Genomic DNA, 57,671 nt, shown 5'->3' with positions numbered 1-57,671 from the left:
TTGGACGGCACCTGCAACGGTCCTGGTAATACCCGGAATTTTTTATGTTGTTTCGCCAAATTACAGTTATTGGATCATGGTAATCTACTACGGACTTGCTTATGTGATGGGGTTCGCTTTTCATTTATTGACCGTCAATCATCGGCAAAATGAAACGATCCGTAAGCAAAACGCGGTGCTTGAGCAATATATGTCCCAAATCGAGCGTATTACGCTGGCAGAAGAACGAAACAGGCTGTCGAGAGAGCTTCACGATACTGTTGGTCATGCATATACTTCCATCATCATGGGAATGGAAGCGTTCCGGTCCGAGCTTGCTACTGAAAAGGGTATACAGAGGCTGGATTCCTTGCTTGAGTTGGGCCGCAAAAGTATAGAGGAGGTGAGGGGCTACTTGCATCAAATGGAGTCTTCAGAGCCGTCGCTTTCCTTGGTCCAGTCTCTCCAAAAGCTTGGAGATGAATTTCAGGAGCATGCCCAGGTCGAGGTAAACTTTCTTGCGTTCGGAGAGGAGTCCCGACTGTCCCGACAAGCGAAAATGGCGTTCATTCGCTGCTTGCAGGAGTCGCTTACGAATGCAGTTCGTCACGGTCAGGCGACGGATATCACCGTTTCTTTGCAATTTGGGCACCAAGATACAAGATTGGAGGTGCACGACAATGGAAGAGGGATGGAAGAATGGCAGGAGGGCTTCGGCATGAACGCGATGAAGGAGCGGGCCATGAATTTGCAAGGTCAAGTGCTCGTCTATACGAAACCAGGGGACGGTACGCTTGTCACCTGTACGTTGCCGCGACAAGCGGAAATGGAGAACGACCTTATTCAGCTGATGATCGTCGACGACCAACCTTTTATCCGGGAAGGTCTGCAGTTGCTGCTCGACAAGTACCAAGACTTGAAGGTAGTCGGCTCGGCAGAGGATGGCGAACAAGCCGTCGACCTGTGCGGACGCCTCCAGCCTCACGTAGTGCTAATGGATTTGGATATGCCACGCATGAATGGAGCCGAGGCAACCAAAATGATCAAGCAGCAATGGCCGCATATTCGCGTATTGATTATCACGACGTTTCAGGATGCGGAGCAAGCGTTGGACTTACTGCGCAGTGGTGCGGATGGCTTCCTGCTAAAATCAGCCGAACCGTTAGAGCTGGCCGATACCATACGGCTTGTTCACAGAGGCGGTACATTAATCGATCGAGGAATGTCCCACGAAATATTCAAGAAGCTCGATAAGAGCGTCGACTCAACGCCATTGAAAGCCACCAACGACTATGATCTGACTAACAGGGAAATAGAAATATTGCAGCTTGTTGCCAAAGGGCTCCGGTACAAGACGATAGCGTCCAAGCTGTATTTGTCAGACGGCACGGTCAGAAACTACGCCTCCTCGGCCTATATTAAGCTAGGAGTAAGCAACAAGGAAGAAGCCGTCCAGAAAGCATTGGAGAGCGGGATCATCGAAGGACAAAACTGAAAGAACAGGCAACCGATTCTGAGCAGATTGTAGTGCGAGATGGTAGTTGCTTTTCATACAAAAAGCCTCTCCTTTGGTGGTTGTTTCGTGCCACCATTCTTAGGAGAGGCTTATTTAGCAATTATTAAAATCTGCCGTAGAATGCATTCCGGTAAATGTCGGCAATTTCTTTGACAAGCGGCATGCGGGGATTGGCTGTTGTGCATTGGTCCTCGAAGGCGCGGTCGGCCAGATAGTCGACTTTGGATTCGAAATCGGATGGAGCGAAGCCGAGATCCTGGAATTTCTCAGGAATGCCAAGGGATTGGTTCAGCTTGCGGATAGCCATAATCAAGCTGTTCACACCCTCTTCCGTGGTGCGGGCGTCCATTCCCAGTATTCTGGCGATTTCTGCATATCGTTCATCGGCGATGAAATAGTTATATTTCGGAAATGATGCAAATTTTGACGGCTTCTGGGCATTATACCGGATAACATGCGGCATCAGAATCGCGTTCGTCCGCCCGTGCGCCGTATGGTATTCACCGCCCCATTTATGCGCCAAGCTGTGGTTGATGCCGAGGAAGGCGTTGGCAAAAGCCATGCCTGCGATCGTTGACGCATTATGCATTTTCTCACGGGCAAGCGGGTCCGCCGTATGGAAGGATTTCTCCAGGTACTGGAATACCAGCTTAATGGCGTGCAGTGCCAATCCATCGGTATAGTCACTGGCCATGACGGAAACGTAGGCTTCAATGGCATGCGTCAGCACGTCCATTCCTGTATCTGCGACCGCTACTTTTGGCAGGGAATACACAAGCTCCGGATCAATGATTGCCACGTCTGGCGTCAGTTCATAATCCGCAAGCGGATATTTAGTATGTCCATCTTTTTTATCTGTGATTACCGCAAACGAAGTTACCTCCGAGCCTGTTCCTGAGGTTGTCGGGATCGCAACGAATTGGGCTTTGACCCCTAATCGCGGATATTTGTAGACCCGTTTACGGATGTCCAGAAACTTCTGTTTTAGCGAATGGAAGCTGGTATCCGGGTATTCGTAAAAGAGCCACATCGCCTTCGCCGCATCCATGGGCGAGCCGCCCCCCAGTGCAATGATGCAGTCGGGCTGGAAGTTTTCCATCATGCGGGTTCCGCGTTCCACTGTTTCTACAGACGGATCAGGCTCGACATCAGCGAATATTTCAACCGAAACAGGATTAGTTCGTTTTCGCAAGTAATATTCGATTTTTTCCACGTATCCGAGCTTAACCATCATGGCGTCCGTAACAATAAGCACCTTGGAGATGTTAGGCATTTTCTCAAGATACTGTGTGGACCCTTTTTCAAAGTAGATCCTAGGCGGAATTTTGAACCACTGCATATTTACCCTCCGGTAGGCGACACGTTTGATATTGATCAGGTTCACTGCAGTTACATTGGAGGTGGTTGAGTTTTTGCCGTAAGATCCGCAGCCTAAGGTGAGTGACGGTAGATTGGTGTTGTAAATATCGCCGATAGCCCCCTGTGTTGAAGGAGAATTGACAATCACACGTCCGGTCTGTAACCTTTCCGCGAAGGCCTCAATCACCTTATTGTCCTTAGAGTGAATGACAGAAGAGTGTCCCAGCCCGCCAAAAGTAACGATTTCCGCTGCACGATCAATGCCTTGTTCGGCAGAGGTTACCTTATAACAGGCCAGAACTGGGCTCAGTTTCTCAGCGGATAACGGGAAGTCCGTTCCCACACCCTCTAATTCGGCAATAAGAATTTTCGTGTGCTCAGGGACTTGAATACCGGCCATCTCGGCAATTTTGTAAGCGGACTGACCGACAATAGCGCCATTGACCGCACATTTCTCCCCGGTGATTACCAAACCTGAGACCGCTTCTGTTTCCGTTTGATCTAAAAAATAGCAGCCGTTGTCCGTCATCAATTTGCGGACCTGATCATACACCGGTTCCTCGATGATGAGGGCTTGCTCAGAAGCACAGATCATCCCGTTATCGAATGTTTTGGAAAGAATAAGATCGGTGACCGCTTGTCTGAGGTCGGCTGTTTTCTCAATAAAACAAGGTACATTTCCGGGTCCGACGCCAAGTGCAGGTTTACCAGTACTATAGGCGGCCTTTACCATGGCTGAACCACCCGTGGCGAGGACCAAGGCTACATCTGGATGGTTCATGAGCAGCTGTGTCGCTTCGAGCGACGGATTCTCGACCCACTGTACACAGTGAGGCGGCGCTCCTTCTGCTACGGCTGCCTCCAGCAGCGTTTTTGCCGATTCGCTGCTGCATTTCTGCGCGGAAGGATGAAAAGCAAAAATGATGGGATTTCGCGTCTTCGTGGCGATCAGTGTTTTAAAGATTGTCGTAGAGGTCGGATTCGTAACAGGCGTTACTCCAGCTATAATGCCAACCGGTTCGGCTACCCGCTGGAAATTCTCATAAAGATTTTCTTCAATAATCCCGACGGTTTTGTTATTTTTGATGCTGTTATAAATGTATTCTGATGCAAAAAGGTTTTTCGTGATTTTATCTTCGTATACGCCGCGTCCAGTTTCTTCAACCGCCATCTTGGCGAGCAGCATATGCTTATCCAGTCCTGCGAGTGCCATGGCTTGCACAATGCGGTCGATCTGCTCTTGATTCATGGACAGGTATGCTTCTTGCGAAGCCCTGGCACGTGTAACCAGACGGTTGACCTCATCCTGTGCGGTAAGCTTCTTATCGGTGATGCTCTCGTTGCCTCCTGCTTGGCTTTCTGTAACAGCCATCATTTTCCCTCCCTGACATTGTACTCGTTTTTAACAAGTACAGTTTTACCTGCATTCGGGTTATTATCCCCGTTCCCAGCCTCTACCGTTTAGACCCGTGTGAAAAGTGGCGATATCCCCCATACTACCCATTGATGTACCTTCTATATATTTACCAAGATGGATCATACTAAGCACAGTCCATAACCATGACAATGGAATAAAGGAGGAAGCATCACGATGCAGGCATGGGAAGGTTTTAAATCAGGAAATTGGCAGGAAGAAATCGATGTCCGCCAGTTCATCCAGCTCAACTACGAACCCTATGAAGGGGATGCGTCTTTTCTGGCGGGGATAACGGAAGCCACGCAACAGCTCTGGGAGCAGTTCATAGAGCTCGCCAAGCAAGAACGTGACCAAGGCGGAGTCCTGGATATGGATACAGAGGTGGTTTCCAGCATAACTTCGCATGAACCCGGTTATTTGAATAAGGAGCTTGAGGTAATCGTGGGTCTTCAAACGGACAAACCGTTCAAGCGGGCTCTTCAGCCTTACGGCGGCATCCGAATGGCCAAAAATGCTTGTGAATCCTACGGTTATGAGCTGGACCCGGAAATCGAGCATATTTTCTCCACTTACCGGAAAACTCACAATCAAGGTGTATTTGACGGTTATTCGCCTGCCATGAGTCTCGCCAGAAAAGCCGGCATTATTACAGGGCTTCCGGATGCGTATGGCCGGGGGCGAATTATCGGCGATTACCGGCGCGTAGCCTTATACGGTACGGATTTTCTTGCTAAATGCAAAAGAAACGAGCTCTCCTTCTTCGACGAACACACGATGACTGAAGATGTAATTCGGGCACGTGAAGAAATCGCTGAGCAGCTTCGCGCCCTTTCAGAGCTGAAGCAGATGGCGGCCAGCTATGGATTCGATATTACCAAGCCGGCGGAGACCGCGCAGGAAGCTTTTCAATGGCTGTACTTCGGATATCTTGCCGCAATCAAGGAGCAGAACGGGGCTGCTATGAGCCTTGGCCGCACCTCCACCTTTCTGGACATTTATATAGAGCGTGACCTGAAGAAGGAGAAGTTAACGGAGCAAGAGGCACAGGAGCTCGTCGATCATTTTGTCATGAAGCTGCGCATGGTGAAATTTGCAAGGACACCTGAATATAACTCACTGTTCAGTGGCGATCCGACATGGGTGACCGAGTCGCTTGGAGGTATTGGTCTGGACGGTCGCCCGTTAGTTACAAAAACCACCTTTCGATTCCTGCATTCGCTTGAGACGCTCGGTCCATCGCCGGAACCCAATTTGACCATACTCTGGTCCACCCGGCTCCCGCAGAAGTTCAAGGAATATTGTGCGCGCATGACGATTCAGACCAGCTCTCTTCAATATGAGAATGATGATTTAATGCGGACTTATTTTGGTGATGATTACGGGATTGCCTGCTGTGTGTCCGCTATGCGGATCGGGAAGCAAATGCAATATTTCGGCGCTCGGGCGAATCTGGCCAAAGCGCTGCTGTATGCGATTAACGGCGGTATGGATGAGCAGATGAAGGTGCAGATTGCCCCGCCCATGCGGCCGATTCTGTCGGACAAGCTGGACTTTGACGAAGTGATGGCCGCTTTCGACCATACGATGGAATGGCTGGCAGAACTCTATATCAACACCTTGAATGTAATTCACTACATGCACGATAAATACTGTTATGAACGCATTGAGATGGCGCTTCACGATCAGGAAACAATGCGGACAATGGCGACAGGGATTGCAGGACTGTCGGTCGTCACCGATTCGCTCAGTGCCATAAAATATGCAGGCGTTCGCCCGGTTCGGGATGAGAACGGTCTTGCTGTCGACTATATCGTTGAGGGGGAATATCCTGCTTACGGCAATAACGATAACCGTGCCGATGAGATCGCGATTGACCTCGTCAAGCGGTTTTATCGCAAGTTGAAGAAACACTCAACATACAGGCAGGCAAAAACCACGATGTCTGTACTGACGATTACCTCCAATGTCGTATATGGGAAGTTGACCGGGAATACCCCGGATGGGAGAAAGAAGGGCGAGCCATTCGCCCCGGGAGCGAATCCGATGCATGGCAGAGACAAGAAAGGTGCGATTGCATCATTAAACTCTGTAGCAAAGCTTCCGTATGAGTACGCCTTGGATGGCATATCGAATACATTCTCGATTATTCCGGGTGCTCTTGGGAAGAACGAACAGGATCGAATCCATAATCTGACCGCGCTGCTTGACGGGTATACAGCCAAGGATGGCCACCATCTCAATATAAATGTGTTTGACACCAAAACCTTGCTTGATGCGATGGAGCATCCGGAGGAGTATCCGCAGCTCACGATACGAGTGTCAGGTTATGCGGTTAATTTCATTAAACTGACGAGAGAGCAGCAGCTTGATGTCATTAACAGAACCTTTCACGAAAAAATCTAACGGGGGAAGCGCGGCCCGTCGATTTACTAGTCCATGCCTTGGCTCCATATGGAGTAAACAAAAGACACCTCTCCGGGTGTCTTTTTACGTGGGTAACTGGATTCTCAAAAGCTGCTTACTGCAATAATTCTGCCACAAGCTTCAATAGTTTTTCCTCGCTTAGGGTTTTGTCGCCGTAACTGGTAACCGTAAAATATGCATCATACTTTTCGTTATACCAGGTCAGGTAGTTATGCTGCTTATCCGACCCTATTCCCATGGTATTGACGATGACGTCTGTTCCGGCTACAGTAATTTTGTTCGCCTGCTCTTCCGCTCCCTGCCATACCCTCATGTCTCCGCCGTGCATCATGTGAGCGGAAATCCCCAGGAACCCGCCGTCTTTCGCATACGAGGCACTGACCGAAATCGGACTTGTCCACGGCACGGATTTCATGAACAATTGCTGCCCTCCGGTCGCTTGTTCCGCTTGAGTGCGCAGCTCATTGAGCGTTCCCAGGTATAGTTCCTGCTGCATCATAGGCGAATTATACGGAAAGTCGGGTTCAACGGTACCATTTTGAAAAGAGTATCCCTCCGGCGCTTCCGGCAGCATAGGTGCTCCGGTTCGGCGAATCTCTGCGGAGAAATCCGCATAGGCGGTTAGGCGCTGTTCCTTATGCACAAATTTCAACGCTTCCGCCGCTTCTTTTGCCGCATCCTCTTTGACATAGTAACCAATTAATTCACCCGGTTTAGCAAAAGCGAGTGTTTTAGCCTCCATCTGCTGCCTAAGCTTGTTATTCACCAAATGGCCCGTTTGTTGCACTGGCTCCGGCTCCATGTACTGCACCTTCACCTCGCCTCTGCTGTTACGGATCTGAATATATTCCGCAGCAGCATACGCTGTCACGGAGAGCAGCAGGAATACCATAAGCAGACTGAACAATGCTGTAGGTTGGCGCAGTTTTCCCTTCCACGCGCCAGGGTGAGTGCGTGCCAGTCCAAGCCGCTCTACCCGTTCCATCACTTGCGTTTCTACATCAATCGCCTCCACCGGATTTCGACCGGCTGAGGCTTTGATTATATCTTGGTATTCATGGCTGATTGCGGTTCGTCCCACAGCTTTTCCTCCTCCGATTCCATGACCTGCTTCACTTTCTGCTTGATGCGGTTCATTCTTTTGTTCAGCGCATTCGGGCTGATCTTCAGGATCTCACTCATTTCCGCATAACTCTTCTCCTCGAATACCCGCAAAATCAAGAGATTACGTTCCTCCAGCGATAACTTGGCCAATGCCGCTGCCAAAGAGGGTTTGTAAAGCCGGTCATCCAGTTCTTGTTCGGGGCTCCCCACAACTGTCTCCGGCCGAAAAATCTGCATCACCTGACGGTGCAGCCTGCGCCTGCGCAGCAGCCTGCGCCTGCGCAGCAGATTCAGGCAATGATTATAGGCAATCCGATACAGCCAAGCCGAGAACTGTACAGTAGGCTTGTACTGATGAATCGCCTGATACGCCTTCACCAGTATTTCCTGAACCGCGTCCTCAGCATCCTGCCTGTTCCCCAGCAGACGACAGCAATAGCCGTAGATGGGCTGCTGAAAAGCTCTGACAATGAGAGCATACTGTCCGCTATTCCCTCTCTGAATCCCGAGGATCAACTGCTCCAATTCTCTGGAGTCCATCACATCATCCGACGTTGATAACACCTCCTCAAGCTGTATATCTCTATAACACCAGGCCCTCTGAAAAAGTGCCATAACCTCTTAAATAAAAAAATTTTTCTGCACAATATTATGTAGCTAAACCCAACGAACAGCAGCTCACTTACATTTGTATCGACGGAAACAATATTATCGGTGTAACAGATTCTGGTTTCACTGGCTCCAAGGTGGCCTTGTTATACCTCTCCTTCCGATAATAAATGAAGACACCCCGCAAGGTGTCTTTTTTATTCAACCAAACAAAGCGAGCTGCGAAAAGTCCCACTTGCACCTTGAAAAAGAGCCAATGTCACTGTCCCAGCTTTTGAGTTTTCACCAGCATTTCCCGTAGAACATGGGCGACTTGGCTTTTTCGGCCTCTTGCTTTCTTTTCTATCCTGAATAATGACCTTTGGCGCTTTAGGGGATTGTTTTGATAATAGAATTTCTTTGCCGCAATCCGTAGTGTTCTTCTCAACATGACTGCTGAGGAGCGTGTCAGCTTAGAGCGGAATCCTCTGCGTAAGATGCGCAGCGTCTCTTTGTATTTCTCTAAATCCTCAGATGGAGGTACGAGGGCGAATAAATTCAAAGAGGAGTCGTTGAAGCCGTATTGTTTATACATGATCCTCAGATTATCCGTATTAAAAACATTTCCTCGCAAGTGGGTTGGGTGCTCCTGGTGATATCCAATAACCTCCTTGATGCTGCGAAAACGGATTTTCAACCGATGCAGCCTATAGCCAAGGTCCCAGTCTTCAAGCCCATAGAGCACAAACTGTTCATTAAAACCTCCGATACGAGTCAACTGGCTGCGCCGTATGGCCACGCAACGAGTGACGAGCAACATCCAGGGAGCTATATCCGTTTTGGCAAACTGCTGTCTCGTATCGGGTGGAACCTTTGTGGTGAAAACAACTTTTGACAAAGCCTCCGTGTGGTGAAGGATATCTTCCGGTGTGATTAGCGGGATAATGTCAGCTGCTATCTCAAATTCGGGATTCCATAAGCTGGATGGTGAGACTGTATTGCGAAACTGTTCTTTTTCTTCCGGAGAAAAGTCAGGGTAGTAATGGGTGTAAGCATCGTCCCACGAATGGGGGATACCAGAAAGCACGGCTTTGGGATATTTACGGTGATAGCGGCGCACAGTGCTGATGAATTCAGGCAACACCAAAAAGTCAGCATCGCAGAAAATAATATATAGCCCTTTTGCATGCTGCAGCCCCAAATTTCTAATGGCAGATCGGCCGCGTTGTTCCGGATGGGATACATAATTAAACTGATAGGAAGCTTGGAAGCCTTCGACCATTTCCCTCGTTCCATCTGTAGAGCCGTCATCAGCCACAATCACTTCAAAATGCTGCTTCGGATAGGTCTGTGTTTCAAATGAAGCGAGTGTGAGCAACAACTGCTGGTGTCGATTATAGGTTGGAATGATGATGCTGTAACGGATACTCAGTGTGATCTCCCCCCACCATTTAGTAAAAGCCCTCGAATCGGATAAATAATAACAATATATTCAGGGACTTTAGCCTGGTCTAGTCAGATGCCCTATATGGCTCGAATTAGGCTTGGAAGGGTACCATTTTATAAAAAGCTGCAAAGATCCGGTAGGGGGCTTGCGATGGTTTAGGATGTACATTTCGATATGATATACTGATAATAATTATAAAAACGGAGGTGTCCAAGATGCGATGGGGTGAGGTTCAAGAGCGTTTCCCCAACGAGTGGGTGGTTCTTGAGGCAACCAAGGCCTACTCTAAGGAAGGTCAACGTTTCATTGAAGAGATGGCTGTTATTGACTCCTATGAAGATTCGACCAAAGCATTGAAGCGGTATAGTGAGCTGCATCAAGAAGATCCACATCGCGAGTATTGTTTTTTCCATACTTCCCGTCCAGAAGTTGTGGCGAGAGAGCGTTATGTTGGAATCCGAGGGCCAAGATGAATATTGGAGAAAGTTATGGGCTTCCGTTCGTTAGCATGATTGTCGTGTATAGAGGAAAAGAAATAAAGCTGGAGAAGGTTCTGCTTGACACAGGTTCTGCCAGCACGCTTCTGAACGCGGATGTCGTACAAGAAATTGGCATGATCCCCGAAGGAAACGATGAGGTTGATATTATACGGGGTGTGGGCGGTGTGGAGTATGTATACACCAAATACCTGGACTCTATTACGGTTGGAGAATCGACACATAAAGATTTTCAAGTTGAAATCGGAAATATGGATTATGGGATGGAGATAGACGGTATCTTAGGTTTTAACTTCTTGAAACTAGCAGGGGCTGTAATTGATGTCGGAGCAATGGAATTGAAAACGGGAATTTGCTAAATGTATCTAGTAGGAGATGCCTTAAGGGGCATCTTTTGTCGTATATACAAACAACCACGATATCCCCAACGCCTTAATCTTTTTCCGTAACATCAATCAAATCAATAATCTCACGTATATCCTCAATATTTAAAGCTTCTGCAATTTTAACGATATGACTAAAGCTAATACTTTCACGTTTCCCGTTGGCCAACTCACTTAAAGCGGCATGTCGGACATCGGATAATCTGGATAATTCCCGCAGAGAGATCTTATGCTTGCTGGTCAATTCAGATATTTTAACTACAACTCTCTTCTCCACTAAAAATCCCCTCACTTGTTCTGTGTTTTCACCTTGACTATACGCATAAGCGTACCGTATAATGATTTCATAGTTGGTACGTATATACGTACCGGAGTTGATTTATTATTCTCAAACAATTAGGGTAGCTGTTTAGATATGGGGCTATACCCTATGTGGCTCGCGCCTTTAACTTAAATAATATAGGATACATGAAACTGAATAAGTACCCCAAAAGGAGGCCCACATGCCAAGCATTCTCGAATCCCTATACCACGGCAGCTTATTCCCTAACGAGGACATTATCTCCAAAGACCCCAATTATCGCCCTATCAACAGGCAGATCACCGAGTCTCTGGAAGCTTGGAAGCAGAAGCTGTCCGCAGGGGAGTTTGAGGAACTGGAGTCTTTATTGGAGCTGTATTCTCAGGCCCAGGGAATGGAGATGACGGCTGCGTTTATTTGTGGTTTCAAGACCGGGGCGGCGATGATGATAGAAGTTCTAGCCGATGACTAAGAGTAGCGAAGCCCAGATCTTTAAGGTTTCCGAGATAGCTTTCTTACATAACCTTCCCTCAAGACACCAATCAAGGTGTCTTTTTCGTCTTTCCCCCCGAACGCCTCTACCCCCCAATGCAGGAATATCCTTACAATCCATCGAATTCCCTACCTATTAATTTCAAATACTTGTACGCAGAAGGAATAAACATGGACGAAGAAAGATATCTGATTGTTGTTAAAAATAAAGACCGCACCTCGGAAATCGCAGCATATGAACAGTTGGGTGCATATATACAGGTGACGTACCGTAGTTCTTCTAATCCCTATCATTATTATGCAAGTGATGTAATCATCCTCAACAAGCCTGTTATCACAGCAATCACCCAGGAGCAAGTGGTATTCCATCGGAATAACCCTCTAACCAATGTTATACGAGTGCTGGATTTCGGGCCTCGGATTCGTGTGTTTTTTAGGGATGGAACGAATCGGGTGTATGAAGCTGAGCATGTACGAATCGATAGTAGCGGCGTGAAGAGCTCTGATGCGCTGAAGGTCATGGATTATTGGTGTGCTATTTCCAGGCACATCAAGAGTGGAGAAGAGCAGCCGGAGATGGAGGCTTTTCTGAAGCGGGAGTTCGCCAAGCTCAGCTTTGTACACCCGGAGAGTGTATTAAGCCACTATGTGAATGGGTCCCCGGTGAGTGCGGATTTTTCTGCCCAATCGCAACCGATCTTCCCGTTCAGGTATAACCTAAGCCAGAAGACGGCTCTGGATCAAGCTTTGCGCAGTAAGATCAGTATCATTGAGGGGCCGCCGGGAACAGGCAAAACCCAGACCATTCTCAATATATTAGCGAACCTGGCTGTGATGCAGCAGAAGAAGGTGGCTGTGGTGTCAGGTAACAATGCGGCGGTGCAGAATGTGCGCGACAAGCTGGAGGCGGAGGGCTACCCCTTTTTGGTGGCGGCGCTTGGGAATAAAGAGAATAAGGAAAGCTTTTTTGCGAACCTGCCTGTTGCTGATGTCTCTGGATGGGAGAGTGAACTGCCTGAAGCGGAGCTGCTGTCCAAGGTACAGGAGCTGGATAGCCGCATTACCCGGCTGATGGAGCTGGATGTGGAGAAGGCACGTTTAAAGCAACAGCTATCGGCATATGTGCTGGAGCAAAAGCATTTTGAGAACTATTACGCCAAGCAGGATATTGAGCCTTTGGAGAAGCTGTCATTCTATCGTGAGACGCCGGAGCGGATGCTTGAGTTCATGAAGGACAGCCACCTTGCGGTAAGGAAGGAAAAAGAGAATGGCCTCTTGTACAAGTTCAAGCTTTTTGTCAAACATGGGTTCACCGAACTTAAGTACTTGAAGGAACAGGGGGCAGATGTGATTCTGAATGTTCAGCGGAAGTTCTATGTTCTGCGGATTGAAGAGCTATCGGGACATATTGATCAGATTGAAAAAGAATTAAAAACCCAATCTTATCAGCCTTTACTGGAGGAGCACCAGCAGTGTTCGGCGCAGCTTTTCCGGCATAGGTTGCATGAGAAGTATCGTGACCTTCCCCGTGTGGAATGTACTTCAAAAGATTATCGGCAGAGCAAAAACTTCAAGTCGTTCATCGAGTATTATCCGATTGTACTGAGCACGACGCATTCTTTGCGCAACTGTGTCCCTGCCAATGATCTGCTTGACTATGTCATTATTGATGAGTCTTCCCAAGTGGATCTGGTGACAGGTGCACTTGCGCTATCCTGCTGCAAGCGGGCGATCATTGTTGGGGACACCAAGCAGCTGCCGCAAATTGTGAGTATGGAGATTGAGCAGGCGGTTGGGAATGCTGCATCCGCTGGCATCGACGAAGCTTATAATTATTTTCAGCATAATCTGCTGTCGTCCATGCTCGCCCTATACGGTGACGATATTCCCAAGGTAATGCTAAAAGAGCACTACCGTTGCCATCCCCAAATCATTCAGTTCTGCAATCAGAAATATTATGACGGTGATCTAATCACTTTTACGGCTGAAGAGGACACGGATGTTCCACTGCTGATTTACAGGACTGCGCCGGGCAATCATTTGCGGGAAGTGACCCGAGGAGAAAAGAAGGGCAAGTTCAATCAGCGGGAACTCGATGTCATTGAAGGGGAGATTCTTGCGGGCTGGGAAGAAGTGGCGGCTGGTCAATCGGATATTGGCTTTGTCACGCCTTACCGCAAGCAGGTGGAGAAAGCAGCAGGACAGTTCACCGACGATATCGAGAGCGACACCATACATAAATATCAGGGCCGGGAGAAGCCGATTATGATTATGTCTACAGTGCTGGATCAGACCCGCTCCGGCAAAATGGGCATGAAATTTGTGAATGATCCCTGCAAAGTTAATGTCGCCGTCTCCCGGGCGCAGAAAAAGTTCATTCTGGTAACGGATCATGCCTTATTTCGCAAATACGGCAATGAAATTGGCGACCTCGTGCGTTACATGGAGTACAGCACACTGGATGACAACCTTGTAGAGAGTGAGGTTGTGTCTATATTTGATTTGCTGTACAAGGAGTACTCAGATAAGCTTCATGCATTTAGAGAAAGGGTTAAAGGATTTAACGTATCTAAATACAAATCGGAGAATATTATGCAAGCCTTGCTTACGGAGCTTTTGCAGGAACCGGCTTATAGCGGATTTACGCTCGGCAATCAGGTCGTGCTTAAGAATCTGTTTGTGAATACAGACAGGTTAGAGAACCATGAGCGGAGATATCTCCAGAATAATGCTTCAGTAGATTTTGTGATCTATCATAAGCTGGATAAAACAGCGGCGCTTGCCATTGAGGTGGACGGGTTTCAGTTCCATGAGAATAAGCCGGAACAGAAAGAACGGGATAGAATGAAAAATGATATTTTCACAAAATACGGATTGATACTGAAAAGATTCAAAACCAACGAAAGCGCGGAGGAGCAGAAGATCAGGGAGTTGCTGGATGCTGCTATTGTGCAATCAGGCTGATTCTAGCTCACTGATGTTAACTCCCAGATACATTTCACGATAAGTCCGATAAACCGGAAATTTATTTCCCAATGACTTAAACCATGCTTTAACAATAAGTTGTCAGAATTCCCCCACTTCTAAAGTGGTGGGATGAATGTCAACGGTCTTTCTCATTCAAAGGAAATGAACATCCATACATGCGAACGTTTGTGCTATAATAAATTCGTAAATTCCTGGAAAGGAGTCGTGTGGCATGTTCGTACGTAAAGCGTATAAGTACCGGATCTATCCTAACCGTGAGCAACAACAATATCTAGCCAAGGTGTTCGGATGTGTCCGTTTTATCTACAACAAAATGCTTGCGGATAAGATCGAACACTATAAACAAACGGAGAAAATGCTCCGTAATACACCTGCCAGGTACAAGAAAGAATTCCCGTGGCTGAAAGAAGTGGACAGCCTGGCATTAGCAAACGTCCAGCTCAACCTGGAGAAAGCCTATACGCATTTTTTTCGGGATAAGAACGTGGGTTTTCCTACATTCAAAAGCAAGAAGACGAACAACCATAGCTTCACAACGAACAATCAGAACGGTACGATAGCCATTGAAGAGGGAACGATTAAAATTCCGAAACTAAAGACAAGAATCCGAATCAAAGTACATCGTCCATTCACCGGGCGAATCAAATCCTGCACCCTATCCAAAACGCCATCAGGTAAATATTTTGCTTCCGTACTGGTGGAAACCGAACGAGTCCCTCTGCCGAAAACAGAAAAGAAGATTGGCGTGGATCTGGGACTAAAAAACTTCGCGATAACTTCGGATGGTGAAGTGATCGTAAATCCGAAACATCTTCGTCATTCGGAACAACGATTAGCCAAGTTGCAAAAGGACTTATCGAGAAAGAAAAAAGGAAGCCATAACCGAAATAAAGCACGCTTGAAGGTCGCCAAGCTTCATGAAAAAATAGCGAATAAGCGTAAGGATTTCCTGCACAAAACGTCCACCCAAATGATACGCGATAACCAAGTGATCGTGATGGAGGACCTGCGTGTAAAGAACATGATGCAGAATCACAAATTAGCTAAAGCCATTTCCGAAGTATCGTGGAGCATGTTTCGAGCGATGCTCGAATATAAGGCAAAGTGGTACGGGAGAACCTTGATGATAGCACCCAATAACTTTGCAAGTAGCCAACTATGTTCCTGCTGCGGCTACAAAAATGCAGAAGTGAAAAACCTTGCCGTACGTGAATGGACTTGTCCTGAATGTAGTGCACAACATGACAGAGATGTAAACGCAGCTAAAAACATACTGAAATTAGCCATATAATATGGCAACGATTGGGCTAGGAACTAGTCTATAAGCTTGGGTAAACTTGGAGCAGTAGCTCTATTGACCAAGAAGCACCCACCTCTTAGGTGGGGTGTGGTTCACGTCGTATGCTAATCCTGTCGACATGGAAAGATCAGATTTGGAGGCCATCAAAAATGAAGTATGTTTCGATTGGTGAGGCTTCGGCCACATTTCATATTCCGGAATCCACGTTAAGGTATTATGAGAAGCAAGGCTTGTTGCCGCTGATTGAGCGGGATGCTGCCGGCAGGCGGTTATTCTCGGAAATGCAGATGGCGCTGCTTGAAACGGTGCTTCGCTTGAAGCAGACACACATGCCCATCCACGATATTAGTCAATATATAGCTTGGGTCATTGAAGGGGAGCGCACCACGGAGCGACGGCAGGACATGATGACGAGGCATAAGCAGGCGGTACAAAAAGCATGATCGAATAGCTATGCAAAAGGCTTGACAAAAAAGAGGTCATTCAGTAATTTAAAAGATAATTGGAAAGTAAAGTCAGGAGAGGACGAGATCAAGTGGCGGCGAATTGGTGGTTGGCTCTCATTATTATGGTCGTGTTGAACGGGATTTTGGTTTGGACTTTGTTTGTAGAGGGGTACTCCGCGAGCCGCAGGGCTAAAAAGTGGTTTTTCATCGTCGTAAATGTAATTGGGCTTATACTTGCAGTGTCTCAATTTTTCTGGATGGATTTTTAGCCTTGGACTCGGCCAGCAAGACATGCTATATGCCATTTTCTTAGAAGAGGGGTCCGGCTCCCTGAATCCACATTTGAAACCCGCTCATTGAGCGGGTTTATCTTATTTATGCTGCAAAATATGCTGCCTGCCCCTATCCACAATACTTTGTATAATCCCTCTCACAATTATGTTATATTTAATATTGAAAATTTAGCTCTTTACAGTTCTGAAGAAGGAGTACCCCATGACCCAATTTGTCTATAAGCAAATTATTGACGACCTCAAAATGAAGATTTTTGCAGGACAGTTTGCCGATATGAGACTACCGGATGAGCGCAGTCTTAGCGAAACCTACCAGGTAAGCCGCAGTTCCATCAAACGCGCACTGATGAAGATGGAGAACTCGGGAATTATTTTCAAAAAACGGGGTTCAGGCACCTTTATCAACCCGTTATACATAAAAAATGAATCGATCTTTAATTACGAGGGCTCCAATCTGGGGGTCACCGACAACTTTCAGATGCATGGCAAAAAGCCTAAGGTGAAAGTACTGGATTTCGAGGTGATCCGGCCTACGGAAGAGCTGCAGCGGGATTTGTTCCTGCAGCCCCATGATTTTGTATACAAAATCGTGCGCCTGCGCTTATTCGATGACGAGCCGTTCATGATTGAGACGGGCTACATTCCGATCAAGATTGTTCAGAATCTGGACCAGACGATTATCGAAGGATCGATCTTTCATTATCTGGAGGAGTCGCGGAATCTGGCGGTGACCAAGTCGTTTTTGTCTATTTTCGCTGAGCCTTCGGGCGCTAATGATCAAGAACTGCTCCATCTCCAGGAGAATGAGCCAGTAGGGATTATGGAGGGGATTTTCTTCCTGGATAATGGCACTCCCTTCGAGTTCTCGCATATGCGTTTCCACTACAAATATCTGAAATTCAATACGTTCGTATCTGTACAATAACTTTCTTATGATCAGGCCGGGGAATATTCCCTGGTCTTTTTTGTGTTTTCAGGCATGCATACAATGATACATATAGTTACATATTTATAAAAATAAAGATTTTTTTGTAAGTGATTTGCTCCGTTATTCATACTATGTTCAAAATTTCACAAAATTGGACCGTATCAATTGTTAAAATGATTGAATTTTATAAACGCGGCGGTATGATGTAATTGTAGAAATGATTATGTTCAGGAAAAAGAAAAAAGAAATGGGAGTGGATTGAAATGGGATTGTCAACTTTACCCGTGGATTATTCATCTAAAACGTACTTATCAAAGCTCGATGCCTACTGGCGTGCAACCAACTATATATCGGTAGGACAGCTCTATTTGAAGGATAATCCGTTGTTAAGAGAACCTTTGAAAGACGCGGATGTCAAAGTTAAGCCTATCGGTCACTGGGGTACGATCCCCGGCCAGAACTTTATTTATGCGCATCTGAACCGTGTCATTACCAAATATGATTTGAATATGTTCTATGTTGAAGGTCCAGGCCATGGCGGCCAGGTTATGGTATCCAACTCTTATCTGGATGGAAGCTACACAGAGATCTACCCGGAAATTACACAGGATATTCCTGGTCTCAAAAAATTGTTCAAACAGTTCTCTTTCCCTGGCGGTGTGGCTTCACATGCGGCTCCGGAAACTCCAGGATCGATTCACGAAGGCGGAGAACTTGGTTACTCCCTGTCCCACAGCGTGGGTGCCATTCTGGATTACCCGGATCTGATCTCTGCAGTGGTTGTAGGCGATGGTGAGGCTGAAACCGGACCACTGGCTGCTTCCTGGCTCTCCAACCGGTTCATCAATCCGATTACAGATGGTGCGGTCCTGCCAATTCTACATTTGAACGGCTTCAAGATCAGCAACCCGACCATTCTGTCCCGTATGTCCAAAGAGGAGTTAACCAATTATTTTGCAGGTATGGGCTGGGAACCGTTCTTTGTAGAAGGTGAAAATCCAGATCTGATGCATCCGGAAATGGCGAAGGTTCTGGATACTATTATTGAGAAGATTGAAGCGATTCAAAAGAATGCACGTGAGAACAATGACACCACCCGTCCTGTATGGCCGATGCTTGTGTTCCGTACGCCTAAAGGCTGGACTGGTCCTAAAGAATGGGATAAAGTGCCGAACGAAGGCTCTTTCCGTGCCCACCAGGTTCCAATTCCAGTGGATCAAAAGAACATGAAGCACGCTCCGGCATTGCTTGAATGGCTGAACAGCTATAGACCTGAAGAATTGTTCGACGAGAATGGCCGTTTGAATGCGGATCTCGCTGAAATCCTGCCTACTGGCGACAGACGTATGGGGATGAACCCTGTCACTAACGCCGGCAAACTGATCAAAGACCTGCACAAGCCGAATTTCCGCAACTATGCGCTGGATAATTCCGTTCCGGGTCAAGTGATTGCACAAGATATGGCCGTATTGGGCAAATATCTGAAGGAAGTGGTTACACTGAATGAAGAGAACCGCAACTTCAGAATTTTTGGACCGGATGAAACCATGTCGAACCGCCTGGGTCCTGTATTCGAAGTGACCAAGCGCCAATGGATGGATTCCATCAAAGAACCGCAAGATGAATTCCTGGCGCCATATGGTCGTGTAATCGACTCACAATTGTCCGAGCATCAGGCAGAAGGATTCCTGGAAGGATACGTATTAACTGGACGTCACGGATTCTTCGCAAGCTATGAAGCTTTCCTGCGTGTAGTAGACTCGATGATCACCCAGCACTTTAAATGGTTGCGCAAAGCGACAGATCAAAGCTGGCGGACAGATATTCCGTCCTTGAATGTCATTGCAACCTCAACAGTGTTCCAGCAGGACCATAATGGCTACACTCACCAGGACCCAGGATTGCTCGGTCACTTGGCCGACAAGAAACCGGAATTTATCCGTGAGTATCTGCCTGCTGATGCCAACTCCTTGCTGGCTGTTTTTGACACCATCTTGAATGACCGTCAGAAGATCAACCTGATTGTGTCGTCCAAACATCCGCGTCCGCAATGGTTCTCGGCTGATGAAGCGCAGGAATTGGTGGATAAAGGACTCAAGATCATTGACTGGGCAAGCACGGACAAGGGTGGAGAGCCAGATGTGGTTATTGCTTCGTCCGGTACAGAGCCTACTATGGAGAGCTTGGCAGCTATCTCCATCCTGCATGAGAAATTGCCTGATCTGAAAATCCGCTATATCAACGTGGTGGATCTGTTGAAGCTGAGAAGCCAGAAGCTGGACCCTCGTGGTTTATCTGACGCTGAGTTTGATCAATTTTTCACAAAAGACAAACCGGTCATTTTCGCATTCCATGGCTATGAAGGTCTGATCAAAGATCTGTTCTTCGACCGTCACAACCATAACCTGCATGTACATGGCTACCGGGAGAACGGCGACATTACCACCCCATTTGATATGCGCGTACTGAATCAGATGGACCGGTTCGACCTGACGAAGGAAGCTGTACTGAGCTTGCCGGATGCTGGTAAATATCAGGCTATCGCGGACGAAATGGATGCTATGGTCAAGAAGCATAACCAATATATCCGTGAAGAAGGTATTGATCTGCCGGAAGTAGAGAACTGGGTATGGAAGGCTTTGAACTAATAGCATAAGTACTACTGTAGGGGATGTCCTGAAGGTCATGAAAATGGCTAAGGGGCATCCCTTTTGCGCGCTCTATAAACAGAATGGATCTGAGCTGTATTAAGCAAGCGTCATGCTGAAGAATGAACAGATGGGAAGCATTGCTGCAGCACATGGTAAAACACCTACACAGATCATATTGCGATATCCAGCTTGACGCGATTCCCATCCCCAGGGCGAGTTCAATAGAGCATCAAAAGGAGAATCTGGCTACCTTCAATTTCGAGCTGGGGAGGCGGAGATGAAATTGATCTCCGCTGTTCAGAATCAGCTTTTGAATTTCGACTTCGCATGTTCCAATAGGGGTGAGCCCTCATCAAGCTTCGGTTTGCTCTCGGCCATGCCGGTGCTGCCGCCATTCATCTCCGTGAGGTGCTTCCAGTACCGCTTGGGCATCAGCGAGGAGCGCAGGCGGTCGTTCTTGCGCTCACGGATGCCGATAGCGTTGTAGAATCCTTGCCAGAGGCGGCGGTATTCTTCCTCAGCTGCATCCGGTGCAGGCGGTACCCATTCATCGAGGGGAATAATGGCTTGCTGTCCAGGCTGGTGGATAAGGGCCATGCGGTGGGTTTTGTCGTAGATCATGAAGCTCTCTCCGTGGAACCGGTCACAGAAATGATCCTGAATAACGGGCAGCACGAAGCCTTTGGGCTCAATGACCGCCGCCATAACCGGGCCGTATACGGAAAAACGCACAAACCCCAGATACAGGTGAGCTTCCCGCTGGAGCTGCTGAACCGCCTTCTGCAGGGCGTTCACCGTATCATCGGCAAGCATGTCCATTACCTTGCGGCCATGAGTGAAGCCCAGGTACAGAAAATTCAGCAGCAGCATCTCCTTGTCCGGCGCGCATGACCAGAATCCAAGACGAACCCACTCCTCTGCCTCGGTGCAGATGCGTAGCGGGATTGACTTCAGTACCCGTTCAGCTCTGCTGGTGTCCGTATCAATCCATTTCGATTCCAGCAGGAGGCCTTGTTCTTCTTCGTCTGAATGTATGGTAAGCGGGGTTTCCTTCCATTGATAGCTCTCGAACACACAGCACAGCAGGCCTTCAAAGCTACCGTCGTAGGTATAGGCCAAAGCAGCTGTCTTAAACATCAGGGCCATTCGCCTCCCTTCAGCGCAGCCGAACCTGCTGTCGGGACTGCCGCTCCCGCTGCCGGCAAGGCTGCCAGATAGAAGTCGTCGAACAGAGTAAGCTGCTCGTACTGTGGCGGCTCGATCCTGCCAAGCTCCTGCCCGGACATGAGTGAGCGGAGCAGGGTATGCTCGCCCACCTTTAACCCCTCCAGCATTTTTCCCTTACAGGTTATGAAAAATTGTGCGCGTTTAAGAACCACACCAAGCTTCTTCAGGGCGGCAAAGTCCAGGGTTCCGGCCCGTCGTGCCTTAACAATCCGCTGAGCACTCCTTACCCCGATCCCCGGCACCCGCAGCAGCTGCTCATATGGGGCACGGTTGATTTCAACCGGGAACTCTTCCCGGTGATTCACCGCCCAGCTGCATTTCGGATCCAGCAGCGGATTGAAGTTGGGTACCGCTTCATCCAGCAATTCATGGGCCTGAAAGCCGTAGAAACGCAGCAGCCAGTCGGCCTGGTAGAGGCGGTGCTCCCGCAGCAGCGGCGGTTTGGTATCTAGAGCCGGCAGGAGTGAATGTTCCACTACCGGGGTATAGGCAGAGAAAAAAACGCGTTTCAGCCCGTACTTCCGGTACAACCCTTCGGTGAGGGTCAGAATACGGAAATCGGTATCGGGCGTAGCTCCGATAATCATCTGGGTGCTCTGTCCGGCGGGAGCAAAGCGGGGAGCATGGTTATATTTGACGAGATCCGAGCGGTTCTCGTTAATCTTTTCTTTGATCAGGGACATAGGCTTCAGAATGGAGGCCTTGCTCTTGTCGGGAGCCAGCAGGCCCAGGCTTTCTTGAGAAGGAAGCTCGATATTGACGCTCATGCGGTCGGCCAGCAGACCAAGTCTGGACAGCAGCACCTCGTCTGCGCCGGGAATGGCTTTTACATGGATATATCCTCTGAACTGGTAGGTGTTCCTTAACAGATCAAGAGCAGCAATCATTTGCTCGGTTGTATAATCGGGACTCCGCATAATGCCGGAGCTGAGAAATAAGCCTTCTATGTAATTACGGCGGTAGAACTGCATGGTCAGATCTGCGAGCTCCTCCGGCGAGAGTGCTGCCCGGGGTGTGGCGTTCGATTTACGGTTCACACAGTACGCGCAGTCGTATACGCACCCGTTGGTCATTAGCACCTTAAGCAGTGAAATGCAGCGGCCATCTGCTGCGAAGCTGTGGCAGATGCCCATGCTGACGGCATTACCCATGCCACCGGGCTGGCCTTTACGATCGGAGCCACTGGAGGTGCAGGCCACATCATATTTGGCCGAAGCCGTTAAAATTTCAAGTTTTTCCATCATATCCACACAGAATCCCTCCTATACAGGAAATTATATACCGAACACACGTTCCTGTCAAAATCTGACGGGCGCAGTACTTCATTGGACTGGGATTTTGACTAGCAATGTACAAAAGATTGCCTTATGTATATAATAATAGGAACATAAGTTCCTATATTGGTTGTAGAATGGAAATTAATAACTCCCTACATTATAGGTATATAGAAATACAAGGGAGGCATTAAAAGTGAGTGCAATCGAATACTATCGTCATGAGCTCTACCGGATTGCTTGGCGTATGCAGTATCGTGCCAAGAGGGATTTTAAGCGTGAAGTCCCTCTCGCATCCAGCCCGGAGCCCCGTACTCCTTCATTTTCCGAACAAGCTGATAACAGGTTATTGGTGCAGCACTATTTAGATGGACTAACGTCAGAAGTGGGAAAGAAGGTCATTTGCGCAATCTATCTAGGAGATCAAACAGAAGCTGAGGTCGCCCGGCAATTGAATATATCTCAACAGGCGGTGAACAAATGGAGGAAGAAAATGATTCAGGAATTAAGTCGGAAGATGAATTCTTAGGGTTGCTTGAACGTCTTCAGAAGGATAATGATGAATCAGCTACACTGGCGTTATTGAAATTTTTTGAAAAAGATATGGTCCGGTTAACCCGTGTGTTGCGGATGCCCAAAGAAGATGCTATACAGAGTATGAAGGTTGAGCTTCTGGAATGTTTGAAAAGAAAGAATGGATAAGAATTAGTAGGGAGCAGTTGCCGTCCGGCAGTGCTCTCCGGGTGAAAATGTATGCGCATTCCTTCTTGTGCTATAATAGCTACTAATAGCTTGATTACTAGAGTGGGAGTGTTGAGGGGATGAGAGGGTATAATATTTGGCGTCCATTGATGCTGATCTTGGTTGCGCTGCTTACGAGAACATTAGTGAACAGCGTGTGCCTCATGTTCGGCATGTCGGCTAATTCAGCAAGCAGTGTCGCCATGATCGGCATGATCATTGCCGCGCTGGTAATGTATAACCGGATGATGAAGCAGCGCCGGAAATAAATATAAGGTAGACTATTTAGCATCCTGGAGGCTGACCGATACTGTCCGTGGGTGGCTGTAGTGAAGCTGCAGGAAGAAACAGGATTGCACTGATTAACTGTGACCCACAAGAAAGACACTTTGAAAAAAGTGACCTTCTTGTGGGTCTTTTGTATTTTAATCAGAATGTTGGAAAAGGAGCGGATATGGCTGTAATTAATTTTGAGGAAATTGCGATGTAAGTGCTTGCAGAAAGAAATATAATGTGGTAAGTTTTACTTGTCACTTCAAAATCTAAACGTTTAAACGGCTAATGGACTTTGGTTCGGATGCTTAGACAGGAGAATCCCATGAGGAAAACCAGCATTAAAGACATAGCTCTCAAGGCCAATGTTTCAATTGCTACCGTCTCCTATGTACTTAACGGCACCCGTAATGTCCGTCCTGAAACGCACAAACGGGTGACAGAAGCCATAGAAGAGCTGAACTACAAACCGAACGATATTGCAAAGAGCCTCAAACGGAACCGGACGAATACGATTGGCGTAATCGCAGAAGATGTGACCGTATTTAATGCACCCGATATTATCGATGGTATCAATGACTTCGGGGACCGGCACGACCTGCATATATTGCTTGTCAACCTTCGACTGGATAAGCGGATTGGCCGCAATTTCGGCGATACGGAAGCTTACCGCAAATATGCTGCCAACGCCGTGTCCGAGCTGCTCAGCAAGCAAGTGGATGGAATCATTTATATCGGTGTACATACCCGTGATTTGACAGGCCTTATCGATGCCGAAGGCATACCCATTGTATATACTTACGGTTATACACAGAACGATATATCAATCCAATATAATGATGAGCAGGCTTCCTATGAAGCGATGTCGTATCTGGTCCGTAAAGGACACAGCCGAATCGCGATTATCAGTGGTCTGATGGATTCCATTCCATCCAGACAGCGGCTGAAAGGCTACTACAAAGCGGTTACCGATTTCGAGCTACCCTTTGATCCTTTGCTGATCAAGATGGGGGATTGGGAACGGGAATCCGGTTATCGATTGACAGCTGAACTGCTTGCGCTGCCGGAGCCCCCAACGGCTATCCTGTCAATGAACGATGTGATGGTTGTCGGTGTACTGCAGGCGGCGGATGAGTGCGGAGTCAGTATTCCGGGAGAGTTGTCGGTAATCGGCTTTGATGACCGGGAATTCAGTGATTACCTGAGGCCGCGCATAACAACGATGGGATTGCCGCTGCATGAGATGGGATATCAGGCCATTGAAGCGCTCTATCATTTAATTAACGGAAACAAGGTACAGACGCTCGTTATGCCGGAATGCCGCTTGATCGAGCGCGATTCGGTGGGAGTGGCACAGTGATGTGGAACAGAAATAGGAGTGATGTTTCACATCACTTATTTTCCCGCTAATTTAAACGTTTAACTTAGCGGCAGGATGTGAAAGAGGTGATGGCTGATGACTATACTGAGCAATGAGAAATACAGAATCGAACTTAGCGGGCGCGGAGCGATGGAGGCTCTCGTTATGCAGAACGATCCCCATAAGATGAATTGGGTGATAGACCCCGGCTATTTGCAGCAGGCCGGATATAAAGATGACGATGATAAGCTGTTCGGAGAATGGACGATGCGGCTGAACGGGAAAAACTTGCGCAGCACTGACCTCACTCCGAAGATTATACAAGAGGGCCCATGCCATGCAACTGTAGAATTTACTGTCTCCTCTGTTGTGATCACGTTGGTGTATACTTTGGAAGGCGAACAGTTGCGGTGGGCGGTCAATTTGTCAAATCCTTCGGACAAGTCTGCCAGCATCAACGGGCTGCATGTCTGGTTTTCGCTGGCTTATGTAATGTACCGCGACGAGAATGTACTGCGAAATATGCGGGAATCCTGCGCTGTGTTCACTCATCTTGGCGGAGATTTCGCCAAATTCGCCGCTGTCCGGCGCAGCAATGAAGGGCCACATCTGGGTGTATACAGCATGGAAGGCAGAACGGTGGCGACAGGTTCCTATTGCCGGTATTGCAACCGCTTTCTTGAGCAGATTTCGCCTTCGCTGGACGGCCTGCTCTACCACCGGTTGTCACTGGTCGAGGACGGGGCTTCCATGAGTGAATCGGCAGCCGCTGATTGGATTTATGGTAGCGCTTACCAAACATTGAAGCTTGAACCAGAACAATCGAAATTGTGGGAATATGTCTTTCTTCCGTTTCAGGATATGGACGAATTTTACCTCCGGGGCGAAGTCCTTGGGCATCCGCGCTGGAGCTATACACCTGTGCTGCCGAGGGACGGGGTATTCCAGGCTTCGCTCAGCCTGCCGGATGGTCAGGCTTTGCGCGAACTGCGCCTATACAGTGCGCCGGGAGGCTCTGATGTCATCCGCGAGGAGGATGTTACGGCGCAGGCGCAGCCGCTGACCGGGGCCGGGCAGAACGGCGGAGGCAGCGGGTATACATTGTCTCTTCACCGGAGCGAGCCGGGAGAGCACAAGCTGGAGCTGAGGCTTGAGGATGGACGCCGCGATGTCCTGGTCTGGAATGTGCTGGAGCCGGTCAGCACCCTGCTCAAGAGGCGGGCGGAGTGGCTGGCCGCGAGGAGCTATGAGGGTGAAGAGGCGGCGGAACGGCCCCATGCCTTCCGGCCGCTGTCTAATCAGGGGGAATCGCTGGGCAAGCTGGCGTTTCTGCTGATGAACAACAGCATGACCACTCCCGTGCCGGAGCAGGTAGCCAAGACTGAGGCTGCTGCGGTGCTGGATATGAAGTCACATTGGTTCATAGACGGTGATTTTTCCAGGCCGCGTCCTTTATACGGAGACTTCTACCGCATCTACGACTTCGACTACATCGGCCACGTCTTCTATCTACTGTCGCGGATGGATGGCGGGCTGCTGAAGCTGAATCCGCCCCGGGTATACCTGGGGTGGGCTGCCGAAGTCATGTGCATGCGGCTGGACCCGGATTGCCATCCCGGCCAGCGGGAGAAGGACGAGTCAAGCCTGAACGGCGTTTTCATTCTCTACATACAGGAGTTGCTTAAGGATCTAGAGGGTGAGGGATTGTTCGAATGGCACGAGCGACTGCTGAAGCTATGGGAGCGATTTGGCCGCAGCATGGAGATCGGCGTGCAGCAATACGGCGGGGCGGTTACGGAGCATTTCTACGATAACGCCGGCTTCGGCCCAACCTGTGAAACCCTGTGCCGTCTTGGCATTACAAGCGAAGCTGCGCGTTACGGACAGCTTATTCTGGCCAACATTGGATTCAGTAATGATTACCGGCTGCAGAATCCGGATCGCTGGTGGGAAGCATTATCTCCCATGATCCACTCCTTATGGGGCGGACTTGTGGCCGCATCGGCGTTGGTTGCTTATGAGCATTTGGGTGACCCTGAATATCTGGAAGCGGCTTACCGCTCCACGATGGCGGTGTTCAACTGCTATGACTGGAACGTGCGCTCCACACCGCGCCGTCTGGAGCCGGGAGAAGCGGCTTCGACCTACAGCGTGGCCGCGCCGAATCTGAATATGCCGGAGCTGTCACGGAACCGGTTCGGACAATCGGTGTTCGTGGGTGCAAGCGATCCACTGTTCGCCTCGCTGTTCTCCGGTGTGTCCGGGGATGATTGGGATATGGGCGAGGAACTGGTCGCCTATCTGCTCGGCTTCGGGACGACGGCTTACCTGTACCGGGACAGCGGCGGTCAGATGCGCTGCGTCAACGGGTTCATTACCGAAGAGGAGGACGGCTGGATTGTGACAAGCTATGCGGCATATCCGTCAAGAGTTCTGCTGCTTGAAGACAAGCTGGAATTCCGCGCTCCTCAAGGAACACTACAGCCCAGAGTCCGACTGCGGGACGGACGGTTCAGTACCTGCCTGTAAATTGCTCTGCTGATCCCGCCGCTGCTATGGGCCGGGGGAACATCTGGTTATGCAAATTTATGTTGCTTTTAGGTTAAACGATTAAACTCGTTTGACTTGAAATAAATAGCTTTGACATAAGGGAGGAAACAAACATGAAGTTTGGCAAACGTAATCTGGTTCTATCTCTTGCATTAACGATGGCGTTCTCCGCGCTGGCGGGCTGTTCGGGCAATTCGAACAACTCAGGCAATGCCAAAAATGCGGCAACCGAGGCACCGAAGGCATCGGAAGCGGCGGCGGACAAAAAGGATGTATCCGCGAAGGACGTTACTCTGGAACTGTTGTATTGGGGGGATGATGTGCAAAAGAAGCTGGTTGAAGCAGCCGCAGAGAAATATACGGCCGATACCGGCGTCAAAATTAACGCGCAGGTACTGCCGGCGGACGGCACCTTCGACACCTTTATCCAGACCCGGCTGCAATCCGGCGAGCTGCCGGACATCAGCTACATGGGTGAAGGCGACATTCAAAAGTACAATGAAATGGGCATTCTGGCGGATATCTCCGATCTGCTGAAAGACGGAAGTATCCCCGAGAAGCTCCCGGCCATTACTATCCATTCCCCGGAACAAAAGGTAATCGGTGTGGGACTCTCCAACCAAATGGAGCTGCTGTTCTACAGCAAATCGAAATTTGACGAAGCCGGTGTTTCTTATCCTCCAACCAAAGTAGAAGACGCCTGGGATTGGGATACTTTTGTAGCCAACGCTAAGAAGCTTACCAAGGATACGAAGGGTAAGACGGCTGCAGATGCCGGGTTCGATGCTTCACTTACCGAGAATTATGGTCTGGGCTTTACTGCCGGCCGCGAATTCCACCATTTCTGGGCAGCCAATGCGAACGGCGGCGGTATTGTATCACCAGACGGTAAGGAGTTCCAATGGGATTCACCGAAGAGCGCAGAGGGCATTCAAAAGCTGGCCGATCTGGTCAAGGATAAGGTAGCTTCCCCATTCACCTATACTTGGAGCACAGGAATTGGTTCCGCTGTGGACGCGCTCAGTGGCGGATATGCTATGGCGATCAGCGGTTCCTGGGATTTGGCCAACATCAAAGGCAACGAGGACATCGGGGTTGGCGTGCTGCCGAAAATGGAGAAGGCAGTGACAATGAACGCTGGCGCCCCGCTGGTTGTGTACAACACCTCCAAACATATCGAAGAGGCCAAAAAATTCTACGCCTACATGGTTAACCCTGAGAACAGTCTGGAGCTGCTGAAGAGCGGTGCATGGCTGCCGAATCAGGCAGACTGGTATACGGATCCCGCCCTGGTGGACAAGTGGACCGGCGATCTTCCGGAAAGTGCCAAAGAAACAATTCTCAGCTACTCCACCACTAAGGATGCCATCGTGCAATGGCCTGCTTATTATGTTCCGGCTTATCTGAAGATGAATACGGAGTATGAGAAATCAATCGACCAGGCATTGTCCGGCAAAAAGAGCGTTAAGGAAATTTATGATTCGATCATGCCGGCGATTAAGAAGCTGTGGGAAAGCGGTAAAGTGTCCTAGAACTGACATCACCAATCCAAAAGTATAAAGCTTTTATTTGAAAAGAGGGCTGTGCTTATGAACCCAGAGAGCAAAACCGGTGTGGCACCCGTCTATGTCAAGAAACACGCCAAAGGCGCCACCAAGGAGGCGGTTGCCGGATATTTATTTGCAGCGCCCGCCATTATCGGATTTTTGGTGCTGACGCTCTACCCGATGCTGGCCAGCTTATTTTACAGTTTTCATAAAATTACGATCTTGAGCGGAAGTCAGGTAATGGACTGGATCGGGCTGGATAACTACAGGTATATATTCAACAATCCCAGCTCCGAGTTCAAAAAATCAATAACGGTAACCTTGATCTACGCTTTCGTCAATGTGGCGCTTGTGATCTTCTTTTGCCTGATCATTGCACTGTTGCTGAACCGTAAGTTTATCGGCAGAAATATGCTGCGGGCCATCTTCTTTCTGCCGTCCGTGGTGCCGATGCTGGCGACTACGATTGTGTGGCAAATGCTGCTGCAAAATCAGGCCAAAGGCGGACTTGTCAACTGGCTTTTGCTGCAGCTGGGAATAGCGCCAGTAGAATTTCTGACGGACCCGATCCGGATATTTGAGACCTTGTTTATCATGAGCCTGTGGACCTGCGGCGGGACGATTGTTGTCTTCATTGCCACATTGCAGGATGTTCCCGGCGAACTGCTGGAGGCCATCGAAATGGACGGCGGCAATGCGTGGCATAAATTCCTGAAGGTGACTTACCCGACGATCAAGCCGGTGCTTTTCTTCCAGTTGATCATGTGTATGATGACTTCCATCCAGATTTATACCCAGAGCGTGGTGCTGTCGAGAAACGGCGCGCCTGACCGGATGACCTATTTCATCAACGTTATGATCTATGACCACTCCTTTGTCCAAGTGGGTATGCGCGGGCTGGCGTCCGCCGAGGCCTGGATCGTTTTCCTGATTACGATGGTTATTACCGGCATACTATTCTACTTTCAGGGCTCGTTTAAGCGGGACGATTCCATGGGCAAAAGAAAGAGGGTGAGATTATGACGGCAACGGCAACGATGAAATATTCCAGTATCAAGCGGGCAAAAAGCAGAAGCAAAGCCATTCATCTGGCGCTCATTACGCTGTCCTGCCTGCTCGGGGTCATCTTCGCTTTTCCGCTGTACTGGCTGCTGCGCGGCGCTTTTGTCAGCCATTCGGAGATCTTGGCCCGTCCGCCTGTGTTCTTCCCGGAGCAGCTGAATGCGGATAACTTCATGCTGGGGCTGGAGCGCATTCAGTTCTGGCGGCAGCTTTGGAACTCGGTGTCCATTGTCGTTCCTTATGTGATCGGCACCGTGCTTACGACAAGCTTTGCCGGCTATGCCTTCGCCAAGCTGAAGTTCCCGCTACGCGGGATGTGGTTCATGCTCGTCATCAGCAGCATGATGCTGCCGAGTGCGGTAACCCTGCTGCCGCAATTCTCGCTGTACACTTCACTTGGACTGGCTGGCAAGCCAGCGCTGATCATTCCCGCCTTTTTCTGCGCGGGCGGCAATGCTTACTTTGTCTTTCTGTTACGGCAATTCTTCATGACCATTCCCGGTGAATTAAGCGAGGCCGCCAAAATTGACGGCGCGGGCCATTTCCGCATCTATTCCCGCATTATGCTGCCGCTGATTCGCCCGGCGATGATTGTTGTTGCACTGTTCAGCTTCATCAACTGCTGGAATGAATTTTTCTACACGATGATTTATTTAAAGACGGAAGCCGACTATACCCTGCCGATGGGTCTCTACATCGTCAACGGGATGCGGATTCCGAACTATGAACAGGTTATGGCGCTTGCGCTGGTCGTTACGGCTCCCTGCCTGGTGTTTTTCCTGATCGGCAACAAATATTTTGTGGAAGGTATTACGTTGACGGGGATTAAAGGTTAGAGAGGAGACAAGACAAAGATGGCAACAAAGAAATGGAATCGAAAGATTTGGGTAGCGGCCTTGTGTACGGCCGTTACCCTGAATGCCGGCATTGTGCCGGCATCGGCGAACTATACGACGGATTTTGTGCATAAAGGGGTAGGCACGGATTACGGTCCGGCGAAGTGGAAGGATAGCAACCAAATCGTCAAGCAGCCGGTGGATTTCAGCCTGGAGACTATCGGACAGATGATGAAGAAAATGGAGGACTTTGATTTTTCCAAGTTCGCCAAAGACAATGCTGACCTGCCGTGGCTTGATTCACTGCTGGTCAATAGCGGCGTCATTCCCGACGATAATGGCGGTGACGACAGCAGCGCTAATATGCTGTTCAGCCGCGGCAGCGCCCTGTACATGAAGACACAGGACAATTCGCAGCTTGGCTTTGTCGGCACAGTGCATTATGCGGATACGCTCAACAAGGATACGATGTACAACATCTCTCTGTCGACGGGCGGCCTGGTGGAGGACAAGGACAAACGCAATAATTATCCCAGCCACGAGGATCAGACCTATACCAGCGGCGGACTGGAAATCAACCAGCGTAAATTCATTTCCGCCTACAACAGTGCCGTTACCCTGCTGAAGCTTACCAATAAGGGAAGCCAGCCGGTCACAGTAACGATGACGGTCAAATCGCCATTTGTCTCCAAGGCGGAAGGTGATGAACTCATTGGCAATCGGGTTGCCGCTCCGATCATGGTCGGACGGGCCGGTGAAAAGTATGTGGAAGCAATGTCCTATGTCGATGTTCACTTAAGCGGAGACGGCATGAGTCCAGCGGGCAACGATCTCGTCAAAGAGATTACCGTTCCGGCCGGCGGATCGGTTGACCAGAAGGTCGTCATGGGCTGGCTGGCAGATGAGATTCCTGCCTCCAAGACGCAATATGCCGACTTCAAGGCAGCTAATAATGAAAAGGCTTTCTCCGATCAGGTTAAGCAGTACAACGAGTGGTGGGCACAAAACATTCCGTACATTGACGTCCCTGACGAGAATGTGAAGAAGGTGCTTTACTATCGCTGGTGGAGCAACCGCTATAATCTGCTGGAGGCCAACATTCCCGGCAATGACTGGCAGTTCCCGATGAATATGGAGGGGGTACTCGGCTATAACAACGGCATCACGGTCAGCGTGCCGTGGGCGCTGCAGGATTTGAAATGGCTGCGTGATCCATCTTATGCCTACGGCACATGGCTGGCCCAAGGCGAATATTCCGAGAATGCCAACTATAAGAATAACCCTGGCCGGCCCAACATCTGGACCTGGGATATGATGCAGAACTCCTCGCAGGTAGGCTGGGAAGCTTACAAAATCTACGGCGGCGGGGATAAGGTGTTGAAGAAATTCGCTGATTTCTCAGCGAACGATGTAACTGGCACGCTGGCTCATTTCAAGGGTACAGACCCGGACCTGGTCTACTATAACCACGGGCCGATTACCGGCAACGACGGCGACACGGTCTCGATGCACTGGAAAGGCGGCGGCAACTATGCCCGTCTGGACGGATCGTCCACAGAGTATGCCAATGCAGTAGCCGCACAACAAATGTATGAGCAGCTTGGCGATAAGACAAAGGCCGCGCAGATGAAGGAGATTGCCGGCAAGATCCAGCAGGCCATTTTGACGAATATGTGGTATGACAATAAGGACTTTGACGGCGACGGTAAAGCGGATACCAACGGAGACGGCAGCTTTTTGCATAAAAAAGTGGAAGGCAGCAAGGATGTATTCGATCCGTGGCGCGACAACAACATGTTCGTGTTCAACTTCGGCGTCGTGCCAAAGGCAGGGGAGACTGGATATGAGTCCAAGTATTTGACCCAACTGTACGATTACGCTGATCCGGATTATTATCCGATCTTCCCGTTCTTCACTGCTGATCAAAACAGCATTATGAAGCGGGTGGATGCGTTCAAGAACGGCGAGACGGATGCCTTCGGCACCGACCAGTTCGCTTGGTGTAACTTCGGCAATTATATCAATACTATTCGTGCTTCACTGCGCTATTATCCGGTGAACAACATCAACAGTGACACCTATAAAACACTGTTCGACTGGGGTGCATGGCTGCATACAGTGAATCCGGGCGATACGGATCATCTGGATTCCAATGAGTTCTTCTGGCTGGAGGATTATTTCTTCGGCACACCTTGGACCAAGGATAACCCGCCGAACCCGAGCGGCAAAATGGTACGGGCATGGATTCACCACGATACGCTGGGCATGATGAATTACACGGTCATGGAGGATATGGCCGGACTGCAGCCGAGAACGGATGACAAAATCGAGCTGTGGCCGATCAATGTCAAATATGATCACTTCGCAGTGGACAATGTGCGTTATCATGATGCCAACCTGTCGATTGTCTGGCAGGACCCGGCAAAATATTCGGACAGCAATCCTTACTACAAAGGTATTCCAGCCGGTTATTCACTCTTCATTAATGGCGAGCGTGTGATGACCACCAATGAAATGTCGCATATCATTTTTGATACAGCTACAGGCAAAGTGGAGAAACCTTCGGGTGATGTTCCGGGCGCCGTAGGCGATAACTCGAAGACACAGGTATTATTCCAAAAAGGCAGCGCTATCAAACTGGCCGCAGCTGATGAGACTTCCCTGGCCGGCAATGAAAAAGCGGTTGATATGTTCAACAAAGCCGGTGTTGACGTTGTGCACAGCGGTGAGAATCTGGCGCTTGCGGCTGGAACCACTGTTGAATCCAGTTATATCAAGAGCGGATCGGATGTGAAAAATCTGGCGGACGGTTCAACGATTGCTTCTATTAATCATACGTCCAATACAGCTTTGTTCGGCGGATCGCCGAATCCGTCCGATACAGTGACCTTCAAGTTCGACAGCACTCATAAGGTAGATAACGTGAAGGTCTACTTCTACAACGACCGGCGTCCTAATGGCTATGACGCTCCGCAGACCTTCGGTGTGGAATATCTGGATGCCGATGGTACGACCTGGAAACCGGTGGAGGGGCAATTCCGTTATCCGGATTATGTAACCTCCAACTACAACAATGTGGAGTTCAAGGCGGTGGATACGGCAGCGATTCGCGTCAATTTCACCCATGCTTCAGGTTTTGGAACCGGCATCAAGGAAATTCAGATTTACAACAACAATCTACAAGTTACGCCTGCGGCCAACCGTGCGCCGAAGGTGATGCTGGATACGCCGGTGAAGGTGGAGCAGGACGCTCCGCTGACCCTTGTACCGACCATTCAGGATGACGGCCTGCCCAGCGGCAAGCTGACCTATCAGTGGAAGCTTGTCTCCGGTGAAGGCCAGGTTGAAGCGCCTGTGCTGGATCAAGCTGTCCTGAAAGCCACGTTCAAGACGGTAGGTGAATATAAATATGAGCTGAGCGTCAGCGACGGAGATCAGGTTACTAAAGTCGATGTACCGGTTACCGTGTTTGTAGCGACCGCCGAATTGTCCGACATGATTGCGAAATTCGCGGATAGGAATTCGGAGCAGGGACCACTTGTGCGGAATCAGAACGACTTTACGCCTGAATCGTGGCAGGGGCTGCAAACTACGCTGACCGCGGCCAAGGCGCTGCTTGCCAAAGACCAATACACCCTGGAGGAAGTGCAGGCCACAACGGACCAGCTGCGGTCGGCCATAGATAGCCTGCGCTACAGAAATGCGGCTCTGCTGGCAACGCCAAGCGCCTCGTATACTTCAGCTTGGGAGAATGTGTACGCAATCAATGACGGTTATATCCCGCTTATTTCAAATGGTCTTGGCGACAAGGATATTGAAACCCAATATGGAAACTGGGGCGGTCCCGGCAGCAGCCACTGGGTACAATACTCGTGGAAACGTCCGGTGACTCTCTCCGGAAGCTCGCTGTATTTCTTCGATGATGGCGGCGGAGTAATCGTTCCTGCCGACTACAGCTTCGAATATTGGGACAGCGCGGCGGGTAAATTCGTACCTGTCAGCGGTCTGAGCGAGAAGAAGATGGAGAAGGACAGCTTCAACGAGGTCACCTTTAATGAGGTTACGACCGACAAGCTGCGGCTGACGATGGTGAAGCAAGGCGGCTCCTATACCGGACTTAAGGAATGGCGCGCCATTTCGGCCAAATCCGGCGGGGAAGAGCCGATTCCGGCCGATCACGGAGCGATTACAGCCATTGAGCCGGTCTCAGTCAATACAACGGTAAACGTAATGCCAGTTCTGCCTGCCAAAGTGACTGTAACCTATGCGGACAAAACAAGAGGGCAGGCAAGCGTGGTGTGGGATGAAGTTCCACCGAACAAGCTGACCATTGCCACCGACTTTGTTGTTCTGGGCAAGGTGGAAGGAAGCGAGCTGCGGGCAAGCTGCCGCATCTATGTCAAGTATGACAAGACGCGTCTGAAAACGGCGATCGACACGGCTGCCGACCCGGCAGTGAACGAAGATAACTACAGCGGAACGCCGGAACAGTGGGATGCGCTGCACGCCGCTCTGCTGGCTGCAACAGAGGTCTACAAAAATGACTCATCCACCGAAGGCGATATTGATACGGCTTACAAAGCGTTGAAGAACGCTTTTGAAGCGCTCAAGCCGGTAGAGGAGCACAATGCTTCCATCAGCGGCATCACGATTCCGGGCGGTTCGCTGGATCAGGTGGCGAAGGAAATTATTGTGCCTGAGACTACGACCCTGAAGCAGTTGACAGAGGGATTGACTGTACGGGCTGGAGTTACCTTTGCCGTCTATGAAAGCGATGCTGCCACTCTGGCAACGGATTTGAAAACGGGATACAAAGTGAAGGTAACGGCTGCCGATCAGACTACAACGCACACCTATACGCTGACGCTTGTAACTGTGAATCTGCCGGTTAATACCAGTCTGTTGGAGGAAAAGCTTAAAGAAGCAAAAGGTTTGAAGCAGGAGCTGTATACCGAAGCGAGCTGGACGGTACTCGCAGAAGCCATTAGCCATGCCTCGCTTCTGCTGGAGAGCGGGACCGCTACACAGGCGGATATTGATGCGGCGTTAAGCGGACTGGCGTCGGCAATTGGCGGGTTGAAGCTGCTTCCGTCAGCAACGCCGACGCCGACGCCATCACCGACGCCAACGGCTACGCCGTACGTTCCATCGTCCGGTTCCGGCACAAGTTCGCCTACACCGAAACCAAGCCCTAGCGCGACCGCTGCCGTAAGCAATGGCAGTATCGCCGTGCAGCCGGTTGTGTTGGCGGACGGAACGGTCAAAGCGCAGGTAGCTGCTGGTGATATCGAAGCTGCCGCCAAGGACATCAAAGACGGCACGTTGACAGTCACCGTTAAAGCGGCAGCGGGCGTGAAGCAAGTGGCAGTAGAACTTCCGCTGCAAGCGCTGGCCGCAGCGAAAGCAGTGACCACGCTGAAGCTTGAGACCGGCTCTGCGAATGTGACTCTGCCGCAGAGCTTCCTGAAATCGTACACGGGTAACAGCAGCCTAACGTTGCTGGTCAAAGCCGTGGACGTTGCGGGCCTGCCAGCGCAAGCGGGCGCCCTCAAGGGAGCGGGAACGCTCAGCGATATCACGCTGAATATTGACGGAGCAGCGCTTCCGGCTACCGCGCTGCAAGCGAAGGGCATCAAGCTGGCACTGCCTTATGTGCTGAAGGCCGGCGACAAAGGCCATCAAGTGGTCGCCTACACGCTGAGTGATGCCGGAACAGCCAAGATTGTTGCAGGCGGCAAGTATAATGCCGCCACCGGAATGTTCGAATTCAACATGAAGCATAACGGAACCTATGCGATTTTCTGCCCGAATGTTGCCTTTACCGATGTAGCGAACGTGGGCTGGGCAGCGGACAGCATTGAGGCGCTGGCAGCCAGAGGGGCTATCCAAGGAACGGAAGCAGGCGCATTTAAGCCGGGAGCTAACGTGACCCGTGCGGAATTCATCAAAATGTTGATGAACGTGTTCGGTCTGCTGGATGAGACGGCTGTCCCTGCATTCAGTGATGTGAAATCGGGAGCCTGGTACACCGGCCCGATTGCCAGCGCACAAAAGCTGGGCATTGTGAAAGGAAAAGCTGACGGCTCCTTCGGGGTCAATGAGCAAATTACCCGCCAGGAAATGGCCATAATGATCTACCGCCTCGCAGGTATCGTGAATGTTCCACTGAAGGGTGAAACCGGAGTGGCGACCACTCCGTTCACCGACCTGAAGCAATTGCCGCAGGATGCCGCTGAAGCGGTGGAGGCGGTGCGCAGCGGCGGACTGATCAACGGCATGCCGGATGGACGCTTTGTCCCAGAAGGACAAGCTACCCGTGCGCAAGCAGCGGCTGTTATCTACCGGCTGCTTGGTCAAGCCGAATAAGCGGCTGACTGGACACTTTAAGCATCAGCAAGACTGAAATCAACAAAACGGCTGTCTCCAGCAGATTTTTCTGCTAGTGAGACAGCCGTTTTTATTTTTGAAACTATGAAAATGGTTCGAAGTTCCACGTTTTCCTTTGGTTCCAGAAAAAACATACATATGTTGTCTTAACTGCTCTTACGGGCGGTTCAAATGCGGACATTAAGTATAGGGGAACATTAGGGCAGTTGAGGCCACTAGGAGACGAGCAAATAGCTGAGCGAGATTCTCTCTCGCATCGATACATATGGAAAACGTAAGTCTTTTTTTGAAATAGTTGACAATACTTCACTAACAATATATATTTAATACATTATTAACCAATTAATACATCGAAGAAAATGAGGGGGAAGTAATTTTATGAAGAAAAGAAGTGCTTTTTTTGCGACATTATCTTTAGCTATGATAACAACAGCGATAACTGCTTTTGCTTCACCAAGTACAACTCAGGAGAATGTAACTCCTGAATCAAATGTAAGTCCCATTAGTAATCCTTTTGTCGAAGGTCAATTGATAAGCCCATTTGTTATTGATACGTCCAACCCCATTGGGGGTACCGTAACGGGAGGCGCAGTTGTACCAAAAACCTTTACTATTAATGGTGGATTTGGCCATATTAAACTGCTTATGAAAAACTATAGTAGCAGTTCAGTTACTGTTAGCTTAACACACAAAAATTCAGGTTGGGTATATTTTTCCGAGGTAATTTCAGGAAATGGATCCATTACGTGGAAAAATTTCGAACATGGTTACGAACAAGGCATGCGTGGTGGAGACTATACGCTTCAATGGAGTGGTGGCGGTAGTAACGTTAATGGAGAATTTTTCGGAAAAACTGGTTCATCTATTTCCGATGTTACAAATTAATTCAAGTTTTGCTGTTGAGAAAGCTCCCGATTCCCGGGGGCTTTTTTTATGCTATAGCACCTCCTGCTAGAGATCGTCTGAGCATAACAGCGGCCGGAAGTCCAAACATTCTCCGCAGTCACGACCAAATCCCGCTTGGACAAAATCTCAAGTACAGTTTGTATAGACCACAATCCCTTTGATTCTTGATAGGGGATTCTTTATAGTAAGATATGGATAAGGAAATGACAATCAGGAGGAAACAAATTTGACTACACAGCAATTAGGAGTTCCATTAGAGGGTTTTGCAGAATTCAGCCGGACCGTAGGTGCGGAAGGCGCGGTGCTGCTGCGCAATGAAGGCCAGGTGCTTCCGCTGCGCGGTGGTGAAACCGTTTCGGTTTTTGGCAGAACTCAAGTGAATTATTACCGCAGCGGTACAGGCTCAGGCGGAAGCGTGCATGTCTCGTATACAACCAATGTATTGGATGGACTGCGAAGTAAGAAGAATCTGGCTGTCAATGAAGAGCTGGCGGCCGTCTACGAGAAGTGGATTCAGCAGAATCCGTTTGACAATGGCGGCGGAGCCTGGGCAGCAGAGCCTTGGCACCAGAAGGAAATGCCGCTAACGGATGAGCTGGTATCGCAGGCAAGAAGCAAATCGGACAAGGCGGTTATCGTCATTGGACGTACGGCGGGAGAAGATCAGGATAATGCTGACGCGCCGGGGAGCTACAAGTTGACGGCAGATGAACAGACGATGCTGAAGCAGGTGACGGCTTATTTCGAGCAAACGGTCGTTGTGCTGAATGTCTCGAATATTATCGATATGAGCTGGCTGAACGATAACAGCTATGCGCACCCTATTCCAAGTGTGATTTACTCCTGGCACGGCGGGATGGAAGGGGGCAATGCCATTGCCGATGTACTGGCAGGAGAAGTGACGCCAAGCGGTAAATTGACGGATACGATTGCTTATTCGATCAAGGACTATCCTTCGACTGCAAACTACGGTAATGAATTCAAAAACTTTTATCAGGAAGATATTTATGTGGGGTACCGTTATTTTGAAACCTTCTGTCCGGAAAAGGTTCAGTTTGAGTTCGGCTACGGGATTTCCTACACTACGTTCTCCATCGAGCCGGAAGAAGCCAGGCTGGTCAGCCGGGCAGGCAAGACCTTCGCTGAGATTGGGGTAACCGTAACGAATACGGGAACCGATTTTGCCGGAAAAGAGGTTGTACAGGTCTATTACGAAGCTCCGCAAGGCAAGCTGGGACAACCGGCCAAAGTGCTGGCAGCCTTCGGAAAGACCGGGGTTCTTCAGCCGGGAGAGTCGCAGCGTCTGACAGTGAGCTTCCCGGTTCATTCGATGGCCTCCTATGATGACGCTGGCGTGACCGGGCATCCTTCGGCCTATGTGCTGGAAGCGGGAACCTACCGTATTTATGTAGGAAGCAGCATTAAAAAGGCAGCAGAAGTTCAGGTAGAGGGACGCAGCGGTTATGTACTGGAGGCTCTTGAGGTGGTGGAGCAGCTGCAGGAAGCGCTGGCGCCAACCGAAGGGTTCACCCGGATGATGCCTGGAGCCCGCAAGGAAGACGGTTCCTATGAATTGGTATACGCTGCCGTTCCAACACGCAAGGTTTCGATGAAAGAGCGGATTGAGCAGAATCTGCCTGCAACGCTTACGCAGACCGGGTATCAAGGCTATACCTTAAGAGATGTGCATGACGGAAAAGTAGAGATGACCACGTTCATCGCCCAACTGAGCGACCAGGATCTCGCGGTAATCGTCAGAGGCGAAGGGATGAGCAGTCCGCTGGTTACACCGGGTACAGCGTCGGCCTTTGGCGGGGTCAGCGACCAGCTGTTCAGCTATGGTATTCCGGTAGCTTGTACCGCAGACGGCCCTTCCGGGATCCGGATGGACAGCGGACACAAGGCGACTCAGGTTCCCATTGGAACGCTGCTTGCGGCAACCTGGAATGCGGAACTGGTTGAAGAGCTCTATGTCATGGAAGGCCTGGAGCTGGTTAGAAACAGCGTGGACACTTTGCTTGGACCAGGGCTGAATATCCGCCGCAGTCCGCTGAATGGACGCAACTTTGAGTATTTTTCGGAGGACCCGCTGATTTCAGGCGTCTTTGCGGCGGCATGCACACGCGGGATTATGAAAGGCGGCTCTAATGCCACCCTGAAGCACTTCGCCTGCAACAACCAGGAGAAGCACCGCAGCAAGGTGGATGCTATCGTATCGGAACGCGCGGTCCGCGAGATTTATCTTAAGGGCTTTGAGATTGCGGTAAAAGAAGGCGGCGCGAACTCGATCATGACCTCCTATAATCCGGTGAACGGACATTGGGCTGCTTCCAATTATGATCTGAATACCACGATTCTCCGCGGAGAATGGGGCTTCCAAGGTATCGTAATGACGGACTGGTGGGCGATTATGAACGATGTTGTGGATGGAGGCCCGGCAGACCGCAAGTATATGAACTGGATGGTCCGTGCCCAAAATGACGTATACATGGTTGTCAGCAATTATGGCTCGGAAGTCAACGCTTATGATGACAACACCCTGGATTCACTGGATAATGGCTCACTGACCCGTGGAGAGCTTCAGCGCTCTGCTATGAACATCTGCCGGTTCATTATGAATGCGCCGGTGTTCACAAGACCCCATGTAAGTGAGGAAACGGTGGAGAGCTTCAAGGCGAATCCTGCCCTTTCGGAAGAATTGGCGCAATCTCTGACCGGGAATGCCCAGGTGAAACCTTCCAAAGCGGGATCGACCTTTGTAAAAGTGGAACAAGCAGGGGGGTACCGGATTATCGTGGGTATCATGTCCACAGAGACGGAATTGGCGCAAAGCGCATGCAATGTGACCTTGAACGGTCAGATGATGGCGACCATTCAGACGAACGGTACGGACGGTAGATGGATCAAGCAGAAGCTTGTGAAGATTGAGCTGGAAGCGGGTCTGTATGAGCTGAAATTGGATTTTGTGAAGCCGGGTCTTCAGATCGACTGGATCGAATTCAAGCAAGTGTAAGCAGCTTTCATTTGATAAATAAGAGGGAGAAGAGAGTATCTTAAGGGTACTCTCTTTTTGCTGTTTTCAGAGGGGCAACTAAAAGGGGCTCATTGGAGGGATTTGGAGATATTTGTCGAATTAACTATAGGTATAGCTTGTATGTGAAGGAGGTGAATCCCGGTGCTGTTGTCAAAAGCTTGCGCAGACATAGGCATACGGGAAAGGCAATGTGGAACTGGCTAAAAACATCCAAAGCATCGGCGATCCAAGAGGATACTCAGAACCAACCGGCTGAGACCCTTATAGAATCTTCCCATCCCAAGATCATTATTATCACTGGAACCAGCGGTTCGGGTCGGAAAAGTATTGCCAAGCAGCTTAGTGCTTCGCTGGGAATCCCCTACATCCTTCCGTACACTACACGTGCGGCCCGCCCGCAAGAGGAGGATGGGCAACATTATCATTTTATCTCTGACGGCGAGTTTCAGGCGATGGTAGAGACAAATGCATTTTTCCAGAGGGTCCATTTGGAGCGGGGGCACTACGGAATTGCATTGGCAGACCTCGAACAAGGCATTGAAGAGCATAAAGCCGTCATCGTTGTAGTGAATCATGAAGGCGCCAGCGCATTTCGGAAGAAATACGGCGAGGAGGCCTTGCGGATTTTCATATACGTCACGAAGAATGATATCCAGCTTCGGTTGGAGCGGGAAGCGGTGCCGTACGGCATTGTGGATGAATATCTGGGGAATTATACGGAGGAAGTGGCCTTTAAAAGGGAGTCGGAGTATCTGCTGCAGAACATGGAACCGGAGCTCACGGTCCAGAAAATTAAGGAGTTCTTACAGACGAAAATATAGGCGGCGGGGAATTCGTATCCCCATCATAGAGGGATGTCTCAAAGCCATAAAGTGGCTGTGTGAGACATCTCTTTTTTTGCAAATATAAGGATTTATATGTTTCACGCTATAAAGATTCTTCCTGGTGGTCAAAAGATAAGCAGATGGCATCAGACTGTCCCGCTTCATGGGGAGATTACTGCTCCGCAGGAGCCAGATGAACCTCTCCCCAGTCATACATACTGCGCAGGATGGGAACGAAGTTCTCACCGGTGGCGGTTAGGGAATACTCTACACGGGGAGGGATTTCCTTGAAAACCTCACGGTGCACAAAACCGTCCTCCTCAAGCTCCCTTAGCTGTTTGGTCAGCATCGCCTGGGTGATATCAGGAAAGGTGCGTTTGATCTGCCCGAACCGTTTGGGCCCGACCGACAGATACCATAGAATCACGATTTTCCATTTGCCTCCGACGATTTTTTGCACCTTGGTTAAGGGACAGCTTGTAACAAAATCAGTATTCTTACTCATTTTGATTCTCCTCATTACTGCATATATGCGCTGAAAAGCCTATCAATTCAATTAGTATGATTTATGATAGTATATACTATAAAACTGCCTACTTGTCCTTTGGATACTATGGGCTTAACATTACCTTAGCATTAAGGCATTGGCAAGTCATTGATATATTCTGGAGGCGAACAGCGTGAATATTAGTATTTTATACGGTCATCCGTATGATAAAAGCTTTAACAAAGCGATTCTGCAGCAGGTTACTGCTCATCTGGAACTGCGGGGGGCTGCGGTCAAGGTGAAGGATCTGATACAGCTGTCCTTTGATCCGGTGCTCGAACTGAAGGATTTGGAAGCCAAGTTCACCAAGGTATTGCCGGAAGACGTAGCGAAGGAGCAGGGGGACTTATTATGGGCTGATGCGCTGATTATTATTTCTCCTGTATGGTGGGGAGGATTTCCGGCTGTCATTAAGGGATATATCGACCGGGTGTTCACAACAGCGCTGGTCCGTTCTGCGGAGGGGGTATACGGACTGGAGGGCAAACGTGCGTACTCTATTTTTACAACAGGCTCTTCAGAGGACTACATCCGCACCTCCCGGCAAAAGGACATGCTCTACGCGGCCAACGACAATCTGTTCGGTTTCGCCAAGTTTGCGGATGCTGAGCTTAAGCTGCTGTATTCGGTACCGCGTGTAACACCGGAAGAGCGGCAGGCGATGCTGCTGGAGGTTAACCAATTTGTCGACCGTATCTTTGATCTGAAGCCGGGAGAAGGGGAAAGCACGAAGGATAGTCCTTCCCATCTGGCTTTGGTGGAGGATTTGGCTAAGCATTGAGGAGACAGGCTGGATGATAGGCAGCGCAGACCAAAAGACACCTCAAGGGGTGTCTTTTGTACTTTTGCTCATCTGGATTGCAAGCTCAGCCGTTGTTTCCCATTAACCCCTTCAGTCCATTGAAAAAAGGTCTAATGGTCTTGATCATCCCGTAGCCCATCTTCATTACCGGCATCGCCTTCTGGATAAATCCCAGGAAGCGTAAACCGCCGCCGAGCCCTGACGCTAAGCCTGCGCCTGCTCCCGAGCCGCCCAGGAGTGAGCCGATAAGCGGCATGAATGCGGAGATTTCTGCTTTTTGCCGGCGGCTGGACCGCTTTTTACCGGATGCTTGGGTTGTACTTGTATGGGGTCTGGAGAGAATCAGTATGTCCTTTTCTACCCCGGTTATATAGCCTACATACGAACGTCCGTCATGAAGTGTAATGCAGACCGGCCGGCCCTTCAGCGCCTTGGCCCGCTTGCGCATTGTAGTTGGCTGTCCCATGTGTCGTTCACCTCTTCGCTCTATTTACTCCTATATTACTCAGAGAATGGCTTGTGGCTTGTGCGAACGGGAAATTTTCTTAGGGAAAAAAGGGGGGGAGGACTGGAGAGAACTTCTATAGAATTAGGAAGTGAAGCACTGCAATTCAAGTCAAAACTACAACAGCCGGCTCTGCTAAGATCGATAGTGAAAGGAGGGAGCACCGCATGTACGAATGGAATGAGATGGTTCAGTTCATGGTGGATTGGGTGGACGGGGATCTTGCCACAGTGCCTTCACTTCTGACAATGTCGGAGCAGCTCGGCTATTCGCCATATTACTGCACGAAACAGTTTCACTCGCTGACCGGAATGACCCTGCGGGATTACATCTGGCAGCGAAGAATCAGCCGCGCCGCTCTGGAGCTGCGGGACACGGATGCCCGTATACTGGACATTGCCGTGAAGTTCGGCTTTTCGTCACAGGAAGCGCTCACGCGGGCGTTTGTGAAGGCTTTTAAGATTACACCGTATGCTTACCGGAAGGCACCCAGGCCCATTCCGCTCGCGATTCGCTCTGAAGTGTTCTCCCCTTATCATTATTTGATCAAGGAGCGGGATAAGATGAGACAGGTGCATTTGCAGGAAGCGGAAATCAAGATTGAGCGCATACCGGCCCATAAGTTCATTGGGATCTGGGATGTTGAAGTATCGGACTATGGACAGTTCTGGGGGAACGGGCACGATTGTGATGAGGTATCGGGAACGCTGGAAAGTATGTCTCATCATACTCTGCCTGGACAGCTTGGCCAAACGGCGGGCTGGTTCTATCAGAACGGGCAAAAAGGGTACCTGTACGGAATCCCTGTGGCGGAGGACTATAACGGGGAAATCCCTGAGGGAATGCAGGTCAGAGAGATCCCGGAATCCGAGTACCTGGTCTTCTTCCACCCGCCCTTTGATTATCTGAAGGACAACGGTGAGGTGATGCGGACTGTCGAGCAGGTAGCCTGGAGCTATAATCCGGAGAGTATGGGCTACCAGTGGGACGAGGACTCCAAGCAGGATTATCAGCGCCACTTCCCGGAGGGATACGGGTATGCAGTGCTGCGGCCGGTAAAGAAGCTGCCCATTGAAGATTGAAGCCCGGCAAAAGGATTACTCGAAAAAAGAGAAGCGTTCCTGCGCTTCTCTTTAGGTCTTTAAGTACACTATAATCTTTCAGCTAATGTTCCAAGTACTTCCTTAGCAAGTGTCTCTCCGCGAAATTCCAAAGCTGCCACTGTCTGAAGCAGTTCGGCTTGCTGTTCCCGCTGTTCCCGGGTCCATGACTGCTTAGAGGAACCGGATTTGACAGAAGCGGGATCAGTCATGCATTTGTAAAAGCCTGCAAGCAGCAAGGAGATCTGTGCGTACAATTCAGCCAGTTCGGACAGAGCCCGGGATCCAGGATGGTTATCCAGCAGCGGCAGGGATTCTTGCAGGTAAGCGGCAGCGCTTCTGCGGGCATCGGTTAATCCCATCATGCAAAAGTGGTTCACCCCCAGTCTGCGTGCAAAGTTCTTGTCACTTGCGTTCCTATACCAGGCATCCTCCAAGAGCCCTTCCTGCCAGGCCTCAAAAGCCTTGTAACCAAGGCTGTAGCCGCTATTCCCGGCAGCATTCATCGAATCCACCTTGATTCTGAGCGAAGCATACAGATTATCTAATGCTGACGGGACATGCCCCTGGCTGCCTATACGAACGAGCATGTAAGGCCAATGGTCCACGTTCAGGTAACCCTTGCTGACCTTCATGTCTTCCAGAAACTCCGGATCATTGCGAAGCTCCTCAAAGGTTTCATCGTCAAAATAACTGCGGCACAGCAGAGTACCGCCAGCATCCAAATACCCGGTGATCACCCCCCATTCGGGAGCGACCCGCAGGTTGATGGCTATGGGAAGCTGATGATTACGCAGGCTCTCCAGGATGTTGTGCTTTTCCAATCTGCGCTCTTCAGGATTCAGATGGTTGGCCCAAGTGGCAGTTAGCCCATAGGCGCTAAACGCCGGATCGGAGTAGTTATAGGCCACAAGTGCATCGGCCGAGCTGTAATCCCACATAGGTGTAAAAGAAATTCTCCAGCACGCCCCCGACACACCCATAATCTGCTCGTAGGTAGTATCCACTCCTCTTGCTGTCAGAGACAAAAGAAGTGCCCCGGCCCAGGAGCAGTCCATGTCTTTGCCAAAGCCCAGCCGGCCTACCCCTTCTATAATGCAGTGCTCCTGAGGAGATTCCATTCGAAAGAGCCGGGTCCGGTCTGGAGTATAGTGAATCCGCTCGCCTTCCGCACAGCTTAACGCATGAATGCCTTCCTCATTCAGATATAGAAGCAGCAGGTAGTCATTGCCATCATTGTCGATCAGACTTGGAAAAAGCTCGTGGCTGGCGGTGAACTGCTTCCACTGAAAAAACGCATAATGCTTCATCTTGTTTAGTACATTGCGGCTCGCCTGTTCATTGCCGTAGGCGGCGAATACGATATCAAGCTCGCTTTGACTGGCAGCATAGCCTGTGGAATGAATATCAAGGGTAAGCAGATTGTCGTTCAGCACATAAGTAGCATAGACTCCCGAAGGAGTCTCATATTTCAGGAGCAGCAGCTTCAGACGGTCGCTCTTGATGGATTCGGGAAAAGTTAACTTACTGACCGCAAGGTTCAATCTGCTGCCGACAACGAATTGATTAACAAAATGGGTGACATCATAGGCCTCCTGGCCATCGGTATAGACAGCGCTAAGTACGACCAGCTTTTGGGGCAGCAAAATACTGTCTATAGAGTGGCCCAATATGCTGGATAATAGTGGAAGCGTGGTGGTTTCGGGCAGTGATTTACCCGTTTCCCATTTGGAAACTGCCTGGGGACTAACATTTAGCTGTTCCGCCAGTTGTTCCTGTGACATGTGTTTTTCTTTACGGAGTCTGGCAATCCGCTTGCCTACTTGTTCGCTGCTGATCATAGTACATCTCCCAAGGTTCAATTCGACGTCGTAGGTCTATTATAATTCCATCCTCTTGAAAGAACATGGATTAATGGTTGGGTAGAAGCGGAAAAAAGCAACCACAGGTTGAACTGGATGCTATGATCTGTAACGGGAGGAGAGCCTCTCTTGGTTAGATAGAACATGAACCGCTGAAAGAGCATTGTTCTGACTGGTAGCATCTGCTATATTCGTATAGGAAATCTTCGATTGAGATTCAGCATATTAAGGAGAATACATAAATGAAGAGAATTGCCTGCTCCGTTGGAATCTGTTTTCTTTTGGCAGCCGTCCTTGCATGCAGTGCTTTGAAGCCGGTACAGGTGTCTGCAGAGCGGAGCATCATCAGATGTTATTTGGATGGGCTGGAGCTTAGCCTGGAAACCTCCCCTGTGATTAAGGATGGGGTTACATATGTGCCTATGCGGGGGATTTTTGAAGCACTTGGGGCGACGATGCAGTGGGAGCCTTCCACACGGGTAGTTACAGCTGCCAAAGGAGATATAACAATCCTCTATCGCCTTAATGAAGGGGAGCTATGGGTAAATGGCGGCAAGAGCAGCCTGGTCATGAAAAGCATCACAGAGCAGTACCGTACGCTCGTGCCCCTCAAGTTGATCAGTGAAGCACTCGGCGTAAAAGCGGTATGGGTTCAGGCGGCAAAAGCTGTGTATTTGATCTCCAATCTGGAAGTGCCCCATCCTCAATCATCCTCAACGCTGGTACCGCCTGCTGCTGCAAAGGAAATGATATCCTTGCAGGGCGCGGTACGCTCGGGTTCCATATATGATGAGCGGCATCAGCTAAAAATTAGTGTGGAGCATTACGGCATAAAAGATAACCAGCTGTACAGCTATCTCAGGATTACAAATAACAATAATATTTCTGCAGAGGTTAGTCTGGGTCCAAGTGATAAGAAAATTATCCGAACGATCAGCAAGGAAAAAGACCCCATGCCGAATGTGGCTCTGGCCAATTGTACAATAGTGACAGGTCATAATGTGAATGGTGTACCGATTCTGGCGGAGGACCCGAATTGTGTGAATACTAATCAGGCGCAGCAGTCTGTCTTCAAAGAGTGGCAAAAGAACAACAGCGGAGTTTCGGTGTCAGGCAGCAGTGTTGTCTGGGTAAGACGGTATGTACAAGACGCCGAAGGCGGATTGCACAATCTGGTTATTCCGGCCAATTCAACGGAGGATCTGATTGTTGTGGCTGCAACGGGGGGAGCAAGTCAGGTAACCTTGGAGGGAAGCTATCAATCAGGAAATGCCAGAGCAGAATTCCAGCTGAACTATGAAGCCCCACCTTCACTTGACTTTGGGCAATATGAACTGATCTACACCATGCCTGTAAACTAGAGTGTAGAATTCATTTTTTGAAAAAACGCTTGCTCTCCCGCCAAATTCATGATATATTACTTCTTGCGTTGCATTTCATTAATTTGCGGTCATGGCGGAATTGGCAGACGCGCTGGCTTCAGGTGCCAGTGGTAGCAATATCGTGGAGGTTCGAGTCCTCTTGACCGCATACTAACAAAAAAGCTTCTGTACTGCTCATCTGGGCAGCGCAGAAGCTTTTTTTTGTTTTCCGTTCAATAGGACAGCGCGGTTGAGGCTGAAGGGGACGAGGCCTGTTGCTTGCGGAACCCGGAGGGAGACATGCCGCTCAGCTTGTGGAATACCCGGTTAAACTGGGAGAAGCTGTTGAAGCCGCACTGTTCAGCGATCACAGAAATCCTAAGCCGGGTGCTGATCAGCAGCTGCTGGGCATTGCGGATACGGGTCATTTGGATATACTCGGTCAGTGTAGAGCCGGTGACCGTCTTGAACTGATGTGATAAATAATAAGGGCTGATGTAGAACTCCCTGGAGATCGAATCCAGAGACAGCTCGCTGTTGAAATGACTGTGGATGTATGCGGTGACCGAATATATTTTTTGCATGATGGAATTCCCCACTTCTTCCAGGACATAGCTGTTCCGCTCTCTTTGCTGGTACAGGGCACACAGAAATTGCTGAAACAAGCTGTGAATCAGTACAGGATTCAGGGGAGAAGCGCCATGTGACAAGGTGAAGATGGAGTTAAGAGGATCAAAAACAGCTCTCCGTGACTCGCCACTCAAACGGTAGATTGGCACTTCCTCTCCAAAAGAGAGAAACATATTCTTGTAAGCGGTTTCTAGACCGGGTATATTTTTGGGCATCGCGAAGTTAATGATCAGCCTTTTGTGGGGCGGACCTACCGGATATTGTGTCTTGTGCAGCCGGTGCGGACGAAGCAGAACGATATCATATTGCTGAAGGGCATACGCATTCCCCTCGATCATATGGGTGGCTCTGGAATCCATTAATATATGAATCTCGTAAAAGTCATGAAAATGCTGAAACTCCATATTGATGTTATGGGACCGCTGGTCATAATCAAAATAATAAAAAAGCGAATCAGCCGGTGTGTTGATGCTTACGCTATATCCTTGCTCATACAACAAGTCGCTATCAAGCATATCCTGGTCGCCGCCTTAATCTGTAGTATGGACCTATTATAAATCCAGAAAAGCAAGATATGCAATGTATGAGGGGGATCATAGCAAATATAACGTAGTTTTTGAGGAGAGGGATTTGCTATATTGGCTGTATGAAAGCGGATACAAGGAGTGGTGATCATGTTTTTGACCGAAGAGAAGCTGATCCGGCGTCAGGCGGAGATTGGAAAGTACAGATATCGCAAGCTGCTGGAGATTGAGGAACTGGAATTCGCAGAGGATGAAGACGGGGCTAACGGTGTGTATCCTGAGGCCGTTTCCTTTGATGGCACAATCAAGCTGGAGGAGCACTGGCGCGGGCGCGACCGTTATGTCTGGCTGCGTACTGTGGTCGAGATGCCTATAAGTACACCCGGCTTCAAAATTGCCGGAAGGTTCGACTTCGGCAAGTCGGGGAGCTTCAACAACTCGGGGTTTGAATCGTTGCTGTTTGTGAACGGGGAGCCTTATCAGGGCGTGGATAACAACCACAGGGAGGTTATTTTTGGGCCGGAGCTAGGCGGGCAGACGGTGGAGCTTGTCTTCCGGCTGTGGTCTGGTCTTGAGGGCGGAGGCCCCGCCGTTATTCAGGATCACCGGATTAGCGAGGCGATGATTGGCTACCTGGATGAAACGATTGATGATTTGTGCTATCTGTCACAGGCAGCGCTGGACACGTACCGGTATCTGGGCAGCGACCAGCCGGAGAAGCAATGGCTGAAAAAAGCGCTGAACGACGCCTTTCGTGAAATTGACTGGTCGGAGCCCGGATCAGAAGCCCACGAAATGTCCCTGTACCGTGCCGGGGCCAGCCTGAACCGCGCTGTGGATGCTATGCCCAAAACCTTTGACATGACGATTACAGCCGTTGGTCATACCCATATTGATATTGCGTGGCTGTGGCAGCTAAAGCATACGCGGGAGAAAATAGCACGGTCCTTCTCTACCGTACTGCGGCTGATGGAGGAGTTCCCGGAATATCAGTTCCTGCAGACGCAGCCGCAATTGTACGACTATCTGAAGCGTGATTACCCCGAACTGTACGGACGGATCTCGGAGAAAATCAAGGAAGGCCGCTGGGAAGCCGAAGGAGCCATGTGGCTGGAGTCGGATTGTAATATTCCGTCCGGTGAATCCTTGGTCCGTCAGATTGTGGCGGGGAAGCGCTACTTCCGGGAAGAGTTCGGGATCGAAAGCAAGTATTTGTGGCTGCCGGATGTATTCGGATACAGCTGGGCATTGCCGCAGATTTTGCGCAAGTCGGGGATCTCTACGTTCATGACGACCAAGATCAGCTGGAACCAGTTCAACCGGATGCCGCATGATACGTTCTGGTGGCGCGGGCTTGACGGTTCCGAAATTTTGACGCACTTCATTACCACTTCGGAGAAGAACGGAGATGCTTATACGTACAACGGCCGGATGACTGCCGCATTGCTGCGGGGGATCTGGAATTCGTATCAGGATAAGGACATCAATGATAACCTGATGTTCACTTATGGCTGGGGCGACGGGGGCGGTGGGCCTACGCGGGAAATGCTGGAGCTTCGGCGGCGGTTCGACAAGCTGCCAGGGATGCCTAAGCTGAATATGGGCAGCGCAGGAGAGTATTTTGACGGGCTGCATGAACGGATCGAAAATACTGAAGCCTATGTGCATACCTGGAACGGCGAGTTATATTTTGAATGCCACAGGGGGACATACACCTCTCAGGCCAAGAATAAAAAATACAACCGGCGGCTGGAATTGCTGCTGCGCGATGCAGAGTGGCTGCATACGCTCACCGGTGTCCGGCGAGGTGATCTTGAAACCGGTTACCCGGCAGAAGAACTCCGCGGGATATGGGAAATCCTCCTGCGCAACCAGTTCCATGATATTATCCCCGGCTCGTCAATTAAAGAAGTCTATGAGGATAGTGATCTTGAATATGCGGAAGGGGAGGCGCGGTCACTGGCTTTAATTAACGGCTGTAGTGAAGCCGCAGGCACCGCCGCCGGGCAAGAGCGTCTTACGCTGCTGAACAGCTCTATCTGGAATCGTCCGCGGTATGCCGAGTTGCCGGACGAATCTGCAGATGACACTGTCATCTGTGATAAGGCCGGGCAGCCTCTGGAACAGCAGCGGACGGCAGACGGGGGAAGGCTGGTGTATATTCCCTCCCTGCCTGCTCTTGGCACGGCCGTTCTGCAATATGGACGGGGGGAACGGGCTGGCGCCGGCCTCGAGGGGGAATTGCCGCTTGCGGATGCCGCCGGCAACCGCCTGATAACGCCGCTGGTTGAGGTGGCCTGGAATGAACAGGGACATTTCACCTCTATCTGTGACCGCCGCAACGGCCGTGAGCTCTTGGCACCCGGAAAGCGCGGCAATGTGCTTCAGGTATTTGAGGACAAACCGCTGGATTTTGAAGCCTGGGACATTGATATCTTCTACCAGGAGAAAATGACAGAAATTTCGCAGCTTGAAGAATGCAAGCTGACCGAGAACGGTCCGCTAAGGGCGGTCCTGCGTATGGTCTGGACGTACCATCGCTCAACCATCACCCAGAGAATCGTGTTCTACCGGGACACGGCAAGAATTGATTTCCAGACTGAGATGGACTGGCATGGTCATAACCAATTGCTGAAAGTGGCGTTTCCGGTGGATATTCATGCTGTGGAAGCTACCTACGATATTCAGTTCGGCAATGTGAAACGGCCGACGCACTGGAACACAAGCTGGGATTATGCCCGTTTCGAAACGGTAGCCCACCAATGGGCAGATCTCAGCGAGAAGGGCTATGGCGTAGCCCTGCTGAATGATTGCAAATACGGCTATGACATCAAGGACAGCGTGATGCGGCTGACGTTATTGAAATCAGCAGTCCATCCCAATCCTGAGCAGGATCAGGGCCAGCATGCCTTCACTTATGCGCTTTATCCGCATACCGGTGATTTTGTGGATGGCGGGGTTGTCCAGGAGGCTTGGGAATTGAATAATCCCCTGCGTACGGTTCCGGGAGAGCTGGAGGGCGATGCCTTGTTCTCTATCGAGGGCAAACATGTGCTGGCCGATGCCATCAAGCGTTCGGAGGATGGCAGCCATGTTGTGCTGCGCCTGCATGAATACGCTGGTTCGCAGACCCGGGTCCGCGTGGAGAGCGCTTATCCCATTGCATCCTGGCAGGAATGTAATCTGATGGAGGAACCGCAGGGTGATTGGCAGGCAGGTGATTTTGTATTCCAGATCAAGCCTTATGAGATTAAGACTTTTAGAATAGATATGGGGAAAAGAGCAAACTGATAGAAAAGAATCTACAGCGGGAGAGGGAGCGGAGTGCACGATGGATAACTACCGGGTGAACAAGGACGAAATCGTTGAAAAGCTGAATCAAGTAACGAATAAGCTGCTGAAGCTGGAACGGCCGGATAATGAAGCAGAGTTGCAGAACTTAGGAGAGGATGCGGGACGACGGGGATATTTTGCCCGTGATTTCGGCATGGAAGAATGGGATTGGCCGCAGGGAGTGGGGCTGTATGGCCTTCAAAAGCTGGAACGGTATTTCAGGGATGACCGTCATGAGAGTTATGCGAAGCCGTGGATGGCCCGTCAACTGGAGAAGGGGCTGCCAAGCCGGAATATCAATACAACCGCCCCGCTGTTGTCGCTAATGGAACTGGAGGAAGCGGAGGCCTTAAGCCTTAAATGGATCGAGTGGCTGATGAATGGCCTGCCCCGGACGAAGGAGCTGGGTTATCAGCATGTCACAACGGGAGCCAGCAAGCATGAAATTACGCTTCATGACAATGAAATTTGGATTGATACGCTGTTTATGGCTATTTTGTTCACGGCTAAAATGGGTGTGAAATATGATAACGCCGAATGGAGACAAGCGTCGCTGCACCAGCTGCTGCTGCATATCAAATATTTGTATGACAAAAAGACGGGTCTGTTCTTCCATGGCTGGCATTTTGCCGGCCGCCATAATTTCAGCGAAGCCTTCTGGTGCCGCGGTAATGGCTGGTTCGCACTCGGCCTGCCGGAGTACCTGGAGCTGATGCGCCCGTACCTGGACAGCGGAGTTTTCACCTATCTTCAGCAGATTCTGCACGCACAGGCAGAGGCGCTATTGGCCTGCCAGAGCGGGGATGGCCTGTGGCATACCCTGCTGGATGACCCGGACAGCTATACGGAAACTTCCGGGTCAGCAGCCATCGCAGCCGGTATTCTTCAGGGTGCGCGCAGAGGGCTGCTGCCTGAGTCATATGCTAACCAGGCCCTGAGCGCGATCCGGGCTGTACTAGGCAGAATTGACGGTGAGGGCACGGTGCTTGGTGTATCCGGCGGGACACCGATTGGTGCGGCAAAAGAAGATTACAAGCAGATCATTATTGCCCCTATGGCCTATGGCCAGGCGATGGCTATCGTCGCGCTGGGAGAAGCGCTGCATTATTGCTGATTCAGTGTTCTGCATGCATCGCGCTGGGCGAAGGAGTATATTACTGTTAATGCTGTGCCCTGCATGCAGTTCCATCTGGCCAAAAGAAATAAAGAAATTTTGCTTGTAGCATTGGTGTGCTTGGAGTATACTATTCCCGGGAAGGTTAAGCGCTTACCCCATAGGAGGATAAGCGAAAATGGTAAATCCGATCGTAGTAGGGATTATTGGCGCAGGCAGAATCGGTCGCCTACATGCAGATAATCTGCGTGTGATGCCGTCGTTTAAACTGAAATCAATCGCAGAAGCTATGGTAGGTGAGGAACTGCTGGAGTGGGCAGAAAGCCGCAACCTTGGCTCTGTATTTACAAATGGGGAAGATTTGCTGAATGACCCTGAGATCGAAGCGGTGTTCATCTGCACGCCAACGGATACCCATGCATACTGGATCGAGCAGGCTGCCCGTGCTCATAAGAGCATTTTTTGTGAGAAACCGATCAGCCTCTCGTCAGAGCAGACCAGCCGGGCACTGCAGATTGCCAAGGAAGAAGGCGTACTGCTTCAAGTCGGCTTCAACCGCCGGATGGACCCGAGCTTCCGCAAGCTGAAGCAACTGGTTCAGTCCGGACAACTGGGCAAGCCCCATATCGTGAAGATCACTTCGCGTGATCCGCAGCCACCCGGTGAGGCTTATGTCCTTTCTTCCGGCGGTATGTTTATGGATATGACGATTCACGATTTTGATATGGCCCGTTACCTGATGGGTGAGGAAGTGGTTGAGGTGTACACCCGGGGTGCCAATCTGGTTGACCCGATGTTCGGGCGCTGTGGTGATGTAGATACAGCCGTCATCACGCTGACCTTTGCCAGCGGCGCGATCTGTGTCATTGATAACAGCCGGAAGGCCGTCTATGGCTACGACCAGCGGGTAGAGGTGTTCGGTTCCCACGGATCGGCCACCGCCGACAACTGCCGTCCAACTACGGTGGAGGTGTCCACCGCGAGCTCTGTCACCCGCGATCAGCCGCAGCATTTCTTCCTCGAGCGGTACAATCAGGCATTTACGGATGAGATTGCCGCATTTGCACAGGCGGTTCGCCTGCAGGAGCCGCTCATTTGCAGCGGCATGGACGGCCAGCAAGCGGAACGGATTGCTGAAGCTGCTAAGGAATCGCACCTGACCGGGCTCCCGGTTAAGTTGTCACACCATGCAGGAGAGGGTACGCCAGCAACGAGCCAGGTATTGTAAGCGGATGCACACCTGAAGACAGAGGAGGCCGGTGAAGATGTCCAAATTAATCATTAAGGCCGGAGCACCCGGCAAGGATGGACTTGTGGCGGCAGTGAGCAAGGAGAGCGCCGGATGGAAATATGTAGGTTTTGAAGTGTATCAGCTGCAGGCCGGGGAACTATTAAGCCGAAGTGCAGAAGGAAATGAGATCTGCCTGGTGCTGCTGGCAGGCAAGGCTGATGTAAAGGTAGATGGCATAGACTTCTCCGGCATTGGTGAGCGCATGTCTGTGTTTGAGGATGTGGCGCCGTATGCGGTGTACGTTCCCGCAGGAGCCCATTATGAAGTTACCGCCCTGACAGAGCTGGAGCTTGCCGCATGTCTGGCGCCAGGGACGGGCAAATATTCACCCCGGCTGATCGCTCCTTCTGACGCTGTGGCCGAGAACCGGGGGTTTGGCAGTATGTCGCGCCGGGTGGTCAACATCCTTCCGGAGCAGAGTGAAGCGGAGAGTCTGCTGGTGGTCGAGGTGCGTACGGGCGGCGGCAACTGGTCCAGCTATCCCCCGCATAAACATGATCAGGACAATCTGCCGGCAGAGTCCTATCTGGAAGAGACATACTACCACCGGGTCAATCCTGCCCATGGCTTTGTGGTGCAGCGGGTGTACAATGATGACCGCAGCCTGGACGAGACGATGGCCGTGGCTGACCGCAGCATTGTGCTGGTTCCGGAAGGGTATCATCCGGTATCCGCGCCGCCGGGCTACGATTCTTATTATCTTAACGTGATGGCAGGCCCCGTCCGTACCTGGGTCTTCCACAATGATCCGGATCATGAGTGGTTGTTCGCGGCGCAGCAGCCGGACAAACGGGAATAATCAATGGGCTGGCCAAAGAGGGGCTTCCGCAGGGCGGAGGGCCCTCTTTGGTGCTGATATAAGGAAGAGTATGTGTCACGCCATCATTCTTTTATTCCCCGCTAAGGACGGATGTCTGACTCGATTCGCAGTATTGCTGCTTCGGAAGCATAAGAAAAGGACGGCAAAGCCGATTCCACTGGGTAAGTGGTCGAAGCGCAGAGCCGGGCGAGATACCCGGCTGCAACTGACTAGTACGGCACTGCATAATAGACACCGTCTGGCGAGTTCCCTATAATCAAACGTATAAGATTGCAAGAAGGTAAAGGCGGGCCTATTAACGATGAAACCTACGATATATGATGTGGCACGTGAAGCAGGAGTTTCTATCGCTACAGTGTCCAAGGTGCTGAATAAGAGCGGGAGGATCAGCGACAAGACGCGGCAGAAGGTCAGCAGTATTATGGAAGAGCTGAATTACCAGCCCAGCATGGTGGCTTCTGCACTGACGAGCCGCCGGACAGGAACGATCGGGCTGATGATTCCCGATATTGCCAATCCTTTTTTTGCCGAAGCAGCCCGCGGTATTGAGGATTACGCCCAGGGGCAGGGAAGCGACTTGATCGTCTGTAGTACGGACCGGGACGATGAGAAGGCGGCAAGGTATATCTCGCTGCTTTTGCGCAAACGGGTCGATGGCCTGATTATCGCCTCTCATGTCGGGAATCCCGACATGATCCGCCGTCTGCTGGCCGATCATGTGCCGCTCGTGCTATTCTCGGCGGATATCCGTATGATGGAGAGCAACTCTGTCACGGTAGATGACTATAAGGGCGGCTATCAGGCAACGGAATATTTGCTGTCCCTGGGACACCGCAAGCTCGGCATCATCTCCGACAATCTGCCGGGAAGCAAGCTGCGCGCCGAAGGCTTCCTGGATGCGCTGAAGGCTGCGGGCGTCCCCTTTGATAATCCGGCGAATATTACACATACTTCGGCCACACTGGAGAATGGCCGGAAAGCGGCTGCGGCGATGCTGGGCCAGGCAGAGAAGGAGCGTCCGACAGCGGTGTTTGCCTGCAACGATCTGCTCGCTATCGGGGTATTGAAGGAGGCGCGCGGCTTAGGGTTGTCTATTCCCCGCGATCTGTCCGTAGTGGGCTTTGACAATACCATGCTGGCTGAGATTTGCCATCCTTCCTTGACCAGCATTGCCCAGCCCCTGCGTGAGATGACAGAGCAGGCTATGATCCTGCTGAACCAGGCTATCGATAATCCGGAGAGTCCCAAGCGCAAAATCATGCTGATGCCGGAGCTGGTTGTCCGTCATTCCACGGGTCCGGTGCCGCATTAAGAAGTAAAGGAAGCCAAGCTGCGCCCGAAACCAAGCTGCGCCCGAAGCCAGGGCGCTCATCATTATGCAGGCTTGTTCTCCGCTACCCAGCGGTGGACAGGCTTTTTGTTGTTGCATACCTTGAGCGGACGAGCCTTCCTCAGGAAACCTTGGGCTTTCGGCGGATCAATGCTTCCGAGGCTAGTTTTGCTAAGTGTGCTCAAGGTAGCTGATGCTATTGAACTTTTAAGGAATGCGGAATCCTTAGGCGGGAGGGGGAGTGGCAAGGGCAAGGGCAAGGGCAAGGGCAAGGGCAAGGGCAAGGGCAATGCGGGGATAGGGGATGGAAGAAGGAGT

40 protein-coding genes and 1 tRNA gene (1 of these 41 running past the window's edge) are annotated in these 57,671 nt (G+C 50.3%); 30 read left to right on the top strand and 11 right to left on the bottom strand.

The window, feature by feature from the left end; translation table 11 throughout:
- A protein-coding gene (locus A3844_RS11455) for a helix-turn-helix transcriptional regulator (protein ID WP_074107476.1) crosses the window boundary here: on the top strand, positions 1 to 1,474 show its 3' portion. Its footprint begins 326 nt before the window's first position; only the last 1,474 of its 1,800 coding nucleotides appear in the window; its start codon lies beyond the left edge, outside the window; the stop codon is at positions 1,472 to 1,474.
- 124 nt (positions 1,475 to 1,598) lie between these two features.
- On the opposite strand, the gene adhE is transcribed toward A3844_RS11455, so the two are convergent.
- A complete protein-coding gene (adhE, locus tag A3844_RS11450) occupies positions 1,599 to 4,226 on the bottom strand; it encodes a bifunctional acetaldehyde-CoA/alcohol dehydrogenase (RefSeq protein ID WP_074088754.1) in 2,628 nt (875 codons plus the stop codon).
- A 219-nt stretch (positions 4,227 to 4,445) separates the two neighbouring features.
- On the opposite strand from adhE, the gene pflB reads away from it, so the two are divergent.
- Positions 4,446 to 6,674 carry a formate C-acetyltransferase gene (pflB, locus tag A3844_RS11445; protein ID WP_074107475.1) on the top strand — a complete coding sequence of 743 codons (2,229 nt, stop codon included), beginning with the start codon at positions 4,446 to 4,448 and terminating at the stop codon, positions 6,672 to 6,674.
- A gap of 115 nt (positions 6,675 to 6,789) precedes the next feature.
- Here the strand turns inward: pflB and A3844_RS11440 are convergent, their stop codons facing one another.
- The 3 genes from A3844_RS11440 to A3844_RS11430 all read right to left on the bottom strand — a co-directional run bounded on the left by A3844_RS11440 (position 6,790) and on the right by A3844_RS11430 (position 9,819).
- Positions 6,790 to 7,776 carry a hypothetical protein gene (locus A3844_RS11440; RefSeq protein ID WP_074107474.1) on the bottom strand — a complete coding sequence of 329 codons (987 nt, stop codon included), beginning with the start codon at positions 7,774 to 7,776 and terminating at the stop codon, positions 6,790 to 6,792.
- The gene (locus A3844_RS11435) at positions 7,737 to 8,414 is read right to left on the bottom strand and encodes an RNA polymerase sigma factor (protein ID WP_244169751.1); all 678 of its coding nucleotides are present in this window, start codon (positions 8,412 to 8,414) and stop codon (positions 7,737 to 7,739) included. The genes A3844_RS11440 and A3844_RS11435 overlap by 40 nt, the downstream gene beginning before the upstream one ends.
- Before the next feature lie 253 nt (positions 8,415 to 8,667).
- Positions 8,668 to 9,819 (bottom strand): glycosyltransferase, encoded by a 1,152-nt coding sequence (locus tag A3844_RS11430; protein ID WP_074107472.1) that lies wholly within the window; start codon positions 9,817 to 9,819, stop codon positions 8,668 to 8,670.
- A gap of 230 nt (positions 9,820 to 10,049) precedes the next feature.
- On the opposite strand from A3844_RS11430, the gene A3844_RS11425 reads away from it, so the two are divergent.
- Positions 10,050 to 10,307, top strand: coding sequence for a hypothetical protein (locus tag A3844_RS11425; protein ID WP_074107471.1), 258 nt, complete (start codon positions 10,050 to 10,052; stop codon positions 10,305 to 10,307).
- Positions 10,304 to 10,690, top strand: coding sequence for a retropepsin-like aspartic protease (locus tag A3844_RS11420; protein WP_074107470.1), 387 nt, complete (start codon positions 10,304 to 10,306; stop codon positions 10,688 to 10,690). Before A3844_RS11425 ends, A3844_RS11420 begins: the two co-directional genes overlap by 4 nt.
- A gap of 73 nt (positions 10,691 to 10,763) precedes the next feature.
- On the opposite strand, the gene A3844_RS11415 is transcribed toward A3844_RS11420, so the two are convergent.
- Positions 10,764 to 10,991, bottom strand: a complete 228-nt coding sequence (locus A3844_RS11415) for a helix-turn-helix domain-containing protein (RefSeq protein WP_074107469.1) — start codon at positions 10,989 to 10,991, stop codon at positions 10,764 to 10,766.
- A gap of 226 nt (positions 10,992 to 11,217) precedes the next feature.
- Here A3844_RS11415 and A3844_RS11410 point away from each other — a divergent pair, with 226 nt between their 5' ends.
- From A3844_RS11410 to A3844_RS11380, 6 genes are all read left to right on the top strand, one after another.
- Positions 11,218 to 11,487 carry a DUF6809 family protein gene (locus A3844_RS11410; protein ID WP_074107468.1) on the top strand — a complete coding sequence of 90 codons (270 nt, stop codon included), beginning with the start codon at positions 11,218 to 11,220 and terminating at the stop codon, positions 11,485 to 11,487.
- A 191-nt stretch (positions 11,488 to 11,678) separates the two neighbouring features.
- Positions 11,679 to 14,471 carry an AAA domain-containing protein gene (locus tag A3844_RS11405; protein WP_074107467.1) on the top strand — a complete coding sequence of 931 codons (2,793 nt, stop codon included), beginning with the start codon at positions 11,679 to 11,681 and terminating at the stop codon, positions 14,469 to 14,471.
- A 235-nt stretch (positions 14,472 to 14,706) separates the two neighbouring features.
- Positions 14,707 to 15,786, top strand: a complete 1,080-nt coding sequence (gene tnpB / locus A3844_RS11400) for an IS200/IS605 family element RNA-guided endonuclease TnpB (RefSeq protein ID WP_074107466.1) — start codon at positions 14,707 to 14,709, stop codon at positions 15,784 to 15,786.
- 158 nt (positions 15,787 to 15,944) lie between these two features.
- Positions 15,945 to 16,238, top strand: a complete 294-nt coding sequence (locus A3844_RS11395; RefSeq protein WP_074107465.1) for a MerR family transcriptional regulator — start codon at positions 15,945 to 15,947, stop codon at positions 16,236 to 16,238.
- A 498-nt stretch (positions 16,239 to 16,736) separates the two neighbouring features.
- Positions 16,737 to 17,459, top strand: coding sequence for a GntR family transcriptional regulator (locus tag A3844_RS11385; protein ID WP_074088763.1), 723 nt, complete (start codon positions 16,737 to 16,739; stop codon positions 17,457 to 17,459).
- Positions 17,460 to 17,725: 266 nt separating this feature from the next.
- Positions 17,726 to 20,110: a phosphoketolase family protein gene (locus A3844_RS11380; protein WP_074088764.1), complete on the top strand. Its 2,385-nt coding sequence runs from the start codon at positions 17,726 to 17,728 to the stop codon at positions 20,108 to 20,110.
- A 306-nt stretch (positions 20,111 to 20,416) separates the two neighbouring features.
- On the opposite strand, the gene A3844_RS11375 is transcribed toward A3844_RS11380, so the two are convergent.
- Positions 20,417 to 21,250, bottom strand: coding sequence for a TIGR03915 family putative DNA repair protein (locus A3844_RS11375; protein WP_074107464.1), 834 nt, complete (start codon positions 21,248 to 21,250; stop codon positions 20,417 to 20,419).
- Positions 21,250 to 22,584, bottom strand: coding sequence for a putative DNA modification/repair radical SAM protein (locus A3844_RS11370; protein ID WP_244169754.1), 1,335 nt, complete (start codon positions 22,582 to 22,584; stop codon positions 21,250 to 21,252). The genes A3844_RS11375 and A3844_RS11370 overlap by 1 nt, the downstream gene beginning before the upstream one ends.
- A 510-nt stretch (positions 22,585 to 23,094) precedes the next feature.
- On the opposite strand from A3844_RS11370, the gene A3844_RS11360 reads away from it, so the two are divergent.
- From A3844_RS11360 to A3844_RS11310, 11 genes are all read left to right on the top strand, one after another.
- A complete protein-coding gene (locus A3844_RS11360) occupies positions 23,095 to 23,316 on the top strand; it encodes a hypothetical protein (RefSeq protein ID WP_074088768.1) in 222 nt (73 codons plus the stop codon).
- A 119-nt stretch (positions 23,317 to 23,435) separates the two neighbouring features.
- On the top strand, positions 23,436 to 23,624 hold the full coding sequence (locus A3844_RS11355) for a hypothetical protein (protein ID WP_074088769.1): 189 nt from the start codon (positions 23,436 to 23,438) through the stop codon (positions 23,622 to 23,624).
- A 329-nt stretch (positions 23,625 to 23,953) separates the two neighbouring features.
- A complete protein-coding gene (locus A3844_RS11350) occupies positions 23,954 to 24,988 on the top strand; it encodes a LacI family DNA-binding transcriptional regulator (RefSeq protein WP_074107462.1) in 1,035 nt (344 codons plus the stop codon).
- 96 nt (positions 24,989 to 25,084) lie between these two features.
- Complete coding sequence (locus A3844_RS11345; RefSeq protein WP_074107461.1) at positions 25,085 to 27,517, top strand: hypothetical protein; 2,433 nt, start codon at positions 25,085 to 25,087, stop codon at positions 27,515 to 27,517.
- 134 nt (positions 27,518 to 27,651) lie between these two features.
- Positions 27,652 to 29,070 carry an ABC transporter substrate-binding protein gene (locus A3844_RS11340; protein ID WP_074107460.1) on the top strand — a complete coding sequence of 473 codons (1,419 nt, stop codon included), beginning with the start codon at positions 27,652 to 27,654 and terminating at the stop codon, positions 29,068 to 29,070.
- Positions 29,071 to 29,127: 57 nt separating this feature from the next.
- The gene (locus A3844_RS11335; protein WP_074107459.1) at positions 29,128 to 30,108 is read left to right on the top strand and encodes a carbohydrate ABC transporter permease; all 981 of its coding nucleotides are present in this window, start codon (positions 29,128 to 29,130) and stop codon (positions 30,106 to 30,108) included.
- Positions 30,105 to 30,983 carry a carbohydrate ABC transporter permease gene (locus tag A3844_RS11330; RefSeq protein WP_083606811.1) on the top strand — a complete coding sequence of 293 codons (879 nt, stop codon included), beginning with the start codon at positions 30,105 to 30,107 and terminating at the stop codon, positions 30,981 to 30,983. Before A3844_RS11335 ends, A3844_RS11330 begins: the two co-directional genes overlap by 4 nt.
- Positions 30,984 to 31,001: 18 nt before the next feature.
- Positions 31,002 to 37,349: an S-layer homology domain-containing protein gene (locus A3844_RS11325; protein ID WP_074107458.1), complete on the top strand. Its 6,348-nt coding sequence runs from the start codon at positions 31,002 to 31,004 to the stop codon at positions 37,347 to 37,349.
- A gap of 399 nt (positions 37,350 to 37,748) precedes the next feature.
- Positions 37,749 to 38,255, top strand: a complete 507-nt coding sequence (locus A3844_RS11320) for a hypothetical protein (RefSeq protein ID WP_074107457.1) — start codon at positions 37,749 to 37,751, stop codon at positions 38,253 to 38,255.
- 247 nt (positions 38,256 to 38,502) lie between these two features.
- Entirely contained in the window at positions 38,503 to 41,289 is a 2,787-nt protein-coding gene (locus A3844_RS11315) for a glycoside hydrolase family 3 C-terminal domain-containing protein (protein ID WP_074107456.1), read from the top strand.
- Between the two features lie 209 nt (positions 41,290 to 41,498).
- Entirely contained in the window at positions 41,499 to 42,131 is a 633-nt protein-coding gene (locus tag A3844_RS11310; RefSeq protein ID WP_074100409.1) for a guanylate kinase, read from the top strand.
- A 175-nt stretch (positions 42,132 to 42,306) separates the two neighbouring features.
- Here A3844_RS11310 and A3844_RS11305 read toward each other — a convergent pair whose 3' ends face one another.
- Complete coding sequence (locus A3844_RS11305) at positions 42,307 to 42,639, bottom strand: winged helix-turn-helix transcriptional regulator (RefSeq protein WP_074100398.1); 333 nt, start codon at positions 42,637 to 42,639, stop codon at positions 42,307 to 42,309.
- A gap of 175 nt (positions 42,640 to 42,814) precedes the next feature.
- Here A3844_RS11305 and A3844_RS11300 point away from each other — a divergent pair, with 175 nt between their 5' ends.
- A complete protein-coding gene (locus tag A3844_RS11300) occupies positions 42,815 to 43,462 on the top strand; it encodes an NAD(P)H-dependent oxidoreductase (RefSeq protein ID WP_074107455.1) in 648 nt (215 codons plus the stop codon).
- Between the two features lie 85 nt (positions 43,463 to 43,547).
- On the opposite strand, the gene A3844_RS11295 is transcribed toward A3844_RS11300, so the two are convergent.
- Positions 43,548 to 43,949 carry a hypothetical protein gene (locus A3844_RS11295; RefSeq protein WP_074088773.1) on the bottom strand — a complete coding sequence of 134 codons (402 nt, stop codon included), beginning with the start codon at positions 43,947 to 43,949 and terminating at the stop codon, positions 43,548 to 43,550.
- Between the two features lie 206 nt (positions 43,950 to 44,155).
- Here A3844_RS11295 and A3844_RS11290 point away from each other — a divergent pair, with 206 nt between their 5' ends.
- Positions 44,156 to 45,070 carry an AraC family transcriptional regulator gene (locus tag A3844_RS11290; protein WP_074107454.1) on the top strand — a complete coding sequence of 305 codons (915 nt, stop codon included), beginning with the start codon at positions 44,156 to 44,158 and terminating at the stop codon, positions 45,068 to 45,070.
- A gap of 68 nt (positions 45,071 to 45,138) precedes the next feature.
- Here the strand turns inward: A3844_RS11290 and A3844_RS11285 are convergent, their stop codons facing one another.
- Positions 45,139 to 46,929, bottom strand: a complete 1,791-nt coding sequence (locus tag A3844_RS11285; protein WP_074107453.1) for a helix-turn-helix transcriptional regulator — start codon at positions 46,927 to 46,929, stop codon at positions 45,139 to 45,141.
- Positions 46,930 to 47,192: 263 nt separating this feature from the next.
- Here A3844_RS11285 and A3844_RS11280 point away from each other — a divergent pair, with 263 nt between their 5' ends.
- Both A3844_RS11280 and A3844_RS11275 read left to right on the top strand, forming a co-directional pair.
- Positions 47,193 to 48,311, top strand: coding sequence for a copper amine oxidase N-terminal domain-containing protein (locus A3844_RS11280; RefSeq protein WP_074107452.1), 1,119 nt, complete (start codon positions 47,193 to 47,195; stop codon positions 48,309 to 48,311).
- Positions 48,312 to 48,396: 85 nt separating this feature from the next.
- Positions 48,397 to 48,480, top strand: a tRNA-Leu gene (locus tag A3844_RS11275).
- Positions 48,481 to 48,544: 64 nt separating this feature from the next.
- Here the strand turns inward: A3844_RS11275 and A3844_RS11270 are convergent.
- A complete protein-coding gene (locus A3844_RS11270; RefSeq protein WP_074107451.1) occupies positions 48,545 to 49,456 on the bottom strand; it encodes a helix-turn-helix domain-containing protein in 912 nt (303 codons plus the stop codon).
- Positions 49,457 to 49,615: 159 nt separating this feature from the next.
- Between A3844_RS11270 and A3844_RS11265 the strand changes: the two genes are divergently transcribed.
- The 5 genes from A3844_RS11265 to A3844_RS11245 all read left to right on the top strand — a co-directional run bounded on the left by A3844_RS11265 (position 49,616) and on the right by A3844_RS11245 (position 57,335).
- Entirely contained in the window at positions 49,616 to 52,756 is a 3,141-nt protein-coding gene (locus A3844_RS11265) for an alpha-mannosidase (protein ID WP_074107450.1), read from the top strand.
- A 40-nt stretch (positions 52,757 to 52,796) separates the two neighbouring features.
- A complete protein-coding gene (locus A3844_RS11260) occupies positions 52,797 to 53,912 on the top strand; it encodes a glycoside hydrolase family 88/105 protein (RefSeq protein ID WP_074107449.1) in 1,116 nt (371 codons plus the stop codon).
- A 178-nt stretch (positions 53,913 to 54,090) separates the two neighbouring features.
- Complete coding sequence (gene iolG / locus A3844_RS11255) at positions 54,091 to 55,140, top strand: inositol 2-dehydrogenase (RefSeq protein WP_074107448.1); 1,050 nt, start codon at positions 54,091 to 54,093, stop codon at positions 55,138 to 55,140.
- A gap of 37 nt (positions 55,141 to 55,177) precedes the next feature.
- The gene (gene iolB / locus A3844_RS11250) at positions 55,178 to 56,002 is read left to right on the top strand and encodes a 5-deoxy-glucuronate isomerase (RefSeq protein ID WP_074107447.1); all 825 of its coding nucleotides are present in this window, start codon (positions 55,178 to 55,180) and stop codon (positions 56,000 to 56,002) included.
- 322 nt (positions 56,003 to 56,324) lie between these two features.
- Entirely contained in the window at positions 56,325 to 57,335 is a 1,011-nt protein-coding gene (locus tag A3844_RS11245) for a LacI family DNA-binding transcriptional regulator (RefSeq protein WP_074107446.1), read from the top strand.
- Positions 57,336 to 57,671: the final 336 nt, after the last annotated feature.

This window comes from Paenibacillus helianthi (genome assembly GCF_001909055.1).
GTDB classification, from domain to species: domain Bacteria; phylum Bacillota; class Bacilli; order Paenibacillales; family Paenibacillaceae; genus Paenibacillus_AQ; species Paenibacillus_AQ helianthi.
Note: the sequence above shows the minus strand (reverse complement) of the source record. Positions and strands in the feature narration are given on the sequence as shown.

Bases quoted from the DNA above. Each gene is read 5' to 3' on its own strand.
- A3844_RS11245 (WP_074107446.1), top strand. From the start codon at position 56,325: ATGAAACCTACGATATATGATGTGGCACGTGAAGCAGGAGTTTCTATC.
- A3844_RS11330 (WP_083606811.1), top strand. From the start codon at position 30,105: ATGACGGCAACGGCAACGATGAAATATTCCAGTATCAAGCGGGCAAAA.
- A3844_RS11385 (WP_074088763.1), top strand. From the start codon at position 16,737: ATGACCCAATTTGTCTATAAGCAAATTATTGACGACCTCAAAATGAAG.
- A3844_RS11395 (WP_074107465.1), top strand. From the start codon at position 15,945: ATGAAGTATGTTTCGATTGGTGAGGCTTCGGCCACATTTCATATTCCG.
- A3844_RS11340 (WP_074107460.1), top strand. From the start codon at position 27,652: ATGAAGTTTGGCAAACGTAATCTGGTTCTATCTCTTGCATTAACGATG.
- A3844_RS11265 (WP_074107450.1), top strand. From the start codon at position 49,616: ATGTTTTTGACCGAAGAGAAGCTGATCCGGCGTCAGGCGGAGATTGGA.
- iolB (WP_074107447.1), top strand. From the start codon at position 55,178: ATGTCCAAATTAATCATTAAGGCCGGAGCACCCGGCAAGGATGGACTT.
- A3844_RS11350 (WP_074107462.1), top strand. From the start codon at position 23,954: ATGAGGAAAACCAGCATTAAAGACATAGCTCTCAAGGCCAATGTTTCA.
- A3844_RS11355 (WP_074088769.1), top strand. From the start codon at position 23,436: ATGAGAGGGTATAATATTTGGCGTCCATTGATGCTGATCTTGGTTGCG.
- A3844_RS11435 (WP_244169751.1), bottom strand. From the start codon at position 8,414: ATGGCACTTTTTCAGAGGGCCTGGTGTTATAGAGATATACAGCTTGAG.
- A3844_RS11375 (WP_074107464.1), bottom strand. From the start codon at position 21,250: ATGTTTAAGACAGCTGCTTTGGCCTATACCTACGACGGTAGCTTTGAA.
- A3844_RS11405 (WP_074107467.1), top strand. From the start codon at position 11,679: ATGGACGAAGAAAGATATCTGATTGTTGTTAAAAATAAAGACCGCACC.
- A3844_RS11410 (WP_074107468.1), top strand. From the start codon at position 11,218: ATGCCAAGCATTCTCGAATCCCTATACCACGGCAGCTTATTCCCTAAC.
- A3844_RS11335 (WP_074107459.1), top strand. From the start codon at position 29,128: ATGAACCCAGAGAGCAAAACCGGTGTGGCACCCGTCTATGTCAAGAAA.
- A3844_RS11360 (WP_074088768.1), top strand. From the start codon at position 23,095: ATGGAGGAAGAAAATGATTCAGGAATTAAGTCGGAAGATGAATTCTTA.
- A3844_RS11425 (WP_074107471.1), top strand. From the start codon at position 10,050: ATGCGATGGGGTGAGGTTCAAGAGCGTTTCCCCAACGAGTGGGTGGTT.
- A3844_RS11295 (WP_074088773.1), bottom strand. From the start codon at position 43,949: ATGGGACAGCCAACTACAATGCGCAAGCGGGCCAAGGCGCTGAAGGGC.
- A3844_RS11370 (WP_244169754.1), bottom strand. From the start codon at position 22,584: ATGATGGAAAAACTTGAAATTTTAACGGCTTCGGCCAAATATGATGTG.
- A3844_RS11280 (WP_074107452.1), top strand. From the start codon at position 47,193: ATGAAGAGAATTGCCTGCTCCGTTGGAATCTGTTTTCTTTTGGCAGCC.
- adhE (WP_074088754.1), bottom strand. From the start codon at position 4,226: ATGGCTGTTACAGAAAGCCAAGCAGGAGGCAACGAGAGCATCACCGAT.
- A3844_RS11380 (WP_074088764.1), top strand. From the start codon at position 17,726: ATGGGATTGTCAACTTTACCCGTGGATTATTCATCTAAAACGTACTTA.
- A3844_RS11290 (WP_074107454.1), top strand. From the start codon at position 44,156: ATGTACGAATGGAATGAGATGGTTCAGTTCATGGTGGATTGGGTGGAC.
- A3844_RS11420 (WP_074107470.1), top strand. From the start codon at position 10,304: ATGAATATTGGAGAAAGTTATGGGCTTCCGTTCGTTAGCATGATTGTC.
- iolG (WP_074107448.1), top strand. From the start codon at position 54,091: ATGGTAAATCCGATCGTAGTAGGGATTATTGGCGCAGGCAGAATCGGT.
- A3844_RS11320 (WP_074107457.1), top strand. From the start codon at position 37,749: ATGAAGAAAAGAAGTGCTTTTTTTGCGACATTATCTTTAGCTATGATA.
- A3844_RS11345 (WP_074107461.1), top strand. From the start codon at position 25,085: ATGACTATACTGAGCAATGAGAAATACAGAATCGAACTTAGCGGGCGC.
- A3844_RS11305 (WP_074100398.1), bottom strand. From the start codon at position 42,639: ATGAGTAAGAATACTGATTTTGTTACAAGCTGTCCCTTAACCAAGGTG.
- A3844_RS11270 (WP_074107451.1), bottom strand. From the start codon at position 49,456: ATGCTTGATAGCGACTTGTTGTATGAGCAAGGATATAGCGTAAGCATC.
- A3844_RS11285 (WP_074107453.1), bottom strand. From the start codon at position 46,929: ATGATCAGCAGCGAACAAGTAGGCAAGCGGATTGCCAGACTCCGTAAA.
- A3844_RS11310 (WP_074100409.1), top strand. From the start codon at position 41,499: ATGTGGAACTGGCTAAAAACATCCAAAGCATCGGCGATCCAAGAGGAT.
- A3844_RS11325 (WP_074107458.1), top strand. From the start codon at position 31,002: ATGGCAACAAAGAAATGGAATCGAAAGATTTGGGTAGCGGCCTTGTGT.
- A3844_RS11260 (WP_074107449.1), top strand. From the start codon at position 52,797: ATGGATAACTACCGGGTGAACAAGGACGAAATCGTTGAAAAGCTGAAT.
- pflB (WP_074107475.1), top strand. From the start codon at position 4,446: ATGCAGGCATGGGAAGGTTTTAAATCAGGAAATTGGCAGGAAGAAATC.
- tnpB (WP_074107466.1), top strand. From the start codon at position 14,707: ATGTTCGTACGTAAAGCGTATAAGTACCGGATCTATCCTAACCGTGAG.